Source organism: Streptomyces yokosukanensis, assembly GCF_001514035.1.
In the GTDB taxonomy this organism is placed as follows: domain Bacteria; phylum Actinomycetota; class Actinomycetes; order Streptomycetales; family Streptomycetaceae; genus Streptomyces; species Streptomyces yokosukanensis.
Map to the genome: position 1 here is coordinate 421,990 of NZ_KQ948212.1, position 57,671 is coordinate 479,660.

Here is a 57,671-nt window from a genome sequence, read left to right on the forward strand (position 1 = left end):
CGGACGCGGTGGGCTCGTTCGACACGGCGCGCCTCAAGGGCAGTTCCGACCTCGCCGACGCCCTGGCCGGCCTGATGCGCGTCCACCAAGCTCCCGCCGGTGACTTCGCCGTGCGGGTCGGACAGGAACTGGTTCACCTCCCCGGCCGGGAAGTCGCCGCGGCACGCGACGCCGCCGTGGCAGCCGTACAGGGGCACAACCCCGCGCGCCAGGTGTTCAAAGAGCTCTTGGTCGACGCCGTCACCGACGCGATGCAACGGGACATGGGCGACCTCCTGGAACAGATCGACGCCGATGCCGAAATGATGACGGGCATCAACCTGGACCGGTTCACGGGAGCCGCCCAGCGACGTGTCGAAGGTGCACCCGACCCAGGTCCGGTCCACGAGCTGGACGTGGACGCCATCCGAGCCGATCTCCTCGACGACGCCGGAGTCGACCGAGCGGTCGAGGTGTTGTGGCCGCGGCTGGTACCCGGTGACCTCGTGAAGGCGCTCCTGACGAACGCCGACGCTCTCGCCGAGCGCCTGCCCCGCCTGACCGCGCAGGAGCGGTCGCTTCTGCTGCGCGGTGCGGACGACCCGTGGACCGATGCCGATGTGCCGTTGCTGGACGAGGCGGCGAGCCTGGTCGACGGCCCCCCCGAGCGGACGTACGGGCACGTCGTCGTCGACGAGGCGCAGGAACTGACCGCCATGCAGTGGCGGATGATCGTCCGCCGGTGCCCGTCAAGGTCGATGACGCTGGTGGGTGACTTCGCCCAGGCGGGCCCGGTCGCGACGGCACGCGACTGGAAGGAAGCACTGAGCCCGCACGTCGGACCGCGGTTCAAACTGCACGACCTGACCGTCAGCTACCGGACGACGCAGGAGATTCTGGAGAGCGTCCGGGACCTGCTCACGCGGATCGCTCCGGACCAGAAGCCCACGCGGTCACTGCGAAGCGGTGAGAGCCCTCGCACCACGACCACACCTCCGGACGGGTTGGCCACCGCCGTCGTTCAGGAACTCCGCGCCCAGAGCACCGTGCACCCGGGCGAGCTTCTGGGAGTGATCTGCGCGGACACCAGGGTGAGCGAGCTGGCGGCCCAGGGCATCGCCCACCACGCACGCATCGTGCCGGCGTCCGAAGCGCGCGGCCTGGAATTCGACGGGGTCGTCGTCGTGAGCCCCGAGGAAATCATCACGGCCCGCCCCGGTGGGGAGCGGGACCTGTACGTAGCCCTGACCCGGGCCACCAAGCGCCTCTGCACGATCGCCGTCCAGCCCGCCTGACGACTCGGCGCCCGCGGCGACGCCGCGGGCGCTCTCGTGCCGTTTCGCGTGCGCGAGAGCGGACGGAACTCGTCCGTCCTCGATCTGCGGCGGCACACGCGATCAGGTCGGGGCCATCGAACGCGGCAATCGTTTCAGTGGGCCTGTGCTCAACTTTCACTGCAGAGATGCTTTATCGATCGAGCGTGGTGGAAGCATAGGAACTCCCGCCATCGCAGGTCAGCAGGCACCTCTTCCTATTCCCCGTCCACCGACAGCCCACCACGCGGTGGCTGGTTCGGGGTGGACAGTTCCCGCCGCTCCGTGCCATGCTCATTTTTAAGTGAGAAAACGGGGGATCAGTGATATGGGTAGCGTGAAGAACAGGCTGGCGCGGCAACCGATTTCGAGCGGCGGAAATCACGAAAACTGCAGCAGTCAGATAGACTACAATTACTTGGCGCGCGATATATCTGGCAGGCGAGCTTTCCCGCGGGCTGGGCGATCCCTGTTGCAGACTGAGATAGCGCTGATAATCGAAGACGACATTCGTCGATACAGTATCGAGGGAATGCTTCGTTCACTCGACATCCAGTTGACGGTGCAATCCATCACGGATATCGAAGATCTCTCGACGTTCTGCAACGGTCAGCTGATCATTTCAGATGGCAATGCTTTGGGGTCTATACCTGGCGAGATCGCTGAAAAGCTGCGCATCCAGAACATGCATGTACTGATCCTGGTGGATTCGGCAGACATTGTCGAGCAATCCTGGGTCGATCATGCAAACGGCTTCCTGGACTGGGCGGATCTCCGCCCCGAGACCCTGCGCGAAGCGATCGTCGACGTGAAGGCTGGACGATTTCATGTGTCGGCGACCCTGGCGCGACGATCCGTGACGGCGCCCGACCAAGCCGGTGACGACACCACCTCGAAGCGCGCGTCGATGATTGCGCTGACGGCACGTGAACACCAGGTACTGCGCCTGATTGCCGAGGGCCTGAGCAACCGGCAAGTCGCTCGATCGCTGGGTATCTCCGAACATGGAGTCAAACGCACGGTCGGCATCATTTTGGCCAAGCTCAACTGCCCGAATCGGACTCTTGCGGTTGTTCGAGCCATAGAGTCGGGGCTGCTCGTCATGTGAGGTGTCGACCCATGGGCGAAGTTCTGCCCGTCGGCACGGCTGAGGTGGAACCCTGCCCCACTTCCGGGACTGGGATCCCCAGGGTCAGACCGGCTCCGCGGGCAGGGCTTCGACTTCCTCGGTTTCCACCACCGCAAGGCGGAATCGTGGAGATGGCGGGGTGAGTTCTACTTGCAATGCCGGATTCGCGCGGCTACGACACGCTCGAAGACCGAACGGCCGATGCACGCCGTGGCCGCTGATCTCAACCCCGCAGGAAGTTCGACCTGGTGGGCATCGGGAGCGCCGCGTCAAGGAGGGCAAGACCCGGAGCGAAATAGCCCGATGCCTCAAGAGATATGCGGCTCGGGAGGTCTTCCACCTGGTCGGACGGTTACAGCCAGGACCCCGCTCATAGGGGCTGTGACAGAAGGCCGTGGGCGACAACGGGTTCCACGCCGTGGCCTACGACGTGCCCTCCCAGATGCCCTGGGATCAGGGAAGCGTGTTCCACTCGGACAGGGGCGCGGGCAGTACACCAGCTGCCGCACTCGTACGAGTCAGTCCTGCGTGGGAAGCCACCCTCGCTGGACGGCGTGGACGCCGGCTTCGAAGCGGCTGCGGGCGCCGAGGCGCTCCATGAGTTCGGCGGCCAGACGCCTTGCGGTGCGGGGGGAGACTCCGAGTCGGGTGGCGATGGCCTGGTCGGTGAGTCCGGTGGCGAGGAGGTGCAGGACCTCGGTCTCCTGGCGGCTGAGATCTCGGGGTTGCTGTGCGGACGGCTGTCCGAGAGGGGTGGAGTCCGACCAGATCTGCTCAAACAGGGCGCACAGCGCCGCGATCGTGCCTTGGTTCGACACCAGTACGGCGCCGTCTCGCGCGTCGGCCGGGTCGACCGGCAGCAGCGCCAGTCGGCGGTCGACGATGATCAGACGGGTGGGCAGGGTGGGCTTGGTCCGTACTTCGGCGCCGCGGGAGGCGAGCCAGGAGAGGTGGTCGAGAGTGGGACGGTCGTTTCGGACGCTGTCCAGGTAGACGGTCCGGACCCGCACGCCCCGGGAGAGCAGGGCGGTGTTCGGGGTCCTGCTGGCTTCCAGATCCGCGGGGGAGTGCGAACCGCCGGGAGCGAAGGTCATGACCTCCGAGGTGGCGTCATCGCCGAGCCGGGCCAGCCGCGCACGGATGGCGTCGATCCCTTGTAGGAGCTCGTGGCTGGGATCGTGCTGCGTCGGTCCGATCAGTGACGACTGGGCCAACAGGCGTGCGGCGGCGGCGCGGGAGGCCTTGACGCGCAGTTGCTCCTGTGCGAGCTGTGCCTCCTGGCGGGCGAGCAGGAGGTCCATCGCGTACTGCGGGGAGACTGCCTGGAAGCGGGTGCTCTCCCGGTCGGTGAGGTGCACGAGCGAGAGTTCGCTGAGTCGGTCGAGAGCGGTGCGGATCTCCGCCTCGGTACGGCCGAGATGCTGGGCGAGGGCGGCGATGCCGTCGCCCGGGCGCGTCAGGATGGACAGGTAGATCTGCTCCGACAGGGGGTCCAGATCCAGGGATTCCAGCATGGCGGACTCTCACAAGGTGCGCAGGGACGGCGTCGACCGCCAATTGGCAACCATGACAACCTACTTCGTCGCGGATATGCAGAACCGTGACCGAGTTGAATGATTGTCGGCTCCTGGGTGAACAGATCGACTGCTGCCGATGTCGGGGCGGCTGCGCGCCGCCCCGGGACGACCGGCCCCGCGGACGCCTGCCGGGGAGGCCCGATATGACGTCGCGTCAAGTCCGCGCGTCGGGTCGGCACATCACGCGGTGATCCGCAGCCGTTCCGCGAAGGCGCGTGCGAGGCGGTGGTCGCGTTCCACCGCTGCCGCGTCGCGGTCCGCCAGCAGCGCCCAGCCGAGCGCGGTGGAGGAGAGCAGGTCCGAAGTCGCCGCGATGGTGTCGCCGTTGCGGACCCTGACCTCCAGGCCCCGGCAGGTGGGCAGGGTCTGGATCTCGTGGAGGACCTCGGCGTTGGCCACGGTTCCAGGTCGTGGCGCGACGAACATCGCCACCCGCACCGTGCGCGCGAGCTCGAAGGTGTCCGGAACGGCCCCTTGGACGCCGCCCAGGTACCGGACGGTGCGTTGGATGCCGTTGTCCCCGGTGGCCAGGGCCGCGGCGGCGGCCATGCCGCTGCCCGCCACACGGGCGTTGACCTCGATCAGACGTGGGCCGTCCGCGGTGAGCATCACCTCGGTGTGGGCGGGGCCGAAGCGGAAGCCGAGCGCGTCCAGGGCCCCACGGACGTAGTCCACCAGTTCCTCGTGTCCGGGACCGGCGAAGGGCAGGAACTCCACGTCCTGGTAGACCGCGAAGTGCCCGGCGTTGGCGACCTTGCGGTAGCGGCACAGGTCGGTGACGGTGTGTCGGCCGTCGTGGCTGAAGGTGTTGACGACGTACTCCGTGCCGGTGAGCCGCCGTTGGACGACGACCTCCTCGTTGACCAGCCCGACCGCGTTGCGCCGACCGAGCAGCGCGGTGACGGCCGCCTGCCAGTTCCGGCCGCCCTCGACCAGGGTGACGCCGTCCGTGCACACCGCTGCCGCCGGTTTCACCACCAGGTCCTGGCCGGCGAACGGCGGGGCGGTCAGGAGCGGGGCGGCCTCGTCGGGATGGCGTACCGTCAGGGTCGGCGTCACCGGCAGTCCGTGCCGGGCCAGGGCCTGCTGCATCAGGCCCTTGTGACGGCGGTGGGGGGCGAGTTCCGGGTCGTTGGCCAGGTGCGGTGCGAGACGGGCGGCCAGGTGGTCGGCGAGCAGCACTCCGCTCTCGGCTCCCGGCAGGACGGCGGCCACGTCCAGCCGGTCGAGCGCCCGGAGCAGGGCGTCCAGCCCCTCCTCGGCCCGGAACCGGGCGTCGAAGTCCTGGGGGCGGAACGCCGCGGTGAACTGCGGGGCCGGTGGCGGGTCCGAGCAGACCGCGACCGGCGAGAAGCCCGCGCGCCGCAGCGCGGGCGCGTACATGACCCCGGAGGAGTAGGGGTCGACGATCACGACGGTCCGCGTCCCCATCAGCACCCCTGCCGGGGCTGGCCGGTCGCGTACAGGGCGCCGGTGGCGATCCGGTCGGCGACCGCGCGCCGGTCGATCTTGCCGTTCGGCGAGAGCGGCAGGGAGGCGACCGCCACGACCTCCTCCGGCGCCTCGGGACCAAGTCGGCGCCGCAGCTCTCGGGTCAGTCGGGCGGCCGAGCCCGGGTCGGCGCTCTCCACGACGAGCACGACGGCGCCGCCCCGCTCCGGTCCGGCCTGCACGCAGCAGGCGAGGCGGACGGAGGATTCCCAGGTCGCCTGCGCTTCGATGAGACCGAGATCGACGAAGACGCCGCGCCGTTTGACCCGGGAGTCGCGGCGGCCGGTGACGACGAGGTTGCCGTTCGGATCGAGCCGCCCCAGGTCCTGGCTGTCGAACTCTGTCTCGCCGGCCCGGCGGCGCAACGACGCGTGGTCGGTGGGTGTGCCCGTTCCCTCCAGGTAGCCGAACGAGCCGTGCGGGGTCGCGATCCCGATCCGGAACACCTCGTCACCGACCGAGGTCTGCTCCTGCGGGCTGTTCGGGGCTGGTGACAGTCGGCGCAGTCGTGTGCCGGGAAGCGGCTGTCCGACGGGCTGGATCCCGGCGGTGGGTTCGGCGGGAACCTGGTACCAGAACTTCGCCAGGGTCGTCTCCGAAGGCCCGTACAGGTTGACGACCTCGGTGTGCGGCGCCGACTCGCGCCACGCGGCGACCTGGGCGGCGTGCAGGGGCTCGCCCGCGAACAGGGTCCACCTGAGCCGGTTCAGCTGCAGGCCGGGGGCGGCGGCCAGCCAGCGCGCCGCGAGGCTCGGCACCGCGTGGAGCACTTCGACGTCCTGCTCGGCGAGCCAGGGGAGAACCGCGTTCGGGTCGGCCCGCACCGCGGGTGGCGCGACGACGAGCTCGGCGCCGGTGGTGAGCGTCAGGAACAGCTCTCGGAACACGACTTCGAAGGAGGGCGGGCTGATCAGGGCTACGGCCGTCCCGGGGCGCAGGCCGAGGGCGGCTGCCTCCCAGGAGACGAAGTGCGAGACGCCCGCCTCGTTGGACACGATGCCCTTGGGTGTCCCCTGGGTGCCGGAGGTGAAGCCGAGGTAGCCCGCGTCCGGCGACAGGACCCGCGGGTCGGCGACGCCGGGCCCGCAGGCGAGATCCTCGGACACGCCGATCACCAGACCTGGGCGGCCCGTTTCGAGCAGCGCGTCCCGCCGGGCCGGGGGCAGGTTGGGGTCGAGCAGCATCGGGACCAGCCCGGCGGCCCGCACCGCCAGGTGAGCGGGCGCCAGATAGGTCGGGTCGGTGACCTCCAGGGCCGCCACCGTGCCCGCGGGCAGGCCGGAACCGCTCAGCCGGGCGGTCCAGGCGTGCACGAGGTCGCTGAGATCGCGGTACCGGAGCACGGCACGGGGTCCGCGCACAGCCGGGGCGAGCGGCCGGAGGGCGGCCGCGGTGAGGACTCGCTCGACCAGGAGTGAGTGCCGGGCGCCGTCCGGAGCGGGGAGCGCGTCGAGGACGGGGAGCGCACCGGGTGCGGAGGGCGTCATGCCGCCGCCCGGGCCTGGGAGACGGCGTCGAGGACGGCCTGGTGGATGGTTTCGAGGTCGTCGGCGGAGTAGATGGTGAACACGTCGACGGGGGCGCCGAGGCGCTCGTCCAGCAGCAGGGACAGGAACGCGGCGGTCAGTGAGTCGCCGCCGAGGTCGAAGAAGTTGTCCTGCGGGGAGACCTGCGGTACTCCCACGACCTCGGCGACGAGGGCGAGGGTCTGGCTCAAGCGAGGTGCGGTGGGTTCCACGGAACTGCTCCAGTCACTGGGAGGGAAGCACGGAGGGGAAGCGGAGACCGGCCGTGCCGGTCGGGTCGCAGAAGGCGAGCCGGAACTCGCTGGTGTAGGTCCGGCCTTCGGCGTCGGGCAGCCAGGTCTGCTGGGTGTCGGGCAGCATCTCCACGAACTTGAGCGCGGGTTCGGCGTCGGGGGCGGCGGCGCGCAGCACCCGTCGGACGCTGCTCGCCAGCAACTCGACCAGGACCGGGGCGGCGAAGTCGACGTGGACGGGTTTGGTCTCGCCGGGGGCCTTCACGAACACCTGCCGCGGCAGTCCGTGCCGGCGGGCCCAGGCGCGGGCGGCGGCGAAGCGCGCGGCGGGGTCGGGCAGCTGCGCGAAGTCGAGTTCGCGCACCGGGATCCGCCAGCCTTCGCGGCTGATCACGACCTGGTCGAGGGTGATCCGAGGACGGTGCCTCTCGACGGGGAACAGGTCGAAGGTCCGCAGCAGCAGAGACTTGAGGACCTCGCCGAACAGGTCGACCGCGGTGAACTCGGCGCCGTCGGGCGCCACGACCCGCAGGCTCCCGTCCCGCTCGCGGATCCGGGCGTCCGCGCCGAGCAGAACGTGGCCGTGCCGGGGGAGCGGTGTCTGCGGAGCCAGGGCGATCCGGCGGTCGGTCGGCCGGATCAGGGCCGGGTGCGAGCGCACCGTGAAGTGCGGGCGGCTTTCGGGCGGCAGCAGCGGCAGCAGGCGTGGCGCGGGGAAGGTGGCGTCCAGGGCGCGGGTCAGTTCGGACGGGTCGCGATGGCGCGGCACCATCGTGAGGTAGTCCATCGAGTTCATCGCCGCGTGGACCTCGCCGAGCACGAGCGTGAAGCGGCCGGCCTCGACGTCGCGGGCGCTGGGCGCGGCGAGCATGACGTCCGGGCAGACCGTGCGGGCCTGTGTCCAGCCGGCGGCGGGGGCGTCGAACAGCTCCCGCACGGCCGCCGCGACGTCGGTACGGGCCACGTCGACCCGGCGCGCCGTCTCGGGCACCGGCAGCACCTTGCGCCAGCGCAGGTGGAACTCGGCCAGCGCCTCGTCCACCACGGTGCGAAGCTCCGCCCCGAACATCGTCATGCACGTGGTCCAGAACGCGGCCGCGTCAACCTCGTCGGTCCCGGCGGTCCGGCTCTGGACGCGGCGGTAGGCGGCATCCAGGCGCGGTCGCAGCTGTTCACCGATGTGCCAGGTCAGCCAGCGGACGCTGTCGAGGACGAGGGTGAGCGGCCGCAGCGCGTCGACGAAGGAAGCGCCGAGCCCCACGGTCACGTCGCGACGGCACTCGAGGTAGGCGAGGGTCCGGCCGCCGTAGGCCAGGCCGTCGTTGCGGGTGGCGGGCGCCCCGGTGAGTGCGGTGTGCGTCGCCTCCAGCCGGTCCAACTCGGCCCGCAGGCGGTCGGGCTGGTCCCAGACCTGCTGCAGATCGGCCCGTGCGTCGACGAGGGCCCGCACCGGCGCCTGGGCCGCCTCGCGGACCGCGGGGTCCTCGATCCGGTCCAGCGCCGCGAGCAGTTCCTCCTCGGACGTCGGCGAGGTGGGGAGCTCCAGCCGCCACACCAGCATGCGCCGCCGCCGCAGCAGCGCGAGCCGTTCGTACACCGCCGGCTCGTCGAGGGCGGCACCGCGACTGTGGGAGCGCAGTCGCCGGGCGAGTTGCCGCGCCGTGGCGGTGCCGTCCGCCAGGCGCAGCAGCAGCGCGTCGAGAGGGTCGACGGCGGGTGCGGTACCGTCCGCGAGGACCACCGTGTCGCCGTCGAGGCGGACCAGCGGGCTGCGCCGCGGGCACAGCCACGGGCCGAGGTCGAACGCCGTCTCCAGCCGCCGCGCCAGAGCCTCGACGGGCCAGCGCTCCAGGTGGACGACGGCGTCGTCGACCAGTCGGGGCCCGCTGCGGACGGTCACACCGGGCCGGCGCGGATCGATCGCGGCGAAGGCCGTCGGCCCGAAGAACCCGATGGACTCGTTCTTGAGGCAGTAGCGCTGCCAGTAGGCGGCGACGGCCTGTTCGCGGGTGCGCTGCTTGGTGTTGCCGGGCCGCCCGGTGGCGAGTTGGCGCAGCAGCGGCTCCACGGCGTTGTCCCAGAAGCGGGGGTTCTGCCAGGTCACCGCCAGCCGGAAGGCGTCCGAACGGGCGACGGCGCCGATTTCGCGGCTCCGGTGTTCACCTGACTGCTCCCAGGCACGGGCGTAGCCTTCGGCGGTGGCCGCTCCCGGCTGGTCGGCGGCGCGATCGGCGAGGTCGGCCAGGAAGGGATCGGCGAGCCGGGCGACGGAGGCGGCGGGAAAGCCCGCGCTGCGGACCATGGCGCTCGGCCACAGTTCCCACCCGCCCACGCTGATCGGCGCGGCAGCCTCCGTCGCGGAGCCGTCCGTGGCGGCACTGTCCGTGGCCGTGCTGTCCGTGGTGGTGCTGTCCCGGGCGGTCACGGACGGCTCCCCGCGAGCGCGCCGACCCGGGCGGTGTCCGTGCTCTGCGACTCCCGCACGTGCGCCAGCAGTCCGTCGCGCAGCGCGTCGAGGTAGCGGCGCGCCGCCGTCGGGTCCACCTCGCCCGCGTCGCCGATCAGACGGAGCATGAAGCCGCCGTCGGCGAGCGGTACGACGTACAGCGCCAGGTACTGCTGCTCGAAATCGTCGGTGCGGTCGGCGTAGTCCGCCTCCGTGAGCCCGTCCACGACGTCGGGGAAGAAGTTGACCACCAGTTGGCGGTGGCCCGCGAGCCAGCCGTGGGCGGGCGCGCCCTCGGGGGCGCAGGTGCGCCAGAGGTACTCCCACGGGGTGTGCTGGTAGGGGAGGATCTCCTGCCAGGCCGTGCGGGTGGCGGCCAGCGCGCCCCGCAGGGTGCCGAGTTCGCGATCGCGCAGCCGCACCGGGACGCAGGTGTTCAGCCAGCCGATCGTGGTGGCCGAGCCGGGCGTCCGGCCGCCGGTGATCAGACGCAGCGTCAGGTCGTCCGCGCCGCAGGCCGAGGCCGTGGTTGCGGCGATCGAGGACAGGACCAGCACCGACGGCGTGGCCGCGGTCGCCCGGCAGGCCTGACGGACCGCACCCGGCGGCAGCGCGACGTGCACGCTGTACCAGGCGGTGCCCCGGGTGTCGCCGCGCGGTGCGTCGGTGAAGACGGGCACGGGGGTGGCCTGGTGGGGGGAGACGCCGTCCAGGTGCCGCCGCCAGAAGCGGGCCGCCGCCAGGCCCTGGTGCGTGTGCGGGTCGAACTCCGCGCGCTGCCGCTCCACCCAGGCGAGGTAGCCGTCGGCCGCGTCGTCGCCGGGACGGGCGGGCACGCCGGTCGACAGCTCCCGTCGCACCAGGGCGACGCTCACCCGGTCGGCGATGAAGTGGTCGAACAGGGCGAAGGCGGTCCGGGCGGGCCGGCCGCCACCGTCCCGGTGACGGATCACGGTGAGCCGCCACCGCGGCTCGCCCGGGGTGTGCGGGAAGTCCTGGTGCCGGGATCGGGCGATGAACTCCCGCACGTCCGCGGGCGATTCGCAGGTGTGGTGGTGGAGTCGGACCTGCAAAGGCTCCTGCTGGACGACCCCGTCGGGGCCGTGGTCGACGATGCGCAGGGCGGACTCGCGGTCGGCCAGGCGCTGGGCCCGCCGCAGGAGCTCGTCGTCGGTCACCTCGTCGGGGACGGGGAAGTCGGTGTGGATCTCGCCCGCGCCGAACGGCGAAGGGCGCAGCAGCAGGGATTCCTGCTGCCAAGACAGCGGGCTGAGCCGCAGGACGGGGGTCGCCACGTCAGTGTCCTCGTTTCACGACGGAAGGCAGAAGAGCGGTTCGAGGGCCGGTGCGCTCGGCGTCGCGCCGTCCGCGCCCGGATCGGCGCGGTCGCACTGGTCGGCCAGGTGGGACAGGGCGCGCAGCAGGCCGGCCGACGACAGTTCGGGACCACGGGCGCGGCGGGGACGCAGCGGCATCGCGCCGACGTCGGACCAGACCAGACGCCCGGTCTCGTCGATCCGGGACCGGGCCCGGCCGCGGTTGTCGGGGTGGAGACAGAAGGGCACGTCCAGCAGACCCCGGCGAAGCGCCAGGAGCAGGGCGGTGCCCACGTCCGGGGCGAGGCCCAGGGTGGCGTCGACGAGCGCGCGGGCCTCCTGCAGCACCGGGTTCGACTCACCTGATGCCGTCTCAGGGGCGCTGGGCCGACCGAAACCCTGGGCGAGACGTACGTCGCGGGCCGCCTGCCGCAGTGCGCGGACGTTGTCCGCGACGGCCGGGATCCGGTGTGCCTCGACGCTCGTCTTCACGATGAGCCGGTCGGCACCGCCCCGCACGGCCAGCAGCGCGGCCCGTGTCCCGAGCCGCCGTGCACCCGCCGCGGTCGTGGGGTACCGACCCATGTAGCCGTACAGGACCACATGCCGGTCGACGCCGTCGAGGTGCTCGTCGGCGAGGGTCCGCAACGCCGCCAGGGCCTGGAGGTCCTGGCCGTGGTGGATCTGCTGGGCGTAGCTGAGCGAGACGCTGCGCAGGCCGTGCTCCGCGAAGAACATCGCCTCCAGCACGCTGACCGCCACCAGCAGCGACGGCGGGCACAACTGCCCGAGCAGGCAACCGCCGAACGTCTCCAGGTGCGGTTCGACGTGCCCGCCGCGCGTCGCGGCCAGGGCTTCGCAGGCGTGCCGCCAGTTCTCGACGGAGTCGCGCACCGGGAGCCTGCCGTAGGGCAGGCAGTACGACAGTGGACCGCCTTCGGTGGCGAACAGCCCGGCGGCCGTCATCGACCGCACGATGTCCATCGGTGCCGCGCAGCCGTGCCGGACCTGGATCTGGAACGCGGCGCCCGACAGTCCGGCGATCATCTCCCGCGTGGTCCGGGGACCGGCGGTGACCAGCGGGTAGCCGTTGAGGGGCGCTCCTGCGGCGAGGGCTTCTCGCAGGGCGGCGTAGTCCCCGGTCCGGGTGTAGCTGTCCAGGGTGATGGTGCCGGTGGTCGCCGCCGGGACGGCCGCGACCGCGGCGAGGCCCGCGCGCATCGCGGCCGGGTCGGCGAACCCCATCCGCGGCTGGACCACGATCTCTCCCGCGGCCCTGGCTCGCGCGACGCGAGCGCCGAAGTCGTGCCGCGATCCCGTCGGGGACGGCGCGGGCGCGGTGGCGCTCACCGGGCCATCGCCGCCGTACCGGCCAACTCGGCCGCCCTCGTCGCGCCGGCGGCCTTTGCGGCCTCTGCGGCCTCGGCGGGATCGACGGCCTCGGCGGGACCGGCTGCCCCAGCGGGCCGAGGAGATCCGATCAGCCGGATCAGCCCCAGGTACTCCCGGAACCGCACGACCGCGTCGGGTCCCTCGAAGACCGCGTCGAATCCGGCGGCGGTCAGCCGCCGGGCGCGCTCGCGCTCCCCCGCGCCGCCCTGCGTACCGAGCATGCCGCCGATCACCACACGCGGCCCGGACGAGACCCGGTGGGCCCGCAGCCGGCCGACGACGCGCTCTCCGTCGAGCGCTCCGTGGCCGTTGACGGAGCTGAGCACGACCAGATCGGGCTCCAGCGTGCCGCACGCGTCGAGCAGCAGTCGGTCCGGCACGCACGGGCCGAGATTGTGGACGTGGCAGCCCAGCTCGGTGAGCAGCAGCTCGAGGTAGACCAGGTTCCAGGTGTGGGAATCGGAGGACACGGAGCTGAGCAGGACCGACACGGGTGGACGGGTGGTGGGGGAGCCGGGCGGCGGTGGTGCGGTGGTCATGTGGACATCCCTGTCAGGACGAGTGGTCGAGGGTGCCGCGGCGTCGGCCGCGCCGCACGATGGCGTGGAAGCTGAGCAGGCACACCGCCAGCCAGCCCGCGCCGACCAGGGCCTCCCATGCGGCCTGGACCAGGATCGGCTCCCAGGCCGGCGCCGGGCCGAGGATCAGCCGGATCGCGCGCAGCCCGTGGGTGACCGGCAGGACCGAGGAGACCCAGCGCACGGGGGCGGGATAGACGTCGACCGGCACGTCGACCCCGCACAGGGCCATCAGGGTGACCACGGCGACGTTGGTGACGATGGGCTGCGCCGAGCGGAAGCCGAGCAGGAGCCCGCCCGCGAAGGTGGCGAAGCAGAAGGCGGAGCCGGCGACGAGGACGAGTACGGGCAGTGCGAGCGGCAGACGCGCCCACGGCAGGGGGACGCCGAACAGGAGGCCCGCGACGGTCAGGGCGCCGGCGGCGGACACGGTGGCGTCGGCGACGAGGTACGAGCCGCGGGAGGCGAGTACGACCGCAGGGTGGGTGGGGGAGGCCGCGAGCAGCGGCAGGGTGCCGGTACTGCGCTCCCAGGCGACCATGTTGACCGCCCACATGCCGACCATGCCGGCGAGCAGGACCGCGTTGCCGACGAGCAGGTACTGGGTGCGTTCGGCGGATCCGAGCATCCGCCCGACCAGGGCGAAGAACGCGACCTGGGCGAGGACCCGCACGAACCAGGCGCCGAGCCAGGTCTTCCAGGTGAAGATGGTGCTGTAGTCGCGCGCGCCCACCCGGAAGGCGTGCCGGACCACCGATGCGTTACTCATGTGATCGCCAACTCCCCGCGTGTGCGCAGCCGTCGGAGGATGTGCGACAGGACGACGCCGCCCGCGAGCCCGGCCGCGACGCCGAGGACGGCGATGGCGCCCAGACCGAGGGCGGGATGCGGCACCGGTCCGGGGGCGACGGCTGCGCGCAGCAGGTCGGCCGACCACGACAGGAAGACCGGGCGGGTGAACGGCTGCAGCCAGCCCGGCAGCACGGCGACCGGCACGAGGATGCCGCCGAGCACGTAGAAGGGGAAGCTGGCGGAGTTGGAGAAGGTGACGGCGTTGCGTGCCAGCACGAACAGAGCCGCCATCAGCAGCGCCGTGGCCGCCATCGCGAACAGGGTGACCGTGAAGGAGGCCAGGAACACCGTCCAGTGACGGATGGTCACCGGGGCGTCCAGCACGTACCGGGCGAAGACCCAGGTCTCCGTGAACGCGAACCCGGCCGGCAGCAGCGTCGCGCTGATGCGCCCGAGCACGACGGCGGCGAACGCGGCGGGGGCGGAGACCAGATGCTCCAGCGTGCCCTCCCAGCGGTCGGTCTGGATGATCCAGCCGCCGCTGAACAGCGCGAACCACCACAGCGACATGTAGAACGGGGCCAGCGAGGCGGATCCCACCAGGTCCGGTCGGTGGCCGTCGCGCATCACGAGGGTGAACACGACGCCGTACAGCGGCGCGGTCAGCAAGGGGACCAGCAGGTCGGGGTAGCTGCGGTAGAACCGCAGTTGCAGGCGGAAGCCGGCGGCGAGGGTTCCCATCGGCTCAGACCTTCAGCCCGCGGTCGCCGATGAGCTGGACGTAGACGTCCTCCAACGTCGGCTGGAGCGTGCGCATGCGGGTGGCGCCCTGTCCGACGGCCGTCGCCAGTACGCTCGACAGCGCCTCCTCCGAGTCGGTCCGCACCCGCGTGGTGCCCTGCCCGACGGTGACCTCGGTGACGCCCGGCAGGTCCGTGAGCAGGGCGAGTGCCGCGTCGTCGAGGTCGTCGAACTCGACGCCCGCGGCGAGATCGGTCAGTGCGTGCGGGGAGCGGGTGGCGACGACCTCGCCGTCGCGCACGAAGCTGACCCGGTCGCACAGGGCCTGGGCCTCGGCCATGTCGTGCGTGGCCAGAACGATGGTGCGGCCCTCGCCGCGCAGTTCGCCGATGAGAGTGCGGAACTCGCGTGCTGCGACCGGGTCCATGCCCATGGTGGGCTCGTCCAGGAACAGCACGCGGGCCTCGCCCACCAGCCCCCTGGCCAGGTGCAGGCGCTGGCGCATGCCGCGCGAGTACCCCTCGACCCGGCGGTCGGCCACCTCGGCCAGTCCCAGGCGGTCCAGCAGCTCGCTGCTGCGCGCCCGCAGCAGCCGGGCCGGCACCTTCTGCAGGGCGCCCCAGAACTCGAGGTTCTCGCGGGCGGTCAGCCGGGTGTACAGGCCGCGGTCGCCGCCGAAGACCACGCCGACCAGGCGCCGGACCGCACGGTCCTCGCGGACCACGTCGTGACCGCAGACCGCCGCACGGCCCGCGGTCGGCAGCAGGACCGTGCTGAGGATCCGCACCAGCGTGGTCTTGCCGGCGCCGTTCGGGCCGAGCAGCCCGTGCACCTCACCCTCGGGAACGGACAGGGTCAGGCCGTTGAGCGCACGTGCCGGACTCTTCCGGCGTCGAGTGAACTCCCGTACCAAATCGGTGACTTCGACGGCTGGGGCGGTGCCCGGCGCGGGCGCGCCGACGGACCGGCCCAGCGACTCGAGGGTTGCCTGCGCGGGATCACCGGGGTGTTCGGAGGGCCCCGGGCCGCGCAGAGCCGGCCGGGGTGTGGTGGAGACGGGCATGGGCCTACCTCGAAGGAGGGGAGGGGGAAGAGAAGCACAGCGGACACGGGCGGCCACACGCCATGTGTCCGGGTGGATCAGGCGGTCGAGTGGTCGGACAGCCTGCTGAGGAGCGGGCGGGTGGTCAGGCAGCCGGATCAGGGTGCGGAGGCACCGGCTGGGGACGCAGGTCCGACTCGCTGTCCCACACCAGGTGCGCACCGCTGTCGATCATGATGGTCTGCCCGGTGACGGACCCGGTCGCGGTGAGGAAGCGGACGGCGGCCACGATGTCGGCCAGCGGCGCGGACCGCAGGAGCGGTGCGCGGCCCGCCATTTCGTGCAGCTCGGCCTCGCCCGCCCCGGGCGGCGGCAGCACCAGCGCCGGAGCGACGGCGTTGACCCGCACGCTCGGGGCGAGCAGCACCGCCAGCCGCGCGGTCGCGTCGGTCAGCGCGGCCTTGGACACGTCGTAGGGCAGATGGCTGGCGCAGGTGAGGTCGGTGTGCGCGTCGGTGATGTTGACGACGTGCCCGTTCCCGCCGCGTGCGGCGACCCCCGACAAGGCGATGGGGACAGCCGTGTTGACCATGAGGGTGCGGGCGACCGTGTCGATGTCGGTGCACTCGGCGCGGTCGTAGTGACCCAGGAACTCCGAGGCGTTGTTGATGACGAGCGCGGGCGGGTGCGGGTCCTCGGTCAGGTCGTGCACCAGACGGCGTACGGCCGTCACGTCGGCCAGGTCGGCCAGATGCGTGCGGACCCGCACGCCGTGGCGCGTCCGCAGGTCCTCGGCCACCTGCTCCAGCAGGGCGCCGCTGGTGTGGGCGTGCAGGTGCAGGCAGTAGCCCTGCGCGGCCAGGTCCTCGGCCAGCGCGGCACCGATCCGCCGGGCGGCCCCGGTGATCAGCGCGGAGCGGGCGGGCAGGGGTGGCACGGGGTTCACTGTCCCTCCCCGGTCCCGGGCAGCGGCTCGCGCTCGCGCCGGATACGCACCGCGACCTCGTCGAAGGCGAGCGGGATCGGCGCGTGGGGTTTGCGGACCGTCACCTCGACGGCCGCCACCAGGGCGTCGGCGAGGCACTCGTCGGCGATGCTCGCGGCCAGCGTCTCCACCAGCCGGAACGAGGAGCCCGAGACCAGTTTGTCGATGCGCTCCGCCAGCAGGTGCCAGTTGACGGTCTCGCTCACATCGTCGGTCAGGGCGGCCGGGCGGGTGTCGACCTCCAGTACGGCGTCGACGACGAACACCTGGCCGGTGGCGCGCTCCGCCTCGCCGACCCCGTGGTGGCCGAAGGTCCGCAGCCCTGTCAGCAGGATCAGGTCCCGGGCGCCCGGCCGCGCCCCGCCGCGGGCGCTCACCCGAGCCCCGCGAGTGTGAGGAAGGCGTCGCGCTCGCGCGGCTCCTCGCGCAGGGCGCCGAACCAGGCGCTGGTGACGGTCCGCGTACCGCTCACCCGCACCCCGCGCAGCGACATGCAGGAGTGCTCCGCGCTCAGCACCACCCCGACGCCCCGGGCGTTCAGGTTCTCGTCGAGCCACGCGCCGATCTGCTGGGTCAGCCGCTCCTGGACCTGCGGCCGCGCCGCGTGGTGCTGCACCAGCCGGGCCAGCTTGGACAGCCCGACGATCCGCTCGCCCGGCAGGTAGCCGACGTGCGCCGTCCCGCTGAAGGCGAGCATGTGGTGCTCGCACAGCGACCGGAACGGGATGCCGGTCTGCAGCACGAGCTCGGTGTACCCCTCGTCATTGGGGAAGGTCGTGGCGGTGAACTCGCCGGGAGTGATCATCTCCGCGAGGGCGCGGACCAGCCGGCCGGGCGTCGCCCGCACCGACGGCGCGTCAACAGGCAGGCCCAGCGCGGTCAGCAGTTCCCCGGCGGCCAGCTCGGCCGCGACGAGGTCCCGCTCGGTTGCGGGCCCGCCGGCGACGCGGGCGTCGACAGGTGTGTCGGGTCCGGCGTCGGGCAACAGACTCACGTCGGTGACGGTCACACGAATGCCTTTCTGAAGTGGGGATCGGTTCAGGGCCGGGTCAGCGGGACGCGCCGACCGGCGCACCCGCGCCGGGGGACGCGCCGTAGCGGCCGTCGGCCAGTCGGTCGAGTGCCGCCCAGAGGCGGTTGATCCCGCTGTTGTCGCGGATCAGGTGACGTGCCTCGGGAATCTCGGCGCATTCGTCGATCAGTCGGCGCCCGTCCCGTATCCCGGCCAACTCCGCGATCCGGTGCCATGCCGAGAAGTCCTGCTCGGCGAAGCAGCGGGTCGCGTAGGCCAACTGCTCCATGAAGAAGTCCCGCTGCGTCTCGTCGAGCTGCAGGAAGACGTACTGCGCCAGTTCCTCGCTGACCGCGGCGTGGCACTTCTCGTCACGCCAGTGCAGGGCGGCGGTGGCCCGGGTGACCGGCTGGATGTCCGGGTCCCGGCCGACGAGAACCAGGTAGGCGTCGATGGAGATCTCCACCGCGGTGGTGAACGCGAGGCTCACCAGGTCCCGCTGCCAGGCGAGAGGCTGGGCCTCGCGGCGGTCACGGTGGCGGGCGATCAGATGCGGCAGCGGGATGTCGCTGTCGCGGACGTGCAACGCCCGGTTGCGCCTCATGGTCGCGGCGGCGTTGAAGTGCATCAGCGTGTGGTATTGCTCGTCCACGGCCGCCTGCAGCACGGTGCTTTGGAACACCGAGCCGTCGGCGTCGCGGAACCAGTCGTCGAGGGCGCGCTGGAAGGTCGGTCCGACGATGTGCTGCTCGATGACCATGGTGTGCCGGTGGAAGGCCAGACCCGCCAGGTACAGCGCCTTGTCCAGTGCGACGGGGTCGACGCCGGACAGGCCCGGGTGGCGGTGCAGGGGTGTCAGCGCGACGGGGTAGTCCGGGCGTCCCACCTCGTAGAAGGCGTCCAGCGGTGGCTCGTCCCGCCGCACCGCCGCCCGCCGGTGCCAGTTACCGGACAGGCGCGACAGCACCGCGTTCTCGGCCTCCACTACTGACCCCAGGTCAGATCATCGGCGCTCACCGTGCCGACGTGGACCACGGCACCGGAACCGGCCGCCAGCGGTCGCGGTGCGGCCGTGCCCGTGTGGGCACCGGCGAGGACGGCGAGCGCCAGAGCACCGGTGACGGTCGCAAGAAGACGGGTGGCGCACATGGGAAAGCCTCTCTGTTCGTTCCGCCGTGTCAGGGCGACAGTTGATCGACTCCGCGGCACAGATGATTCCGGGGCGCCGGTCGGGCGGGAAGGCAATTCGGCTGGACTAAAGCGTCCGTGGCACAAAGAGTCCTGCGGGATTCACTCCGGCTCGCGCGGCTCCCGGGCCGCGAGACTCTCGAACGCCGGCAACGGCAGTACGGCGCCGCACTCGACGAGCGCGATGTCCGCCAGCTCGGAGCAGGTGCTCAGGGCGCGTGCGACCACCTCGGCCGCAACCTGCTCGGCTTGGGCGAGAGACCCTGCCACCAGGAACAACCCGACCACGAGATCCCTGCCCCCGTCGATCTCGTGGAGCACCGCGTGCTCGAGACCTTCGTCCGGCCGGGCGCTCACCGTGAGGAGCGTGGTGAGCCCCTCCGGTGGCGGGGCGCCGGCGCGAGCATTCCTGAAGCGTGCATGAATGAGAAACACGGCATCAATACTTTTGCCTGCGCCGAGCCGTGGCACTGCCTGTGTGGTGGACCCTTTATGCCACTGCCTAAAACGTCCTGCCTGCGGTGGCGGCCCTGTGCAGCCGGCTGGTCATGGCAAAGGGGGCGGCAGAAACGACTCCACGCACTGAAGGTCCCACTGGCGCAGACACCACCAGGCCATCGGCCGCCGCTGCCACTACCGAAGAAGAACCAGCTCAGGACAGGATTTCTGACTGGATTACCAGCCCGTAGGGGTGGTCGTCGGGACCGATGGGAAACGCGGTCCCTGGCCCGTAGCCGGAGGTGGTTGGGGACCGCCGGACGCCGGTGTGAACGAAGTCGGTCACGGATCCAGGCGGTAGCCGTGTCCTCTGAGTGTGGTGATGCGAGGCAGGTGGCTGGGGGCGGGGTGCGTCTCGGCGGCGTCGGTGAGGCGACGGCGGAGGGCGGCCATGGTGACGTCGAGGGTCTTGGTGGAGCCGAACCAGTTCTCGTCCCAGATCTCGGCCATGAGGGTCTCGCGGGAGACGGCTTCGCCCACGTGTCGGGCGAGGAGGGTGAGCAGTTCGAACTCCTTCAGACGCAGGGGGAGTTCCGTGTCGTGCAAGTGGCAGCGGCGTGCTGCGGGGTCGATGACGAGGTCGCCGAGGTGGATCGGCTGATCCACGACCGTGGTGACGGCCTGGCGGCGCAGGTGAGCGCGGAGGCGGGCCAGCAGGACCGTGAGGCTGAAGGGTTTCACGAGGTAGTCGTCGGCGCCGGCGTCCAGGCCGGCGATGACGTCGATGTCGTCGGTGCGGGCGGTGAGGATGACGATCAACAGGTCCTGGAAGCGGCCGCGCAGGGTGCGGGCGACGTCGAGGCCGTCCATGTCGGGCAGGCCGAGGTCCAGGAGCAGGGCGTCGTAGGGGGCGCGGCCTGCTTCGGCGAGGGCGGCGGTGCCGGTGCGGCTCCAGGAGGTGGCGTAACCGTTGCTTTGCAGGCCGGTCTGGAGATGGTGGCCGATGACGTCGTCGTCCTCGACCACGAGAACCCGGAAGCGGCCGTTGTCGGGTGCGGCGGGCGTGCCCATGGCCGACAGGGTAGACACGTCGCTCGTCGCGTGCTGACTCACAGGTCGCGCAGTTCCTCGATGGCGGGGCGCCGGGCGCGGCGGATCCCGTTGAGGGCCGCCGCCAGCACGGCGATCAGAGCGGCCAGCGCGGTCAGGGCGAGGTAGGCGCCGGGCACGGCCAGGCTGGCGGGCGGAGGGTCGAAGACGCCGGTGAGGACCTTCACGAGCATCTCGGACAGGGCCCAGCCGATGAGGATGCCTCCGGCCAGCCCGGTGACCGCCAGGAGCAGGGCCTCGGTGAGGACCATGCCGCGCAGTTGGCCGGTGCGGGCGCCGAGAACGGTGGCGATGGCGAAGGTACGGCGGCGTTCGGCGAGTCCGAGGGCGAGGACGAGGCCGCCGGCGCCGGCCGCCAGCAGGACGGCGAAAGCCAGTTCGATGCGGGTCAGGCCGGCCAGGTCGACGGAGGTCAGGCTGGTTCCGACCGTGCCCCTGGTCTGGGTGAGGTCGGTGACCGTGGCGCTGGTGCCGAGCTTGGCCCGCAGTTGTGCGGCGATCTGCTGTTGGTGGGCGCCGCCGGTGTCGAGGAGGAAGGCACCCACCGCGTCGCTGCCGGTCGCCTGCGTGATGTAGGTCGCGTTGGCGATGAAGAAGCTGTCCTTGGGGGCGGTGGGGAATTCTTTGACGATGCCGGCGTAGTGGAAGGGAACCGTACGCAGGGCCTTGGTGCGGGCGTCCTGGATGCGCAGGTTGACGGTGTCGCCGGGGGAGAGTTGGAAGTCGTTGACGGTCTCGGCGCTGACCAGCAGGTTGTCGGGGCGCTCGGTGAGGCGTCGCATGAGCTGCCCGGTGGTGCCGCCGGAGAAGTAGGCGTCCTGGAGGGAGGTTGCCTGCGCGATGGTGTCGGGGCGGACGCCGTAGAGGTCCTGGAGGTCGGAGCCGACGTAGGCGAAGCGGTGCTGGAGCGGTTCGACGTGTCGGACGCCGGAGACCTTCAGCGTGTTCGCGGAGCTGGGCGGGACGTGGGCGCCCGGTGGTTCGGTGACGGTGACGTCGGCGCCGTTGGTGAGGCGGGCGTCGACCTCGGCCTGCTGTTGGTAGGTGGCGTTGAAGACGGCCGTGGAGACCGCGAAGGACACGGCGAGGGCGAGCAGCACCACGGAGCGGGCGAGCGGGCGGCGGCGCCGGGCGAGCGTGGCGGCGGTGGCGCCGGCGAGCTTCGCGGTCAGCGGGCGGGCCAGCCGGGCGAGGGCGGGGCGGCCGTGGGCGAGCGCCAGCAGCGTGAGACGCCACAGGAGCAGGGCGGCTCCGATCCACAGCATCGCGGGGCCGAGGAAGGCCCAGTACGACACGGAGATGCTGGGCACGCCCTCCGGGGCGAGGACCAGGGCGTACTGGTTGCCGGAGGAGGCGCGGAAGACCAGCCAGGAGCCGATCAGCAGGGCGAAGTCCAGGCCGTAGCGCGCCCACCAGGGGGTGCGGGCGCCGGATGCGCCGGATTCCTTGCGGGTCTCGGCGACGGTCACCGTGCGCAGGTCGCGCAGCGCGGGTACGAGGACGGCGCCGGTGGCCACGGCGGCGCCGAGGACGAAGGCGATGCCGTACCAGAGGGCCCAGGTGCCGGCGCCGGTCCCGAAGGACGCGCTGCCGAAGGCGAGGCGTCCGGTCAGCGCGGCGATGCCGAGTCCGGCCAGGCCGCCGAGCAGGCCGATCAGTGCCGCTTCCAGGCCGGCGAGGCGGGTGATCTGGCCGGGGCGCAGGCCGCGCAGCCGTAGCAGCCCCTGTTCCTGGCGGCGTCGCTCGCCCCCGGCGGAGGCGACGGCGACGGTCAGCGCGGCGGCCAGGACCGCGCCGGGGACTCCGAGGAAGAGGAAGAGGATCTGGGCGTACAGGGCGTCCTGGCGGGCGGAGTCGAGGGCGGCGCCGACGTTGTCGCCGACGAGTGCGGTCCCGGCGGAGCGGGCCTCCAGGTTGTGAGCGGCGCCGGTGACGGCGGTGTAGGCGGCGGCGGGGTCGGAGGGCAGGCGGGAGGTGTCGCGGGCGACGTGGAGTTGGGTGGTGGAACCGGTGGAGCCGTGGGTGAGTGCGGCGAACCGGGGGGCGGGCAGCAGGACGACGTTGTCCGGTGGTGCGGTCGGCTGGGACTGGCTGGGGGCGCCGACCGTCTGGAAGAGGGAGTCGGCCTGAGGCAGGTCCACCACCCCGTCCACCTTCACCTGACGACTTCCGACGCCCGGCAGCTGGAGGGTGATGGTGTCGCCTGGGGCGGCGTGCAGGTTCGAGGCGGTCTGCTGGGCCAGCAGGACGCCGGTGGAGGCGCCGGACAGGGGGCGGATCGTGTCGGGGAACAGGGTGCGGTAGCCGTCGGGCAGGCCGAGCGCCACGCCGGGGCCGGTGGTCTGGGTGCTGCCCTGCACGCGGGCGGTGAATCCGGCGGTGCGGGCGTACCCGACCGGTAGTGCAGCCCTCGTGCCGGGCGTTCTGCGCACCAGCGAGAGTAGTGAGCCGGGATCGGCGCCGGGTTGGACCTGGACCTGCCAGTCGACGGAGACGGAGCGCAGGGCGCGCTGGGTCATGGTCGCTTTCGACGCGGTGAGGAAGGAACCGAGCGCGGCGACGAGCGCGACCGCGAGTGCGATCCCGGTCAGGGCGGCCAGCAGCCGTCCGGTGCGATGGCGGGCCAGACCGCGGGCCCAGACGGTGATCACGGAACCTCCTCGGGGGCCAGCAGCCGGCCGTCGCGCATGGTGCGCCGGACGGCCAGGCGTGCGGCGATGTCGGGGTCGTGGGTGGTGACGACGAGGGCCGCGCCGGTGTGGTCGGCGGCTGTGAGCAGGGCGTCCAGGACCCGGGCGCCGGTGGCGTGGTCGAGGCGGCCGGTCGGCTCGTCGGCGAGGATCAGGCGCGGCGCCTGGGCCAGGACCCGGGCGGCGGCCACGCGCTGGGCCTGGCCGCCGGAGATCTCCTCGGGCAGCCGGTCGGCCAGATCGGCCGCGTCCACCAGAGCGAGCGCGGCCAGGGCGGCGTCTCGGGCCTCGGGTTCGGGCCGATCGGCGAGGACCAGGGGCAGGGCCGTGTTCTCGGCCACGCTGAGGGCGGGGATCAGACTGTCACCCTGGAAGACCAGACCGATACCGAACGGCCCGAGAGAGTCGGCTCGGGTGACGGTGCCGCTGGTGGGCTGTTCCAGCCCCGCCAGCAGGTGCAGCAGCGAACTCTTCCCCGACCCGGACGGGCCGACGACGGCCAGTCGATCGCCGGTCCCGATCTCCAGGTTGGCGCCGTGCACGGCCACGACCGCCTGTGGGCCCTGGCCGAACGTGAGCGCCGCGTCCCGGCATACGACAAGTGGCTCATCCGGTGACATCGGGGGCCTCCTGCCGCTCCGGCTCCGCCGAGGCATCGACTGTCCTTCCGTCCGCCAGGCCGATGACCCGGTCGGCGACGCGTACGGCTGCCGCGCTGTGGGTGACGATCAGCACGGCGCAGCCCTGGGCGGCCCGGTCGCGCAGCAGTGTGAGGATGGTCTGTTCCGTCCCGCCGTCCAGTTCGCCGGTCGGTTCGTCGGCCAGCAGGATGTCGGGGGAGTTGGCGAGCGCGATCGCCAGGCCGGCGCGGGCCAGTTCGCCGCCGGACAGCTGTCGGGGCAGGGCGTGGCCGCGTCCGGCGAGATCCACCTGGCCCAGCAGCTCTTGCGCGGAGACCACGGGCTTGCCCGCGGCGGCCTGCTGCGCCAGGCGTATGTTGTCGCGAATGGTCAGGTGGTGCACCAGGTTGCGGGTCTGCAGCAGCACCCCGATGTGGCGCGCGCGCAGCCGGGCTCGTTCGGTCTCCGGCCGGTGGCTGATCCGTACGCCGCTCACGCGCACCTCACCGCCGGAGGGTTCGTCCAGCCCGGCCAGACAGGCCAGCAGGGTCGACTTGCCCGATCCGGACGGCCCGATCACCGCCAGCGTCTCGCCACGCTCCACCCGCACGGACACCCCGCGCAGTGCGAGCGTCTCCTCCTCACCGGCCCGGTAGAAGCGATACAGCTCGCGGGCGGTCAGGGCCGTCTCGTCCGCCATGATGGTCACCGCCACGCGAAGGAGTCGCTGATGGTGCGCCAGGGGTCGACGTTGTCGGCGTTGACCGGCCCGGACAGGGTCAGGTTCACCTCATGGCCAGATCGGTAGAAGGCGTACCGTTCGAAGGCGTCCCGCACCACTTTGCCGGTGACCGGATCCTTCGCCGAGTCGCCCTGGTAGGTGAGCAGGACGACACGGCCGGCGTGGCGGGTCACCTCGGACACCCGGGGTGCCGCGAACTTGGGGACCTGTGATCGCAGCTGCGGGACGACGGTGTGCGTCACATCGCCGACGGTGGGCGCGGTGGGCGCGGAAGCCGTCTGGATCCGTACGGTGTTCAGCTTGTCCGTGAACGCGGTGGTGCCGCCGTCCCGCTGGGTACGGGCCCATCCCTCGGGGACCTTCAACGTGAAGCCGGTTCCCTGGAAGGGCACGTACACCTGGTTGTCGGGGATGTCGCCGGGCGGGTTGGACTCGGTGGGCGCCGCGTTGTTCTGCGTACCTGAGGCCGACGAGGACGACGGCGAGTGAGAGGCGGGAGGGCTCTTGGAGGCCGACGAGCCGGATCCCGAACAGCCCGCCGTCACCGCCGCGACGAGCGCCAGGCCCACGAATGCGGATGCCCGTGCGTGTGCTGTCATGTCCACTGCCCTCCACTATGGAGCCCTCGGACCGAACGGTCGTACCGTCGACGCTAGGAGCGGGCCGGTTAACGCCCTGCTCGGCGAGGGTTAGACGGGGGCAAAACGTGCGGCACACATGGTCGGGGCCGTCGGCTGGGCCGCATGATGAGGGCATGAGACAGCGCGTGGTGCGAGTCGCCGTCGTCGCCGCCCTGGTCGCCGTCGTCCTTCTCGCCGTCCCCCTGGCCCTGGCCATCCGCACGGCCCTGTACGCCGACCAGCGCGACACCCTGGAGCGTGCCGCCCTGGCCGGGGCCGTCCGCGTGAGTCCGGACTACGTGACCGGCGACCCCGTGGAACTGTCCGCACCCCCGGCCGGCGGGCACCTCGGCCTGTACGACCCCCAGGCGCGGCTGCGCGCGGGCAGCGGACCCGCGCACGGCGACGCCCCGGTCCACCGGTCCCTCGGCGGTGCGGCCGTCCGGAGCCGGTCGGGCGGTGACCTGGTCGTCGCTGTGCCCGTCTCGCACGCCGAGCAGGTGATCGGTGTCGTACGGGCCTCTTCCCCGATCGCTGCCGTACGCGACCGGGTCTTCCTGACCTGGGCGGCCCTGCTGGGCGTGGCCGTGGTCGCGCTGGCCGTCGCAGTCCTCGTCGCCCGCCGTCAGGCCCGGGCCCTGACCGCGCCCTTGGAGGACCTCTCCCGGCACTGCCGGGCCGTCGCCGAAGGACACCTCAACGCCCGGGCGGCCGCCAGCAGCATCGCCGAGATCGACCAGGTCGCCCGCACCCACAACGAGATGCTGCACAACCTGTCCGAACTCCTGCGCCGCGAGCGGGACTTCGCGGCCAACGCCTCCCATCAGCTGCGTACGCCCCTGGCCGGTCTTCAGCTCACGCTGGAGTCCGGTCTGGAGCAGGACGACGATGCCCGGCTGCGCCCCGTTCTCGCCGAGGCCCTCGCCACCACTCGCCGGCTGCACGACACGGTGGAGGAGGTGCTGCGCCTGTCCACGTCCCGGGCGGCGCTCAGGCCCAGGGCGGCCGGGCGCCCCGTGGGCCATGTGCTGCGTGCCACGGAGGAACGCTGGCACGGCCCGTTCGCTCTGGCCGGTCGGCGCTTCGAATGCCACGCATGGGATGGGCCGGACGACGTCCCCGTGCCCGGCGGGCCTGTCACGGAGATCCTCGACATCCTGTTGGACAACGCCCGCGTCCACGGCTGCGGCACGGTCCGCCTGGTCGTACGCGACCTCGACGATGCCCTCGCCTTCGATGTCACGGACGAGGGCGAGGTACGCGGCCCGGCGGCTCGGTTGTTCGACCGCGGCCACAGCGGTGGCGGGCCGGGAACGGGCATCGGTCTCGCCCTCGCCAGAGATCTGGCGATCGCCCTCGGTGGCCGGCTCTCCCTGACAGGCAGCGTTCCGACCACCTTCACCCTGCTCGTCCCGGTCCACTCCGAGGGGGCGGCGGACGGAGCGGGATGAGGAGCGGCAGCCCGCGATTCCGGTCAGACTGGGGACGACGTGCACGCCGGGCGTCGTGTCCGGGCCCGTACGACGCGGTTCGCGGCCGTTTTCTGGAGCAGGCCGTAGGCGAGGACGGGGAGCAGCAGGTGCGGTTTGCCGGGGAGGGCGGCTCGAGCCGTAGCATCCGGGCCGCGCCCCGGCCAGGTCCACGGATGTGACGACTCTCAGTGCCCGGCCGAAGCGCGCCGGCAGTCAGGATGCGTTCAGGTGCCCGGTGACATGGTCGGGCAGTGTGACCTATGAAGCGTCTGAGAGTCAGGCGGTTCCGGAGGCCGGTCAGTCCCCCGGTTCTCGCGGGCGGCTGCGTCGGAACAAGGTGCCCGAGGCCACCCTCTACTTCTGGATCATCAAGGTGCTGTGCACGACGGTCGGCGAGACCGCGGCGGACCTGCTGAACGAGAAGGCGGGTCTCGGGGTGACCGGAGTGTCGGCCCTGATGACTGCCCTGCTGGCCGTCGTCCTGGTGGTCCAGTTCCGCTCCAGCGCCTACCGGCCGGGCGTGTACTGGTCAGCGGTGGCGCTGATCAGCGTCGTCGGCACGCTGATCAGCGACAACCTCACCGACAACATGGGCGTGCCGCTGGAGACGAGCACCGCGATCTTCGCGCTCGTCCTCGCGGTCGTGTTCGCCGTCTGGCACCGGCGCGAGCGGACCCTGTCCATCCACCACATCGACACCACCAGCCGCGAGTCGTTCTACTGGCTGGCGGTCCTGTTCGCCTTCGCCCTCGGCACCGCGGCCGGTGACCTGGTGTCCGAGCGCATCGACCTCGGCTACTGGCTGTCCGCCGTCCTGTGCGCGGCGGCCATCGCCGCGGTGGCCATCGCGCACTTCGCGCTGGACCTGGACGTGGTCTTGAGTTTCTGGATCGCCTACATCTTGACCCGCCCGCTGGGCGCCTCGATCGGCGACTACCTCTCCCAGCCCACCGGCGGCGGCCCCGGCCTGGGCACCGTCGTGACCAGCGCTCTGTTCCTGGTGGTCATCGTCGGACTGGTCATCTACCCGTCCGTCACCCGCAGGGATGCCGCTGAACCGGAGCACGCGTCGGCTCACGCGGCCTGAGCCACAGGCCAGTCCGATGGCTCCCTGACCAGGGAGAATGGAGAACTCTCGCTGGAGTGCCTAGGGTCAGCGTGTGGCTTTTATTATGGTGTGCGAAGATGACGCGGCGGTCCGCGACGTCCTCAAGCGCGCACTCGAGCACGACGGCCACACCATCGCGGTCGCTTCTACGGCGGACAGCCTGCTGCGGCACCTTGAGCCGGTTCCTCACCTGGTCGTCCTGGATCTAGGGCTCCCGGACGCTGACGGCCGCGATGTCTGCTTGGCGCTGCGGGCACGTGGCGTTGATGCGCCAGTGCTGATGCTCACCGCTCTGGATGGCATGCATCACAAGGTGGGCGGCTTCGAGGCGGGAGCCGACGACTACATGACGAAACCGTTCGACGTCCCGGAGTTGCTGGTGAGGGTCCGCGCCCTGCTGCGCAGAACAACCGCGACGACCCCACCAAGGGGCGTCGTGCTCGATCCGGCGAAACATGTCGTGATCTACGGTTCGACAAGCGAGAGCCTGACGCCGACCGAGTTTCGGTTGCTGGGCAGGCTTATCGCTTCGCAGGGCGACGCTGTACGCCGCCATGCCCTCGTTGCTGCCGGTTGGCCGCATGGCGCGCAGGTCAGCGACAACACCCTCGACTCCTTCGTTCGCCGGCTACGGACCAAACTCGGTGCGCTGGGCGTGGCCGATCGCCTGGCGACGGTCCGTGGGGTGGGCTATCGATGGGAGTGACGGGCTTTCGCGGGAGGGTCGTCGCGCTTGCGGTTCTGATCGCGACAGCGGTGGTCGCAGTGCTGGTGGTGGTCTCACACGTGTTGCTGAGCCGGGTGACCGACGCCGACGCGAACGCTCTGGCGCGTACGCGTGCAGAGGCGGTGGCGGCGAACGTAACCGTGCGCGGTGGCCACGTCGTGCTGATCGAGGGCGGCAGCGAAGCGCTGGACACGGTCTCGTGGGTGTATGCCGATGGGCGCCTTATTGACGGGATCGTGCCGGGCAGCGTCCTTGACCGCGCCGAGGCGCTTGCCGGCTCGGGGCAGTCCCACACCACCACGGTCGGCAGTGACCTTCTGTATTCCCGGCCGATCCGGCTCGAAGGCCACCGCGTCGTGGCGGTCGTGAGGGTGGACCTGACGCCGTACGAGACGTCGGAGCAGCGCAGCCTGGCGATGTCGCTCATGTTGGGTGGCATCTCGATCCTGCTCGCAGGCGTCGTCGCCTACCTCGTGGTGGGTCGTGCGTTGCGGGTGGTTCACGAAATGGCCGCTCTTGCCGACGACTGGGGCGATCACCAACCCGGGCGCCGATTCGGCCTCGGCGTTCCTCGCGATGAATTCGGGGAGCTCGGGCGCACTCTCGATCGCCTGCTCGACCGCATCGACAACGCGCTCGCGGACGAGCGCCGGCTCACCGACGAGATCGCCCACGAGTTGCGGACGCCCTTGACGGTCCTGCGGGGCGAGGCACAGTTGGCGCAGCTCTCCGGTGACCATCTGTCACCAGAGTCTGTTCTGACCGAGGTCGATCGCCTGAACACGGCGATCACGACGATTCTGAGTGCCGCCCGGACACGGATCGATGGCGGTACCCGCTGCGATCTCAGGGCGGCGGCGCGACAGGCGATCGCTGGTCGCTCGATCGAACTCGCCATCCCGACCAACGTCGACGTCGCCGTGGCAACCGAACTCGTCGTGGCTGTGCTGTCACCCCTGCTGGAGAACGGCCTGCGGCATGCGAGTTCGCGGGTCTGGGTCACGGCGCGCATCCAGCCCGGGGGGGTCGTGATCGATGTCCTCGACGATGGCCCGGGGTTCGATCCGGCGGAGGTTGATCGAGTCTTCGAAGCGGGCGTGACCAGCGGCGACGGGCACGGGTTGGGGCTGGCCGTGGTAAGGCGTCTCGCCGCGTCCGCGGGAGTGGCAGTACGTGCGGTTGCGGACGGTCACGGTCGCGTCGAGGTGACCTTCCCCACGCCATAGCCGATGGCGTAGTCAGGTTGTGTGCAGGATGGCCGAGCCAGCCTCGTCGCATGACAACGACAAGCGAAGTCCGCACGCGCCGCAGCGGGCGGCTGATGCTGAACAAGGTTCCCGAGGTCACCGTCTGGTTCTGGGTGATCAAGATCCTGTGCACGACCGTCGGTGAGAGTTTCGCCGACTGGATCAACATGAAGCTGGGCGTCGGCCTGGTGAACACGGCGTGGATCTTCACCGCGGTGTTCGTGGTGGTTCTGGGCGTCCAGCTGCGGCTGAAGCGGTACGTCCCGTTCCCGTACTGGCTCACCGTGGTCGTTGTCAGTGTCACGGGCACGCTGTACACCGACATCCTGACCGACCAGCTCAACGTGCCGCTGTGGATCAGCTCCGCCGTGTTCTCGGTCCTGCTCGCCGTGGTCTTCGGGGTGTGGTGGGTCCGCGAGCGCACCCTCTCGATCCACTCGGTCACGACGCTGCCGCGTGAGTCGTTCTACTGGCTCGCCGTCCTCGTCACCTTCGCGCTCGGCACCGCGACCGGCGACTGGACCCTCGAGCTCACCGGCTGGAGCCCGGGAGTCTCGGTCCTGCTGCCGCTCGGCCTCATCGCGGCGATCACGCTGCTGTGGAAGTTCGGCGCGAACCCGGTGCTGTCCTTCTGGCTCGCCTACATCCTGACCCGCCCGCTCGGGGCGAACATCGGCGACTGGCTCGCCTCCCCGAAGGTCGCTCAGCCCGGCGAGCCGACCGGCCTCGCACTGGGCACCTTCACCACCAGCCTGATCTTCCTCGGCCTGATCCTGGCGACTGTCATCTACCTGACGGTGACGCGCTCCGACGTGACCGAGACCTACGAGGCTTCGCACACCCCGCAGATCACCGCCAACCCGCGCAGGGAGCGCATCGGGCTCGCGGGCTTCAGCCTCCTCGCCGTCGCCACCGGGGTCCTGCTGGTCTGGGCGCACAGCCAGCCGCACGTCGGACCGGCACCGGAGACCGACGCCACCTCCACCGTTCAACTCGCCCCTGGCCAGGCCGTGAAGAAATTCCCGTCCAAGAAGGTCGACGCGCTGAGGACACTCGCATCGACCTCACTCAGGGACGCACAGTCGGGGAACGCGACCGGGGCCCACGCAGCTGCCCAGTCCCTGCGAGACCTGTGGGATGCCGACCAGGCTTCGTTGCAGCCGCTGGACAACACCGGCTGGACGTTCCTCGACGCCCAGATGGACCAGGTCCTGAAGACCTTCGGCATCGACCACCCGAACCCGCCGATGTCGCCTGCCCACCAGGAGGCTGAACTCAAAACCCTCCTCACGGATATGCGCTGACGGACCTGATCGGCGGCGGCTCCCCTGAGGCCGCCGCCGATCACGCTCTCGCGGTGCACGGGATCTGTGACGCAATGGTCGCCGAGGCGCCCGCCTTGGGCCAGGTGCTGCCCGGCTTCGCGTCACCGACGGGCCCACGGTGTCGGCGTACAACGAGGAATACGGCCGCACCATCACCACCACGGCTGCCGATCTGGGCCGGAGCGTGGAAACCTCCTTCGACGCCGACGCGGCCCCGCTGCCGCACCTGCTCAGCACGACACTGTCGGTGATCTTGGTGTTCCCCGGTGCGGCAGCCTGATCATCGGGCCGCAGCCTCGGCATCGTCGGCAGGGCAGGTGGGGCTCTTGGACTCCTTGATCGAGATCGGTGCCTCGACCGTGGTGATCTGACGGTCCTGGGCTGGTTCGGTCCCGGCTGAATGCCAACGGTCAGGCAGCCGTGGCAGGGCGGGGCTCGCCGTGGAAGACCTGGTGGGCGTGCCAGTCGCGGTGAGCGGCCGCGACCGGACGCGTACCCGGCTGCGGGCCGACGAGTGGACGGCCCGCGAGGGCTATGACGTGCTGGTGGGCGGCCGGGCTGTGCCCGACGAAGCCCTGCGAAACCAGGATGCGGCGACCGTCTCCGACACCCAGGACGCCCCTGTCGAAGAGCTTGTGGTGCAGCGAGCACAGGCACAGCCCGTTCTCGACGTCGTCGGGGCCGCCGAACGCCCACCAGCGCACGTGGGCCGCCTCCAGCCCGACCGGAACGGCGCCGATCCTGCCGTCGTAACCGCAGAAGGCGCACCGGTACTCATAGGCGGTCAGCACCAGTTCCCGCATCCGCCTGTCCCGCTGCCTTCGTGCGCCGGAGAGCTGTTCGGCCTCCGGCGACGGCTCCAGTTCGAGGCCGACGGTCTCGCACAACTCGCTGTGGAGGGAGGGCGGGAAGTGGAGGTCCAGCAGCATCCGCGCGATCCTGCCGAGCAGTTGCGGCTCGTGTCGCAGCGCTGATCTCAACTCCGGCGCGAGCTGCCCGGTGGCACCCGTTTCCCGTAGTGCCCGCACTCCGCTGCCGGGGCTGCCGGGCCCGCGATCGGTGCGCACTTCCCGAACACCGTCGCTGACCAGGTGGTGGAAGGGGTAGGCGGGCGTCGTCTTGTTCCGCCGGGGGGAACCCGAGGTCGTCGCCCTCGTCGGACGGCCGACCGCTCGGCTTGCCGCCGCGCTCTCTTCGTGTGGCCTCCAGCCGGTGGCGGCTCGCCGGCGTCGTCACCCGTCCGTACTGCTGGCACATGGTGTGGTGGTGCGGTTCGCCGGTGATGTGACAGCGCGTTGCTCCGGGAGAGTGCACCGCGTACGCCAGCCCGGTCATGCCGTCGCGTGCGGACCCCGCTGTCGTGCTCACTCGGCTGTCTCCATGAGCGGCACGTCCCGCAGACCTAGGTCCAACGCCTGATCGGCAAGGAGGCCATCTGCGGTTAGCATGCTGTTGCATATTATTCGCAACTATGTCGGAGGACGTTGGACATGCCGGTGTACACGCTCCCGGAGCTTCCGTACGACTACTCGGCGCTTGCCCCGGTCATCAGCCCCGAGATCATCGAGCTGCATCACGACAAGCACCACGCGGCGTACGTCAAGGGCGCCAACGACACGCTGGAGCAGCTCGCGGAGGCCCGGGACAAGGAGTCGTGGGGCTCCGTCAACGGCCTGGAGAAGAACCTGGCCTTCCACCTCTCCGGGCACATCCTGCACAGCATCTACTGGCACAACATGACCGGCGACGGCGGCGGCGAGCCGCTGGAGAAGGACGGCGTGGGCGAGCTGGCGGACGCGATCGCCGAGTCCTTCGGCTCCTACGCGGGCTTCAAGGCCCAACTGACCAAGGCCGCCGCCACCACGCAGGGTTCGGGCTGGGGCGTGCTCGCCTACGAGCCGCTGAGCGGCCGGCTGGTCGTCGAGCAGGTCTACGACCACCAGGGCAACGTCGGCCAGGGCTCGACGCCGATCCTGGTCTTCGACGCCTGGGAGCACGCCTTCTACCTCCAGTACAAGAACCAGAAGGTCGACTTCATCGACGCGATGTGGGCTGTCGTCAACTGGCAGGACGTGGCCAAGCGCTACTCCGCCGCCAAGGAGCGCGGCAACAGCCTGCTGCTCGCGCCGTGACGCCGTAGAGCGCCGCGAAACACCCGAGCGTCCTGCCTCGTGATCGTCTTCTCACCCTTCACAGGCAGGGGCACAACGGAAGGCTCCCGGGAGGAAGTTCCTCGCGGGAGCCTTCCGGCTGTCGGAGCCGGCTCGGGAGGGCCCGCTCGACGTCAGCCGCTGTGGCCTCATCCGGTATCGGCGGTGCGGGCGCTCCAGCGATCTTCGACCTTGGCGAGGCGCCAGTAGCCGATGGCCACGGCCCAGACGACCACGAACAGGCCGACGATGACGTAGCCCACGTTGTCCAGGTTCAGGCCCGCGATCCAGCCGGTGACGCTGTCGCTCAGGCCGAGCTTGTCGTGCAGGACACCGACGAGCTCGATCGTGCCGACGAAGAAGGCCACTGCGATGGACAGGCCGGTGATGGTGAGGTTGTAGAAGACCTTGCGGACGGGGTTCGAGAACGCCCACTGGTAGGCGAAGTTCATGAACGTGCCGTCGAGGGTGTCGAACAGGCTCATGCCGGCCGCGAAGAGGAGGGGCAGGCACAGGACGGCGTACCAGGGAAGGCCGGCGGCGGCGCCGTTGCCGGCCAGGGCGAGCAGCAGGACCTCGGTGGTGGTGTCGAAGCCGATGCCGAAGAGGAAGCCGAGGGGGAACATCTGGCCGGGGCGGCGGATCGACTTGGTGAGCCGGCCGAGGATGCGGTTCATGAAGCCGCGCGAGTCCAGGTGGGCCTCCAGCTCCGCCTCGTCGTAGCGGCCGGCGCGCATGGCTTTGAAGACGCGCAGGATGCCGAACAGTGCGACGAGGTTGAGGGCGGCGATGAGGTACAGGAAGCTGCCGGAGACGGTGGTGCCGACGGTGCCGAGGACCTGGTGGGTCCTGGAGTTGTCGCTCATCAGGGTGCCGGCGAGCTTGGCGCCCCCGGCGACCAGTGCGGCCATGGCGACCACCACGCTGGAGTGCCCGAGGGCGAACCAGAAGCCGACCGAGACCGGCCGCTGGCCGTCTGCCATCAGCTTGCGGGTGGTGTTGTCGATTGCGGCGATGTGGTCGGCGTCGAAGGCGTGCCGCATGCCGAGGGTGTAGGCCGTGATGCCGAGGCCGACCCCGAACGCCTTGGTGCCGACCTCGTAGTGATGCGGGATCACGAGCAGGAACAGGATCCCGAAGGCGATCACGTGCAGAGCGATGATCACGGTCAGGAGGCCGGCGGTTCGGACAGTGTCCTCGCGTCGCCAGCGGAAGGACGTGGCGGCGGCTTCGGGCACGCCTGAAGACACGGTCATACGGGTCACGCTCCAACACCTCGTGGATCAGCTTCGTGATGCCGTGGCCGGTCTCCTGGCTGACGGGTCGATGCGCCTGCCCCTGCCTTCCCGGCCGTGAGGCCAGTGGCAACGCATGGGGCGGGAACTTCCCGATCACAGTGGCGAGGGCCGCTCCGGACTGAACCCCTGAGGGGCTGTCACCGGTCTTCCCGAACACCACGGCCCGCCCACCCTAGAAGGCGGGCACTATCAGCTGCAAGGCTGCACAAATGACCAGGCGTTGAGGCACGAGCGCAGGTGACGGCGATGATGAGGGCGTGCATCTCGTCCCCGCGGAACGCGCCGGGCAGCGCACCGTCGACGGCCACCGGGTCCGCGACGCCATCGCCGCTGTCGGCGAGCCCGAGCGCGTACGCGCCTGGGCCGACCGCTTCTCCCTGCTCTCCGATCCCGGACGCCTGTCCCTGTTGCTCGCCCTCCACGAGGCCGGCCCCATCGCCGTCTCCGACCTTCCACGCTGCTGAAGCATTGCGCGTCCCAGGACGCGAACACCGACGGCCCACCGTCCGGGAAGGCCACAGAAAGGGGGCCGGACTTCCACTTCAGGGCTGGGTGGTGTCGCCTGGCGCTGAACGTGGGCGGAGAAGCCGCTGTCCATCAGGGGACGTCCATTGAAGACGACTTCTTCTCCGACCTCTTCTCCGACCTCCGTCCTGGGTTCGGCATCGCAAGGGCGGATGCCGGGATGGCGTGGAGACTTTCCGGATACGGCATTCGCCGCCCTGCACTGTCCGCATAGGGGTACGCGGCCAATAGACCGATCAGTCAGGACTGATCGATGCCCGATACGCCGAGGCTGTCAAGCACCGCGGGCAGGCGGCCCAGTGCCTGGAACGTTCCGAGCGAGTCCATGTAGTCGAGAGCATGCGCAATCATGCCGTCACGCACCCGCAGGATCAGGAGGCCGGTGACGACAACCGGGGCAGCCCCAGGTTCCGACATCGCGGTGGCCCCCCATTGCCCGATCACGACCTCGGGGTCGGTGCTGTCGAAGACAACGACGTCATGTATCTCCTGGAGCCGTACCGAGGTTCCACTCCAAGCTGCCTGGTAGCCGATCCGGATCTCTTCCCGACCGTCGTAGCGATTGGGTCTGCCCGGTGCCAGGAAGGGGAACTCGTGGACGGCGTCGGGTGCGTAGAGACTGGCCAGTTCGTCGGCGGACCAGGCGAGCATCGCCCGGTGGTATGCGGCAAGTACGTCGCGGGGTGACGGGGGCAAGGTGGACTCCGATCGCCGAGCGGGAGACAGCCCAGCCACGGTACGCCGCCAATGGTCGAATTTCTGGCCAGACCTTCACGTTCCGCAGGGTGAGTTGATCTGTCCGTGGGCGATGAGGCAGCAGGCGAGGCGCAGGAAGGCTTCGTGGATGTCGGCTCGGCGTTTCCCGCGGATGCGCAGACGCCGGAAGCCGCGCAGCCGGGCGAATGTGCGCTCTACTACCCAGCGATAGGCGCCCCACAGGTCATCCGACACAATCCACGGCGAAGCCTCCACGAGCCAGACAGCGGTCCCGGCGAGCCGGCTCGCCCTGCCGAACCCCCTCTCGCGTGACGCGCGCCACACGGCTGCTCCGGAACTCGCCGCGCTATCGGCCCGACTACTGAACTGGTACGGCGCGATCCGAGTGACGCTGTACGACGTGACCTGGAGACGCGCTTGATGGACGAGTCCCGGCAATCCCCCTCGACCGGCGGTGGCGCGGCCTTGCGGAAAGCGACGCCTCCGCCCGCGCTCTGCGGCTTTCTTCTCCTGCTGGCCCTGATCTTCACCGTGTCCTACGCCGTTGGTTCCGCCGCCGGTCCCGTCGCACCCGGCATGCATGGCAGCGGCACGAGCCGCGACGGCCACGACGGCCGCGACGGGGAAGGCGGCGGAGGGAGCGCAGGTACGGATGAGATGGGCGGCATGCAAGGAGGGCACGGCTGATGTCTGCGGAACAGGTGACCGCCTTGGTGACGACCGATCTGACCGTCGGCGGTATGACCTGCGCCGCCTGCGTGACCCGGGTCGAGAAGAAGCTCGGCAAGCTCGACGGCGTCACGGCGACGGTGAATCTCGCCACCGGCCGGGCTCGTGTGACTCATCCGGCCGAGGTCGGTGCCGACGAACTCGTCGCGACGGTCCAGAAGGCCGGCTACACGGCCGCGCTTCCCCGGCCGCCCAAGAAGGAGCCGCGCGAGGGAGCGGACGGGGATGTCGAGGTGGCTCGGCAAGAGCGTGACCGGCTGCTGGTCACGGCGCTGCTCGCGGTGCCTGTCCTCGTGCTGTCCATGGTGCCTGGCCTCCAGTTCCGCAACTGGCAGTGGCTGTGCTTCGCGCTCGCCGCCCCGGTCGCCGTGCGGGGCGCCTGGCCCTTCCATGTTCGGGCGGTGCGCGGGCTGCGGCATGCGGCGGCCACCATGGACACGCTCGTGTCCCTCGGCGTCGTGGCGTCCTTCTCCTGGTCGGCGTACGCGCTCTTCCTCGGGGGAGCCGGCGATCCCGGTATGCGGATGCCGTTCACGCTTGTCCCCACCGCCTCGGACGGCGTGGCGCACATCTATCTCGAAGCGGCCGTCGGCGTACCGCTGTTCGTGCTCGCTGGGCGGTTTTTGGAGGCTCGGGCCCGGCGCGGGACCGGGGCGGCGCTGCGGTCGCTCGCCCAACTCGCGGCCAAGGAGGTGTCCGTACGGGAGAGCGGCCGCGAACGGCTCGTTCCCATAGAGGAGTTGGTGGTCGGGCAGGTCTTCGCCGTACGGCCGGGGGAGCGGGTCGCCACCGACGGTGAGGTGGTCGACGGCAGTTCCGCCGTGGATCTGTCCCTGGTCACCGGGGAGAGCGAACCGGTCGAGGTCGAGCCGGGCTCCGCCGTCGTCGGCGGGGCCGTCAACTCCGGTGGGCTGCTGCTCGTACGGGCCACGGCCATCGGTGCCGACACACAGCTCGCGCGGATCACGAAGCTGGTGACCGAGGCGCAGGCCGGCAAGGCGCGGGCGCAGCGGCTGGCGGACTCGGTCGCCGGTGTCTTCGTGCCCGTCGTCCTGGCGCTGGCCGTCACGACGCTCGGGTTCTGGCTCGGGGCCGGGGCCGAACCGCAGGCGGCCGTCACCGCGTGCGTGGCCGTCCTCGTCGTCGCCTGCCCCTGCGCACTGGGCCTCGCGACCCCGACCGCGCTGATGGCCGCGACCGGGCGGGGCGCCCAACTGGGTGTCCTCGTCACCGGCCCGCAGGCGCTGGAGGGGCTCCAGCACCTCGACGCCGTCGTCCTCGACAAGACCGGCACGCTCACCTCCGGCCACATGAGTGTCGCCCGGGTCACCGCCGTGCCGGGCGGGCTCGGCAGCGATGCGGTGGTGCGGTTGGCGGGGGCGGTCGAGCAGGGTTCGGAGCATCCGCTCGGGAGGGCGATCGGCGCGTATGCGCGTCGTGCCGGGCAGGGGCTTCCGGACGTGACTCGGTTCAGCGCTCTGCCGGGGCGGGGCGTGCGTGGCCGGGTCGAGGGAAGACTGGTCGAAGTCCTCGCCGCCGACGGCGAGTTGCCCGCAGCCCTCGCGGACGCCCTGTCCCTCGCTGAAGCCGCCGCCCACACCCCGGTACTGGTCCGGGTGGACGGAACTGCCGAGGCCCTGATCGAGCTCGGTGACGTCGTACGACCCGGCAGCTACCGGGCCGTCGACCGGCTGCGGCGCCTCGGGGTGCGCCCGGTGCTCGCCACCGGTGACAGGGAGGCGCCCGCCAGGGCCGTCGCGCAGGACCTGGGGATCGACGAGGTGCACGCCCGCTGCACCCCCGAGGGCAAGGCCGATCTCGTACGGGACCTGCGCGAGCAGGGCTACCGGGTCGCGGTCATCGGCGACGGCGTGAACGACGCCGCCGCGCTCGCCGGAGCCGACCTCGGGATCGCCATGGGCAGCGGCACCGACGTCGCGATCGGAGCCGCCGATGTGACGCTGGTGCGCGGGAACATCGAGGCCCTCGCGGACGCGGTCCGGCTGTCTCGCCGCACGCTCGCCACGATCCGCACCAACCTTGCCTGGGCGTTCGGCTACAACGTCGTGACCGTGCCGCTGGCCATGGTCGGCCTGCTCAACCCGATGCTCGCCGCGGCGGCCATGTCGGTCAGCTCGCTGCTGGTGGTCGGCAACAGCCTGCGGCTGCGCGCCTGGCAGCCCTCGCCCGCCCGGAGGCGTACCCGATGAGCGCGATGGCAGAGCAGAACCCCTGGCGGCCGTCCCGGCGCCGGTTGACCGATGCCTTGCTCGCCGCGCTCGCGCCCGTCGCCGCGTGCGGTCTCGCCCTCGGTGGGCTGAGCATGTGGACCGCCTACGGCAACGCGGGCAGCCCGGCCCGGATCGCGGTCACCGGGGGACGGGTCTTCCTGCCCTACGGCGGCGTGCCGGAGACGGCGGCCTTCTTCCGGATCAGCAACAGCGGGGGCTCGGCGGACCGGCTGGTGAAGGTGACGTCCGCCGAGGCCGGCGGTGCGACCACGATCAGCCGCCATCGCATGACCGACGGCCGCAGTGCGTATGGGCAGACGGTGGCGTCGGTCGACGTCCCGGCCGGTGGCAGCCTCGCGATGTCCCCGAGCAGCCTTGACGTGACGGTCCCGGCGACGGCGCACTGGCAGGCCGGCGATCTGGTCCCGTTCACCCTGCACTTCGAGAACAGTGGGGCGGTCCGGACTCTCGCGGTGGTGGTGCGTCCGGGGCAGGACGGCAACTGACCTCCACTCTCGGATCGGTTCCGATCGGTTCCGATCGGTTCCGCCGGGTGGTGGCATGGAAGGGGCCCTTCCGGAGCGCCACGGATCGAACGTGGTTGCGGAACTTCGGGAGGGTAGTCGCATGCCGGGGCCCTGGTCGGCTGTGCCGCGGGGCGGGTGAACACAAGAGTTCGCGAGCGCGGGAACTCCCTGGACCGTCGGCGCGACTACCAATTCGAGAGGCTGATCCGGGGCCGGGAAGCGGCAGGATGGGCCGTGCCCCCATCCGACACCACCGTGGTCCGTCGAGCCGACGGTGACGTGCCCCCAACTGCTCTCGGATCCAAGGAAATTCGCCCGGAACCCCGGGAACTCAACCCCACCGGCGCCCGACTACTAGTTCGACAGCGCAGCCCCACACCTGCCGACCACCGTGCGAGGCGGGCAGGGGCGCGGAACTTCGGGCGAAGGTGGTTCGGCACACGTGAGACGCAGACGTCTGTTGCAGTCCTCCGCGGCGGTGGCCGGTGCCGCCCACTCCGCCGTCCCGGCGCCGGCTCGCGGTCGCGGAGGTGAAGTGCTGCGCGTCCACATCGTCACCTTTGACGGTGTGGAAGAACTCGCCCCGGTGTCCGGGCGGAGACCGGCAAGGGGCGGCTGCCGTCTGCCGCGCGCGCGGCTCGTGAGGCGGGGGTGGGTGACGGTCCTCGGTGTCTGCACGGGAGTGACCGTATGGTCCGCCCGCCGGGCTGACCAAGGGCCGTACCTGCACCACGCACCACCTGGCCATGAGCTACCTCGCCGAACAGGGAGCCCGGGTCGAGGACCAGAGAGGTCGGCAGCGCTGCCGCCGACAAGGAGTCGGTCATGGAGTCCGAGCGCCGGGGGGACGGTGCTTCGGACGTCGGCCGCCTCCTCGTGACCCCGGCCGACCTCGTGACCCCGACCGGCGGAACACCACCGGTCGTTCAACTCCGGAGAGCCGTGTGACACCAGAGATAGAGAGTGCATTCGCCGCGATCAGGAGCGAGTTCGGTGCGGAATCGATCGCTCGGGTCGAGCAGATGCTGGAGCCGGGCGGGAGCGAACGGCATCCGTTGCAAAAAGCGGCGAAGTGGATCATGCCGGGACTCTCTTCCACTCCCTGGCACGATCCTTACGCCTATGCCGAACTGGCGCCCGTCGTCCATGCATTGGAGGTGCATCATCAAGCGATCAAGGAAGAGCTGAATTCGGCGTGGGCTCAGCGCCGGGAAGAATTCTCGGACTACGAGCACTATCTGACCCGTCAAGACAACTGGCAGGCCCTCCACCTCTTCCGTGACGGAGGTCTCGTCGAAGATTCGGCCGCCACGGCTCCCACCGCTTATCAGGTGGTGAAAGGCGTCGCCGTCGACACGGAGAGGATATGCCCGCTGCTGGAGTGTCACTTCTCCACCCTGTTGCCGGGAGCCGTGATCGAACCCCACTGCGACCTGTGGAACTTCAGTATCAACCTGCATCTCGCTGTGGACATCCCCGACGGGTGCAGCATCACGGTCGCCGGGGAGACGCGCACCTGGGAAGAAGGAAAGTGCCTGCTCTTCGACTACTCCTTCGAGCACGAGGCGCGCAACGCGGGCGACCGCCCGCGAACCTGCCTGCTCATCGACCTCTGGCATCCGGAGACCACCCTGCCGGAACGACAGGCACTGGTGGCCCTGATCACTGAGATTCGCAGACTGATGGGGGAGGGCTGAATCGGGTTAGAAATTCAGCCTGGAGAATCCCTGGATTTTCCTCACCCGGCAGTTTTCGACTGTCGGGTCAGAGTGCTGCCCCGATAATCCTGAACAGGTAATGCGCGCACAGAAGTTGGGCATTCCCAAGCCCGATCCGGGGTGCTACGGTGACTGAAAACGATCGACTGTTTGAATTTCCTTCCATGGAAATTCCGGATTCTGCTATTCCGAGGGGGGAGACGGATGATGTCCCTGCTTGTTCTGGCGTTGGGGCAGCTCGTCATCTCGCTCGACTACAACATCGTGTACGTCGCCCTGCCCGACATAGGCGCAGGGCTGGGATTCTCCGACCACGACCTGCAATGGGTCGTGAGCGCCTACGTAGTGGCCACCGGAGGCTTCCTGCTGCTGGGCGGCCGGGCCGCCGACCTGCTCGGCCGGCGCCGGATGTTCGTCCTCGCGTCGCTGCTGTACGCGGGGTCGTCGCTCGTGGGGGGCCTGTCCGGGTCACCAGGCGTCCTGGTCGCCGTCAGAGCGGTCCAAGGCATCGGCGGTTCCCTGCTCTTCCCGGCGACGCTGTCCCTGATCAACACGCTGCACGACGAAGGGCCCGCCCGGAACCGGGCCCTCGCGGTATGGGGTGCCGCCGGAGCCGGCGGGCTCTGTTTCGGGTCTCTGCTCGGCGGGGTCCTGGTGGAGGCGTTCGGCTGGCCGTCGGTGTTCTTCGTCAACGTGCCCGTGGCGGCGGCCCTCGCGGTGGCCGGGCGGCTGCTGTTCCCCGCCGACGGGCCGCGGGACCGCTCACGGCGCTTCGACGTGACGGGCGCGCTGACCGCGACGGGCGGCGTCACGCTCCTGGTGTTCCTGCTGGTCCAGGCTCCCGCAAAGGGATGGGGCACGCCCGCCGTCCTCATGAGCGCCGTGCTGGCCCTCGGGCTGCTCACGCTCTTCGCCGTCGTGGAGACGCGGTCCCGTGATCCCCTCGTACCGGCCAGGCTGTTCGCCCACCGCGGGCTGCTGGCGGCGATGGGGGTGACGGCTCTGTTCAGCGCGACCTTCAGCTCGGTGCCGTACTTCCTGACGCTGTACTTCCAGCGGGTCCACGGGTACAGCGCCGTCACGACCGGGTTCGCGTTCCTCGTGCCCGCCGTGGTGGTGGCCGTCGGCACGCAGGCCGGCGAACGGGCCGTATCCGCCTTCGGGGTGCGCCGCATGCTGGTGGGCGGCATGGTGCTGGGTGCCGCCGGGGCGGGGGCGCTCGGGCTGGCGCTCACCTCGGACGGTTCGTACGCCCGACTCCTGCCGGGGATCGTGCTGCTGGGGCTCGGGCAGGGCGCGGCGTGGACGGGGATGTGGATCGCCGCCGCGGCCGGTGTGGCGCCCGGTGATCAGGGCGTCGCCTCCGGCATGGCGTCGACCGCCCTCCAGGTGGGCGGTGCGGTGGGCCTCGCCGTGCTGGTCGCGGTCGCGGGCGGTGTCGGACAGGACGCCTCCGGCCCCGGGCTCCTCGACGGCATCCGTACCGCCGTGTTCGCGATAGCGGCCGGCATCGGGTGCGGTGCGCTCGCGCTCCTCGCTCGCACCAGAACCACAGGCCCCTAGATCCTCCAGATCCTCCCTTCTCGACTTCGCCTCTCACGTCCGGGCCGCCCGGTCCGTCCTCTGCCATGCCAGGAATACCAGGAATTTCAGGAGAAAACCCCATGTCCACTGCCGCTGCCGGTCCTTCGGCCCCTCCGGCCGCCGTCCTGTGCGGGCTGGCCGGATGGGTGCCCTCCCGAATGGTGACCAACGAGCACCTCGCCCGACGGCTCGACACCGACGACGCCTGGATCCGCACCCGGACCGGAATCCGCCGACGGTACGTCGTCGATCCCGGACAGGCCACCTCCGACCTGGCCGTCGAAGCCGGCCGCCGAGCCCTCGCTTCCGCCGGGACACACGCCGTGGACGCCGTCATCGTCGCCACGACGACCCCCGACCACACCTGCCCGGCGACCGCGCCCGCCGTCGCGGCACGGCTCGGTCTGACAGGCGCGGCGGCCTTTGACATCAGCGCCGTGTGCACCGGATTCGTCTACGGACTCGCCTCGGCCGCCGGGCTGATTGCAGCCGGAGTGGCCGAACGGGTCCTGCTGATCGGCGCGGACGCCTACTCCACGATCGTGGACCCGCTGGACCGGGCCAACGCGATCATCTTCGGAGACGGCGCCGGGGCGGTCGTCCTGCGCGCCGGGTGCCCCGACGAGCCGGGCGCGGTCGGCCACTTCGACCTGGGCAGCGACGGCGCCCACGAGGACCTGATCACGGTCGCGGCCGGCGGCTCCCGGCAGCGCTCCCGACCGGGTGAACCCAACCACGAGGACCGGCACTTCGCCATGCGGGGCAAGGAGGTCTACCGCCACGCGGTGACGCGCATGGCCGAGTCGGCACGCGCCACCCTGACCCGGGCCGGCCGGAAGACCGCTGACGTCGACCACTTCGTACCCCACCAGGCCAATCTGCGGATCCTGTACTCGGTGGCCGACGACCTCGGTCTGCCCCGCGAGCGCTGCGTGACCCATGTCGAATCCGTCGGCAACACGGGCGCCGCGTCCATCCCGCTCGCTCTGGCCGACGCCGCTGCCCGCCAGACACTCCGGCCCGGCGACCGGCTGCTTCTCACCGCCTTCGGAGGCGGCCTCACCTGGGGCTCATGCCTCCTGACCTGGCCCGCGCTGCGCGCACCCGCCCCACCCGACCGAGAAGAACGGATGACGTCATGAGCACCACAACCTACGAGCAACTCGTCATGATCCTCCGAAAGTTGCACGACGCCCCCGTGGACCGGATCCGTCCGGAGGCGACCCTCGGCGCACTGGACGTCGACTCGCTGACCACGGTCGAGATCAGCATCCGCATCGAACGCGACCTCGGCGTGGCGGTCGGCGACGACGAACTCCAGCCCGACCTCACTCTCGGCGACATCGTCGGACTCATCGACGCGCGCAAAGCGGCAGTCTGACCCCCCGCCTGCTCCTCCCAACGCTCCGAAAGGAAACGCCCATGCGGATCATCGAACAGCCCGGCAACGCACTCGGCGTGACGGTCGAGGGCTTCGACCACACCGCCGCCTCGGACGCCGACATCGACGCGCTCAAGAGCGCCGTCTACACGAAGAAGATCGCCGTCCTGAAGGGCCAGGACCTCTCTCCCCGACGCTTCCTCGAACTGGGCGAGCGGCTGGGCCGCCCCGAGACCTACTACGAGCCGATGTACCACCATCCTGAGGTACCGGAGATATTCGTCTCCTCCAACGTGCCGAAGAACGGAAAGCAGATCGGCGTACCCAGGACGGGAAAGTTCTGGCACGCCGACTACCAGTTCATGCCGGACCCCTTCGGTATCACGCTGATCTACCCCCAGGTCATTCCGGAGAAGAACCGCGGCACGTACTTCATCGACATGGGACGGGCGTACGGAAGACTGCCCGAGGACCTCAAGAAGGAAATCTGCGGAACCTACTGCCGACACTCCGTGCGCAAGTACTTCAAAATACGCCCCCACGACGTCTACCGGCCCATATCCGAGATCATCGAGGAGGTCGAGCGCAAGACCCCGGCAGTCCGCCAGCCGACCACCTTCACCCACCCCATGACCGGTGAGACGGTCCTCTACGTCAGTGAGGGCTTCACCGTCGGCATCGAGGACCAGGGCGGCAAGCCGCTCGACGAGGGCCTCCTGCGCCGCCTGTTCGAGGTCACCGGCCAGCTCGACGAGACCTTCGAGCACGACAACATCCATCTGCAGAGCTTCGAGCAGGGCGACCTGCTGGTCTGGGACAACCGCAGCCTCATCCACCGCGCCCGGCACACGACCACGCCCGAGCCGACCGTCTCGTACCGCGTCACCGTGCATGACGAGCGCAAGCTGCACGACGGGATCACGCCGCATGACGGGATCAAGGCGGCGTGACGGACGAAGCTCTGCTGGCGCAGGTGCTGACGCCGTACAAAGAACACTGCAAATACTTGCGTTCGGCCGTCGTCACGGAAAGAGACGGTCGCGCTTCTGCTCGCTGCGAGTTCGCGATCCCCGAGTCGTGCTACATCGACGACACCGGGCACCTGAATTCCGTCGAGGTGAATATCTGCTACAACCAGATGATGTACTACCTGGTGGCCAAGTCCGTGCAGGAAGGACTCGGTACGGGGTTCGAATCATGGACGCTCGACGACTTCTGGAAGCATCAGCTTCCGGACATCCTGATCGCGCGCTTCACATCGAATTTCCGACGGCCCGTCAACCCCCATGCATTCTCCGGGGAGATGGAATTCCGGACCGTCGCACGACGTGCCCCGGCCGGCGGCAGCCCGTTCCTGCACGCCGAGACCGCCTTCCGCTACTGGGACGCCGACTCGGGCCGCTGCGACGGCGAGGCGACCCTGGCGATCGTCAACATCCCCTGACCTGAGGCGAGAGATCCATGACCACGGACCGGCTCTACCACCCGGAGCTTCAGACGCTCGTCCGGACCACGAGCTTCCACGCGCGGCACCAGCCCGAGACTCCCGCGGTCCTGTGCGAGGGCCGTACTCTGACCTACGGGCAACTGCACCGTGAGAGCAACCGCGTCGCCCATGCGATCCAGGCCGCGGGACTCACACCGGGCGACCGGGTGGCGTACCTCGGCAAGGAGTCCGAGCACTACTACGAGGTTCTCTTCGGCTGCGCCAAGAGCGGCACCGTCCTTGTTCCGGTCAACTGGCGGCTGACCGCACCAGAGGTCAGCCACATCCTGCGCGACTCCGGTACCCGACTGCTCTTCCTGGAGGACGAGTTCGGGTCGGTCCTCGACAAGATGCCGGCCGAGCCGCCCGAAACGGTCGTCGGGCTGGGGGCCTCTTTCGCCGGGTCCTTCGCAGCCTGGAAGACCCCCCACCCCGACACCGACCCGGCGCCGGTGAACGTCACCCCGGACACGCCGGTCGCCCAGCTCTACACCAGCGGCACCACCGGACTGCCCAAGGGCGTCGTACTCGCCCACCGCAGCTTCTTCGCCATCCGTGACGCCCTGGCGAGCGAGGGGCTGGACTGGATCGACTGGCGGGCCGGCGACGTCGCGCTGATCGGCATTCCCGGGTTCCATGTCGGCGGCCTGTGGTGGGCCACGCAGAACTTCAACGCGGGCACCACGGTCGTCGCGATGCGCGCTTTCGCCGCCCGCCAGGCCGTCGACCTCATCCGCGACCTCGGCATCACCACCGCCTGCGTCGTGCCCGCCATGCTCCGCATGATGCTGACCGAACCCGGAGTCGGCGCCGAGGACTTCACCACCCTGCGCAAGACGGTCTACGGCGGCTCCCCGATCTCCGAGGCCCTGCTGGAACAGAGCCTCGCCGTCCTGGACTGCGAGTTCGCCCAGATCTACGGCCTCACCGAGACCGGCAACACCGCCGTCTGCCTGCCCCCGGCCGCCCATGTCCCCGGCGCACCGCTCATGCAGGCAGCGGGGCACCCCTATCCGGGCGTGCGCAGCAAGGTGATCGACGGCCAGGGGCGCGAACTGCCGCCGGGCGCGGTCGGCGAGGTGTGCCTCGCCACGCCCGCCCGCATGGTCGAGTACTGGGGACTGCCCGACAAGACCGCCGAAACCCTCGTCGACGGCTGGATCCACACCGGGGACGCCGGCTACATCGACGAGGACGGCTACATCTTCATCCGCGACCGCATCAAGGACGCCATCCTCGTCGCCGGCGAGAACGTCTACCCGGCCGAGATCGAGAACGTGCTGGAAGCCCATCACGGCGTCGCGGAGGCCGTCGTCGTCGGCGCCCCCGACGAGCGGTGGGGCGAGTACGTGCACGCCTTCGTCGTCCCCGCCCCCGGGCAGCAGCCCAGCCCCCGTGACCTGCACACCTTCCTCGTCCCACGGCTTGCGAGCTTCAAGCTGCCCGCCCGCTACGAGTTCATCGACAGCGTTCCGCGCAACCCCAGCGGCAAGATCCTGCGCCGCGAACTGCGCGACCGCTTCTGGGACGGCTCCGCCCGCAAGGTCAACTGACCTGCCGTCGAGGACGATTGAGAGAGAACGACATGCCTGCTCCCCTCACGCTGGAGGGCTTCCGCGCGGATCTGGCGGAGTTCCTGTACCAGCAGCCCGACGAAGTCGACCTGGAAGACAACCCCGTCTACGCGGGGCTGGACTCCCTGCGCATCGTCACCCTCATCGAACGGTGGCGGGAGAGCGGCGCGGACGTGACCTTCGTCGAACTCGCCGAGTGCACCTCGTTCGCCCAGTGGTGGCAGCTGCTCTCCGCACGGCGGGAGGCCACCACGTGAGCGCGCCGAACCCGCGCCGTCCGCTGCTGGCCGCACAGGAGGGCATCTGGACCGGCCAGCAGCTCGACCCGGACAGCCCCGCGTACAACACGGCCGAGTACGTGCACATCGACGGACCGGTGGACACCACCGTCTTCGACGCGGCCCTGCACCACGTCGTCGCGGAGACGGAGGCTCTCAACGTCGCCTTCGCCGCCGACGACCAGGGCCGCCCCTGGCAGACGGACGCCCCTGCCGGCGACTGGCACCTGCACACGGCGGACCTCACCGCCGGACCCGACCCGCACGCGGCGGCCCTGGCCTGGATGGACCAGGACATGGTCCGCCCCGTCGACCTCGCCCGCGATGCCGTCTTCGGCCACGCGCTGCTCCGCATCGCTGCGGACCAGTACATCTGGTACCACCGCGTCCACCACATCGCCCTCGACGGCTTCGGCCTGTCGCTGGTGGCCCGCCGGGTCGCCCAGGTCTATACCGCACTGATGGCGGGCGAGCCGGTGGAGGACAGCGGCTTCGGCACCCTGGCCGCGGTCCGGGAGGAGGAACGCGCCTACCGGGACTCGGCCCGCTTCACCAAGGACCGCGCCTACTGGACGGACCGGTTCGCGGACCGGCCGCCGGTCGCGACCCCCGCCGGCTGCACGTCACTGCCCGCACGCACCTTCCACCGGCGGGTGGCGGACCTCGACGCGGCGGAGACGGAGGCCCTGCGCGCCGCCGCCCGCGACCTCAAGGCCACCTGGTCCGAGGCGTTGCTGGCCGTCACCGTCGCCCACCTGCACCACCTGACCGGAGAACCGGAGATCGTCCTCAGTCTCCCGGCGATGGGACGCCTCGGCTCCGTCTCCCTGCGCGTCCCCTCCATGGTGCGCAACATCCTGCCCCTGCGCATCGCCGTCACCGCCTCGGACAGCCTCCGTGACCTCACGGCCCGTGTCTCGGCGGAACTGCGCGCCGGACTGCCGCACCAGCGCTACCGCTACGAGCAACTGCGGCGCGACCTCAAACTCGTCGGCGGACAGCGCCGGCTGTCCGGCCCCGGCGTCAACATCATGCCCTTCGAGTACGACCTGCGCTTCGCCGGACACCGCAGCACGGTCCACAACGTCTCCGCGGGCCCCGTCGACGACCTGTCCGTCAACGTCTACGACCGCTCCGAGGGAGCCGGACTGCGCATCGCGGTGGACGCCAACCCCGACCTCTACGACGAGGCCGACGTCACCGCGCTCCAGGACGGGCTGCTGTCCCTGCTCCGGGCGGCCGTCGCCGCCCCCGACCAGTCGCTCGGTGATCTCTCGGTACGCAGCTCCACCGTCACCGTTCTGGACGGGGGACCACTGCCTCGCCCCGCCCGACAGGTCCTCAGCCTGATCGCCGACCACGCCGCCCGGCGCGGCGGAGCCGTCGCCGTCGAGCACGACGGACGCCACATCACGTACGCGCAACTGTTCGGCGCGGCACGCGATCTCGCCCGCCGGCTGGCCGCCCGCCGCGTCGGCCGCGGCGACCTCGTGGCCGTCGCCCTGCCCCGCGGCATCGACGCGATCACCGCCATCCTCGGCGTCCTGCTCTCCGGCGCCGCCTACAGCCCGCTCGACCCGACGGCACCTCCAGTGCGCAGGGCGGAGCTGCTGGACAACGTCCGGCCCGCGCTCGTGCTGACGACCAGCGCCCACGCCGCCGACTGCACGGGCAGTGACGTACTGGCGCTCGACCAGTCGGAGTCCGGCCCAGGACAGCCCACTGCACCGGCGCCCGCACCGGACGACCTCGCCTACGTCCTCCACACCTCGGGCTCCACCGGACGCCCCAAGGGCGTCGAGATCGACCACCGCGCCCTCGCCCACTTCGTCACCGGCGCCACCCACCGCTACGGGCTCCAACAGCCGGACCGGGTACTCCAGTTCGCCCCCCTGCACTTCGACACCAGCGTGGAGGAAATCTTCCTCACGCTGTGCGCCGGAGCCACGCTCGTCATCCGCACCGACGACATGACCGACTCGGTCCCCGCCTTCCTGGACGCCTGCGCGCGCCTGCGGATCAGCTTCCTCGACCTTCCCACGGCGTACTGGCACGAGCTGGCCTACGCGGTCTCGACCGGCGCCGCCACGCTGCCCGCCGAGGTGCGTACCGTCGTGATCGGCGGCGAGGCAGCGCTCCCCGAGCGGGTCGACCGCTGGCGCGAGGCCGTCGGCACGTCGGTCCGGCTGCTGAACACCTACGGCCCGACCGAGGCGACGGTGGTCGCCACCGTCGCCGACCTCCACGACCCTTCCCTCGCCCCGGGGGACGTCCCCATCGGGCTCCCGCTCCCCGGGACCCGCGCCACGGTGGTCGACGGCGAACTCCACCTGCTGGGCGACAACCTGGCCGTCGGCTACCGGGGCGACCGGCTCCCGGACGCCACCCGCTTCTCCTCCCTCGCCGTACTGACCGGAGCGCCCCGCGCCTACCGCACCGGCGACCTGGTACGGATCGGCGACGAGGGACAGCTGCGCTACCTGGGCCGCTCGGACACCGAGTTCAAGATCAGCGGACATCGTGTGCATCCGGCCGAGGTCGAGAGCGCCCTCCTGGCGCACCCGGGAGTCCGGGACGCCGCCGTCGCGGGCCAGGTGCTGGACGACGGGACACGGCGACTTGCCGCGTACGTCGTTCCCGACGGGCCGCCCCCGTCCGTGACGGTGATCAGGGACCACCTCCGGGCGACATTGCCCGCGGCGATGGTCCCGTCGGCTGTCGAGTTCCTGGACCGCCTGCCCCGGACGAGCACGGGAAAGACCGACAGGAAGGCACTCGCAACCCCTGCACTCCGCGCACAACTCGCCTCGCTTGGAGCCGAGTTGGTGCACACCGTCGCCGCCGTCTGGCAACAGGTGCTCGGCGTGGCCACCGTCTCCGCACAGGACGACGTGTTCGACCTGGGAGCCCAGTCCCTCCAGGCCATCCAGGTCGCCAACCGCCTCGGCACCGAACTCCGCCGTGACGTGAAGGTCGCCTGGATCTTCCAGCACCCGACACCGGCCCAGCTGGCCGCGTACCTCGAAGAGGAGGCACTGCCGACCGCTTCCGGTCTTCCGGCGTCTTTGCCCGCCGACTCGGTCCTCGACCCGGACATTCGTCCTGGCGGCGGCTCCCGCACGGATCGCGCACCGCACCGGATCCTGCTCACCGGTGCCACCGGCTTCGTCGGCGTACACCTGCTCGCCGAACTCCTCACGACCACCGGCGCGGAGGTCGTCTGCCCGGTCCGCGCCCCGAGCCCCGCCGGCGCCACCGCCCGCGTCCACCAGGCTCTCGACGCCCACCTGATCAGCCTCCCGGACGCGGCACGCACCCGCATCACGGCGGTCCCGGCCGACCTCGCCCGCCCCCGCCTCGGCCTGGACGAGGAGCTGTTCTCCGAACTCGCGCGAACCTGCGGAGCGATCTTCCACAACGGCGCGACCGTCAGCATCATGCGCGAGTACGCCACCCTCCGCGCCGCCAACACCGAGTCCACCAGGACTCTGCTGCGCATGGCGGCCGTGCACTCGACCCCGCTGCACTTCGTCTCGACGCTCTCCGTGGCCCCACCGCTCACCCTCAGCCCGGAAGTCCCGGAGGGGTTCCTTCCGCCCCATCCCGGACTGCGCCACGGCTACCAGCAGTCCAAGTGGGCCGCCGAGCGCCTGCTGGAACAGGCCGCCGAGCGGGGCCTGCCGGTCACCGTGCACCGGCTCGGCCGGATTGTCGGGCCTGCCGCCACGGGGTACGTGAACGAGCGGGACTTCCTGTGGAGCGTGCTGCGCGCGGGCATCCCCGAGGGCATCGTCCCCGACCTGTTCGAGGAGGAGATCTGGACACCGGTCGACCACGTCGCACGAGCCCTCGTCCACCTCTGCCTCGGACAGCGCAGGCCGGGCGCCGCCGTGTTCAACCACGCGGCCGCCGCCCCGGTCCGGCTGCGCGATGTCTACGACTGGCTGGAGGAGTACGGCTACCCACTGCGCCGCCTGCCGCTGCCCCAGTGGCGCGCCGCACTACCGCGCTCCTCCGAGGCCGCGCAGAGCATGCTCGCCTTCTTCGAAGCGACGGACGCCACGGACCCGACGGGGGTGACGTCCGACGACGCGACCGGACCCGACCTGCGCCTGGGGCGCATCCGCGCCGAGAACGTCGTAGGCGGCCTGCACGGCAGCGACATCACCTGCCCGCCCGTCGACCGCGACCTCGTCTTCCGCTACCTCGACCACTGCGTCACCACCGGAACGCTGCCCGCTCCAGCCGGAAAGCGCGGTCATCACCCGTCTCGCTCGAAGTAGTGGGGAACCTCCGGGAACTCACGTGCTCCGCCCCCCGACTACTGCAACAGAACCCGTCATCTCCCGACCACCCCTCAGCAAGGAGCCAGCATGTCGAAGAAACGGCCGGCCGCCGTCGCCCTGGCCGGCGCCCTCTGTCTGGTCACCGCGGCATGCGGCTCTTCGACCGACAAGGCCGGCGGCACCGGCGGCGACGCGTCCGCAGCGGCGGCGAAGTCCGGCTACCCGGTGACCCTCGACAACTGCGGAGTTTCCGAGAAGTTCGCCAAGGAGCCCGGCCGGGTCGTCGTCATGAACGGCGCCTCCGTCGCCGAGGTCTCCACGCTGCTCTCCCTCGGCCTCGGCGACCGCATCGTCGCCAACCAGCAGCACTACGGCATGTCCGAGGTCCCCGGCCGCGTCGACGCCATCAAGAAGCTGCCCACCGGCAACGTCAAGCAGAACGACGCCTACGACATCCCGCGCGAGGCGATGATCGGGCTGCGCCCGGACCTGGTGCTGTCCACGACGTCGTACGGCTTCGACGAGAAGAACGGCTTCGCCACCCGCGACCAGCTCAAGCAGGTCGGCGCCAACACCTACGTCTCGCCGCAGGGCTGCACCCAGGACACGTCGAGGATGACCGTCGCCGACAGCTACCAGCTGCTGCGCGACATGGGGAAGATCTTCGACAGGAGTGCCCAGGCCGAGAAGGTCGTCGCCGCCTCCCAGAAGCACATCGCCGACGTCCTTGCCAAGGTCAAGGGCGAGAAGCAGCCCAAGGTCATGGTGCTCTTCTCCAACATGGCCATGGGCGGCAACGACTTCAGCTCGGTCGTCGCCAAGGGCATCTACAACGACATCCTCACCAAGGCCGGCGGCAGCAACGCCTTCGCGAACGCCTCCAAGACCTCCTTCGCCGACCTGAGCAAGGAGAAGGTGGCCGCCACCGACGTCGACGCCCTCGTCGTCATCGGCTACAACGACCCGAACCCGGCTGCCTACGCCAGGAAACTGCTGAAGGAGTTCCCCCAGTGGCCGGCCGCGAAGAACAACACGTACGTGACGCTGTCCGACTCGATATACCTCGGCCCCAGCAACGACCTGGCCGTCGAGAAGATCGCGAAGATGCTGCACCCGGACAAGTTCTGAGCCCGCTCCTGCGCCGTCTGGGACTGCCGCTCGCGGTCGCCGGCCTGCTGGCCGTCCTCGTCGCGGTGATGGTGGTGGCGGTGAGCATCGGTGCCGTCGACATCCCTGTCGGTGACGTGTGGGGCGTTCTCCTGCATCATGTCACCGGCCGGGGCGCTGCCGGTGATCCGGCGCTGGACCAGATCGTGTGGACGTTCCGAACGCCCCGCGTCGCCCTGGCCGCCGTGGTCGGCGCGGGCCTGGCGGTGGCCGGGGCGGTGCTCCAGACCCTGGTGTCCAACCCGCTCGCCGACCCCGTCGTCCTCGGCTTCTCCTACGGTGCCTCGCTGGGCGCCGTCCTGGTCATCACCCTCGGCGGCGTCGCGCTCGGCGGGCTGGGCGGCATCGGAGTCTCGGGCGCGGCCTTCGTCGGCGCCCTGGCGGCCGGTGCCCTGGTCTTCGCGCTCGGGCAGCGGCGGGGCCGGCTGGCCCCGACCCGGCTGGTCCTGGCCGGAGTCGCCGTCGGCTACGTCCTGCTGTCCGTCACCAGCTTCGTCCAGCTGCTGGCGACCCCGACCGAGCTGCGCACGGTCATGTTCTGGATGCTGGGCAGCGTCGCCGGGGCCCAGTGGAGCCAGCTGCCCGGCGTCACGGTGGTGGTCCTGGCGAGCACGGTGCTGCTGACCCTGTTCGGGCGGCGGCTCAACGCCCTGCTGGCCGGCGACGAGTCCGCCACCGCGCTCGGCGTGGACGTCAACCGGCTGCGCGCCGTCCTGCTGGTGATCAGCGCGCTGCTCACCGGAACGGTCATCGCCGTCGCCGGCGGCATCGGCTTCGTCGGCCTGATGATCCCCCACCTGGTCCGGCTCACCATCGGCGCCGACCACCGCAGACTCCTGCCACTCACCGCCCTGCTCGGCGCCATCTACCTGGTGGTCGTCGACCTGCTCTCCCGCACCCTCAGCCGCCCCGACGAACTGCCGCTGGGCATCCTCACCGCCCTGCTCGGCGCCCCCTTCTTCCTGTGGCTGCTGCGCCGCAACAAGGGCCTGGACACCGTATGAAGCCGCTGAAGCCACGACGAGGGCCGGACACCGTATGAAACTGACCGTGGACCAGCTCCACATCACCCTGGACCGCAAGCCGATCCTCCGCGATGTGCACCTGGAGGCAGCCAAGGGAGACATCGTCGGACTCGTGGGCCCCAACGGCAGCGGAAAATCCACCCTGCTCCGCACGGTCTACCGCTCGCTGCGTCCGGCCACCGGAGTGGTCACGGTGGGCGACGACGACGTGTGGGAACTCTCCGCCCGCACCGCCGCCCGCCGCACCGCGGCCGTCCTCCAGGACGCCGGTACGACGACGGGGCTCACGGTGACCGAGATCGTGGCCCTGGGCCGTACGCCCCACCACGGCCTGCTGGGCCGCGACGGCGCCGAGGACCGGGAGGCCGTGGCCGAGGCGGTGGCCCGCTGCGGCGTCGGCCCCTTCGCGGACCGCGACTACGCCACCCTCTCCGGCGGCGAACGCCAGCGCGTCCTACTGGCCCGCGCCCTCGCGCAGCGCCCCCAGCTCCTGGTGCTGGACGAACTGACCAACCACCTCGACATCCGCGCCCGGTTCGAGCTCCTGGACCTGATCCGCAGCACGGGCATCACCACACTGGCGGTCCTGCACGACCTCGACCTCGCGGCACGGCTCTGCGACCATCTTGTCGTCCTCCACGAAGGTGAGGTGGTGGCGGCGGGACCTGTCCTGGACGTCCTGACCCCGGACCTCCTCCGTGACGTCTTCGGCGTACGGGGCAGCACGGAACGCCATGCCGACGGCGTCGTCCGCATCACCTACGCCGCCCAGCCGCTCGCCCACGACAGGGAGCCGGAACCCGTGGACCAGTGAGGCGGGGTCAAAGGCCGCGTGGCGCGTACTGGATACCGGCCCGAGTCAGCTCGCGCGCCTCGGCGTCGCCGAACCGCTGCACCAAATGCAGCGCCATGTCGATCCCGGCCGACACCCCGGCCGAGGTGACGACGTCACCGTCGTCGACGTACCGCTCCCCGGCGAGTACGTCGATCGAGCCGTCGATCTTCGCGAGCTTCTCCAGATAGTCCCGGTGGGTGACTGCCGATGCAGTTCCCGCAGCCAGGCAAGGTGCTGCTCGTCCTTCACCAGGGCGCGGGTGCCGTCACCTCCTGGATGGACGAGCAGATCCAGCGGCGGTGCCGTGGTCGGTTCGTGGTCGGCGACGAGGCCGAGCCCCTTGGCACAGCGCACCACACCCGCTCTGGTCCCCAGCGTCAGGTGTCGTCCATGGGCGTGCCGTGGCTTGTTCCTGGCATCTGTGCACCTCGTCGCTGCCGGTGCGCCGGACCGTCCGGTGACCCCCGGCACCTCGGATACCTCTTCGTGGTCTTGGCCTGCCTGAGTGTGCGCGCACGGTGAACGGGGACAAGCCGATATCCGTACCCACCGGTGATCACGAAAGTGCGGATGCAAAAATGAGGCCGCTATGTCTCCAGGGTGGTGTTCTCGCACAATACGGGCCGCGGTGTTCGCGGCCTGCTGCGTGCTGCTCGCTGCCCTGGGTCACGTCATGATGTCGGGAACCGCGGTGCCCTGGTGGGCCATGACCGCGGGCCTGGTGGTGACCGGCGGCGCGGCCTGGCCGCTGACCGACCGGGAGCGCGGACCGTTCCTCGTGGTCTCCATCGCGGTGGCCGCGCAGACGGTGCTCCACTCCTCGTTCGCGCTCGCCCAGGCGGTAGTGCATCCACAGCCGTCCGCCGACGGGTCGCTCGTCCGGCAGTGGCTCGGCTACCTCCTGTGCGCTCCGCCGTCAGCATCGGGCGCGGAGCATGGCGCCATGCCCATGCCCATGCCCATGCCCATGCCCATGGGCTCCATGGACATGGGCATGGGATCCACGCACTCCTTGGGTTCTACGCACGACACGGCGTCGATGGGCTCGATGGCCCACGTGGGGACAGCCGGTTCCATGAGCCACGACATGGGCGGCATGTCCTCGACCGGCATGCTCGCCGCCCACCTCCTGGCCGCGCTCCTGTGCGGCCTGTGGCTCGCCCACGGCGAACGCGCAGCCTTCCGCATCCTGCGGGCCCTGGCCGGCTGGCTCGTCGCGCCCTTGGGCCTGCTGCTCAGCCCGCCCGCGCCACCACACCGGCCGCGCATCCGTGCACGCCGAGCGGGCTCGGACCGGGCCCCACGCCGCCTCCTTCTCACCCACGCGATCACCTCTCGGGGGCCGCCCACGGGGTTCGCTGTCGCCTGACGGCAGCCGGTTCCCCGAGGCATTTCAGGCAGCCGTCGCGCCGTCGGCTTCCCGCCTCGGGCATCAGCCGCGCACGCACGTGCCCGGCCCGCACCCCATCACCGGTCCCGCCGGGAGCGCCCGCAGTGCTGTCGCGCGCACCGGCCCGGAGACCGGATTCCTGATCCCGAGAAGGACAGACACAGGTGATCACTCCTGCCCTGCCGCCATCACGTGAGCCATCGCGGACGAACTCGACGGAAGAGTCGATTACCGCCTGGGCGCTCGCCGCCCGCGGCGGCGACCCCGATGCCGTCGACCTGTTCGTTCGGGCCCTGCACCGGGATGTCCGCCATTACGTGACCTACCTCGGCGCCGATCCTCAGAGCGCCGACGACCTGACCCAGGACACCTTTCTGCGGGCCCTGGGCAGCCTGCAGCGGTTCGAAGGCCGCTCCTCGGCCCGCACCTGGCTGTTCTCCATCGCCCGCCATGCGGTGATCGACAGCATCCGCTACCGCTCGTGCCGCCCCCGCCTGTCGGACACCGACGACTGGGAGTCGGCCGCTGAGCACACCCAACCGTGCGACCTGCCCGGCTTCGAGGAGGGCATCGCCCTCGCGGAACTGGTGGGCGCACTCCCTGACGACCGCCGCGAGGCGTTCGTCCTCACCCAGCTGCTGGGGCTCCCGTATGCGGAAGCGGCCCACGCCAGCGACTGCCCGATCGGCACGGTGCGCTCCCGGGTCGCCCGCGCCCGTACCTCGCTGATCGAGTGGCTGGACGAGGCCGAGCGCGGCGCGCCGTTGGCCGTCGCGGCCTGACGGGCCGTAACACGGAGGGCCCGGATCGCGGTGATCCGGGCCCTCTTGTGCAATCGTCCGCGTCCCCGGCACGTGACGCGCTCCTGCGGTTTCTACGCCGCCGGGTCAGAAGCCGGAGTTGCCCGGGCCCCGGTTGACCGTGTAACCGCCGGGGTTGTTGAGGGCGGCGGAGGTCGTGCCGCTGACGGTGGTGTTGCTGACCGTCATGCTGCCGGTGACGTCGCTGATGTCGAAGCCGAAGGTGCCGGCGCCGCTGATGGTGTCGTGGTCGAGGGTCAGATTGCTGATCTGGTGGGCGTAGCTGAGCAGGACGGCCTGGTAGGAGCTGTCCTTGATGGTGTTGCCGGTGACGTTCACCGGTTGGGTGATGTCGCCCTTGGCGTCGGCGAAGATCCACAGGGCGCCGATGTCGGAGTTCCAGTTGTCGTTGTGTGAGCCGGCACGGATCAGCAGGTTGTCGCGGACCGTGGTGGGGCCGGAGAAGTTCTGGCCGAAGGCGGTGCTGACGTTGATGCCGGACCCGAAGGCGACGGTGTCGCTGACCGCGTTGTTCTCCACGGTGTTGTCGCCGCCGCCGTAGACCCCGATGCCGCCCGCCTGGACCGGCGACTGCACCGTGTTGTGCGAGACCGTGCAGTGGGTGACGTCGCCGTTCTCGGTGTCCAGGGCGATGTTGTCGTCACCGGTGTTGCGGACGTTGGACTGCTCGACCCGGGTACCGGAGGAGCCACCGTGTACGTGGATGCCGTCGGCGAATATGTCGCGGGCCCGTACGCCGGAGACGTCGAGTCCGGTGCCGGGCACTGCCCACAGGCCGACCTTGGCATGCTCCATCCACACGTTGAGGACCAGCGAGCCGGAGGTGAACGTGCCCTCGATGGCGGGCGCGCCCTGGTCGTTGTTGCGGAAGGTGTGGTCGCCGAAGACCGACAGGTCGGCTATCTGGTTGCGGCCGCCGGTCGGGTACAGGCCGCCGTTGCCGTTCTCGGCGGTGGACTGGAGGGTGGTGTACCACGGTCCCGCGCCGCGCAGCGAGACATCGCTGAGGTTGACTCGGCCGGAGATGGTGTAGGTGCCGGCGGGCAGCCACAGGCCCTGGCCGGTGCCGGACAGTTGGCTGAGCGCGCCGTTCAGCGCGTCGGTGACGTC

50 protein-coding genes, 5 pseudogenes and 1 riboswitch (2 of these 56 only partly in view) are annotated in these 57,671 nt (G+C 70.7%); of the genes and pseudogenes, 27 read left to right on the forward strand and 28 right to left on the reverse strand.

What is annotated here, in order from left to right; translation table 11 throughout:
- Together AQI95_RS19545 and AQI95_RS19550 are read left to right on the forward strand one after the other, a co-directional pair.
- Nucleotides 1–1,274 carry the 3' portion of a HelD family protein gene (locus AQI95_RS19545; RefSeq protein WP_425264887.1) on the forward strand. Its footprint begins 808 nt before the window's first position, so 1,274 of the gene's 2,082 nt are visible here — the last part of the coding sequence; the start codon falls outside the window, past its left edge; it ends in the stop codon at nt 1,272–1,274.
- 355 nt (nt 1,275–1,629) lie between these two features.
- Nucleotides 1,630–2,400: a response regulator transcription factor gene (locus AQI95_RS19550; RefSeq protein WP_159056543.1), complete on the forward strand. Its 771-nt coding sequence runs from the start codon at nt 1,630–1,632 to the stop codon at nt 2,398–2,400.
- Between the two features lie 539 nt (nt 2,401–2,939).
- On the opposite strand, the gene AQI95_RS19555 is transcribed toward AQI95_RS19550, so the two are convergent.
- The 22 genes from AQI95_RS19555 to AQI95_RS19655 all read right to left on the reverse strand — a co-directional run bounded on the left by AQI95_RS19555 (nt 2,940) and on the right by AQI95_RS19655 (nt 24,939).
- Complete coding sequence (locus tag AQI95_RS19555) at nt 2,940–3,935, reverse strand: helix-turn-helix transcriptional regulator (protein ID WP_067124783.1); 996 nt, start codon at nt 3,933–3,935, stop codon at nt 2,940–2,942.
- 243 nt (nt 3,936–4,178) lie between these two features.
- Nucleotides 4,179–5,429, reverse strand: a complete 1,251-nt coding sequence (locus AQI95_RS19560) for an ATP-grasp domain-containing protein (RefSeq protein WP_067124786.1) — start codon at nt 5,427–5,429, stop codon at nt 4,179–4,181.
- Nucleotides 5,429–6,976, reverse strand: a complete 1,548-nt coding sequence (locus AQI95_RS19565) for an AMP-binding protein (RefSeq protein ID WP_079071339.1) — start codon at nt 6,974–6,976, stop codon at nt 5,429–5,431. Before AQI95_RS19565 ends, AQI95_RS19560 begins: the two co-directional genes overlap by 1 nt.
- Entirely contained in the window at nt 6,973–7,206 is a 234-nt protein-coding gene (locus AQI95_RS19570) for an acyl carrier protein (protein ID WP_244188791.1), read from the reverse strand. Before AQI95_RS19570 ends, AQI95_RS19565 begins: the two co-directional genes overlap by 4 nt.
- Nucleotides 7,207–7,240: 34 nt before the next feature.
- Nucleotides 7,241–9,673, reverse strand: a complete 2,433-nt coding sequence (locus tag AQI95_RS19575) for a lantibiotic dehydratase (RefSeq protein ID WP_079071340.1) — start codon at nt 9,671–9,673, stop codon at nt 7,241–7,243.
- Nucleotides 9,670–10,989: a condensation domain-containing protein gene (locus AQI95_RS19580; RefSeq protein WP_067124792.1), complete on the reverse strand. Its 1,320-nt coding sequence runs from the start codon at nt 10,987–10,989 to the stop codon at nt 9,670–9,672. The genes AQI95_RS19575 and AQI95_RS19580 overlap by 4 nt, the downstream gene beginning before the upstream one ends.
- Before the next feature lie 15 nt (nt 10,990–11,004).
- The gene (locus tag AQI95_RS19585) at nt 11,005–12,360 is read right to left on the reverse strand and encodes a methylaspartate mutase (protein WP_079071341.1); all 1,356 of its coding nucleotides are present in this window, start codon (nt 12,358–12,360) and stop codon (nt 11,005–11,007) included.
- Entirely contained in the window at nt 12,357–12,941 is a 585-nt protein-coding gene (locus AQI95_RS19590; protein ID WP_067124799.1) for a cobalamin B12-binding domain-containing protein, read from the reverse strand. The genes AQI95_RS19585 and AQI95_RS19590 overlap by 4 nt, the downstream gene beginning before the upstream one ends.
- Nucleotides 12,942–12,954: 13 nt before the next feature.
- Nucleotides 12,955–13,749, reverse strand: a complete 795-nt coding sequence (locus tag AQI95_RS19595) for an ABC transporter permease (protein ID WP_079071342.1) — start codon at nt 13,747–13,749, stop codon at nt 12,955–12,957.
- A complete protein-coding gene (locus AQI95_RS19600) occupies nt 13,746–14,513 on the reverse strand; it encodes an ABC transporter permease (RefSeq protein WP_067124804.1) in 768 nt (255 codons plus the stop codon). Before AQI95_RS19600 ends, AQI95_RS19595 begins: the two co-directional genes overlap by 4 nt.
- Nucleotides 14,514–14,517: 4 nt before the next feature.
- Nucleotides 14,518–15,576: an ABC transporter ATP-binding protein gene (locus AQI95_RS19605; RefSeq protein ID WP_079071343.1), complete on the reverse strand. Its 1,059-nt coding sequence runs from the start codon at nt 15,574–15,576 to the stop codon at nt 14,518–14,520.
- Between the two features lie 124 nt (nt 15,577–15,700).
- Entirely contained in the window at nt 15,701–16,492 is a 792-nt protein-coding gene (locus tag AQI95_RS19610) for an SDR family oxidoreductase (RefSeq protein ID WP_159056544.1), read from the reverse strand.
- 5 nt (nt 16,493–16,497) lie between these two features.
- On the reverse strand, nt 16,498–16,917 hold the full coding sequence (folB, locus tag AQI95_RS19615; protein WP_067124809.1) for a dihydroneopterin aldolase: 420 nt from the start codon (nt 16,915–16,917) through the stop codon (nt 16,498–16,500).
- The gene (folE, locus tag AQI95_RS19620) at nt 16,914–17,528 is read right to left on the reverse strand and encodes a GTP cyclohydrolase I (protein ID WP_341849471.1); all 615 of its coding nucleotides are present in this window, start codon (nt 17,526–17,528) and stop codon (nt 16,914–16,916) included. Before folE ends, folB begins: the two co-directional genes overlap by 4 nt.
- A 61-nt stretch (nt 17,529–17,589) precedes the next feature.
- On the reverse strand, nt 17,590–18,537 hold the full coding sequence (locus AQI95_RS19625) for a diiron oxygenase (protein WP_159056545.1): 948 nt from the start codon (nt 18,535–18,537) through the stop codon (nt 17,590–17,592).
- Nucleotides 18,537–18,701 (reverse strand): hypothetical protein, encoded by a 165-nt coding sequence (locus tag AQI95_RS47365; protein ID WP_159056546.1) that lies wholly within the window; start codon nt 18,699–18,701, stop codon nt 18,537–18,539. The genes AQI95_RS19625 and AQI95_RS47365 overlap by 1 nt, the downstream gene beginning before the upstream one ends.
- A gap of 141 nt (nt 18,702–18,842) precedes the next feature.
- The gene (locus tag AQI95_RS19630; protein WP_159056547.1) at nt 18,843–19,097 is read right to left on the reverse strand and encodes a hypothetical protein; all 255 of its coding nucleotides are present in this window, start codon (nt 19,095–19,097) and stop codon (nt 18,843–18,845) included.
- 423 nt (nt 19,098–19,520) lie between these two features.
- On the reverse strand, nt 19,521–20,249 hold the full coding sequence (locus tag AQI95_RS19635) for a response regulator transcription factor (protein ID WP_067124813.1): 729 nt from the start codon (nt 20,247–20,249) through the stop codon (nt 19,521–19,523).
- Between the two features lie 38 nt (nt 20,250–20,287).
- Nucleotides 20,288–22,939 carry an ABC transporter permease gene (locus AQI95_RS49835; RefSeq protein ID WP_067124816.1) on the reverse strand — a complete coding sequence of 884 codons (2,652 nt, stop codon included), beginning with the start codon at nt 22,937–22,939 and terminating at the stop codon, nt 20,288–20,290.
- Nucleotides 22,936–23,598, reverse strand: a complete 663-nt coding sequence (locus AQI95_RS19645) for an ABC transporter ATP-binding protein (protein ID WP_067124818.1) — start codon at nt 23,596–23,598, stop codon at nt 22,936–22,938. Before AQI95_RS19645 ends, AQI95_RS49835 begins: the two co-directional genes overlap by 4 nt.
- Nucleotides 23,585–24,298 carry an ABC transporter ATP-binding protein gene (locus AQI95_RS19650; RefSeq protein ID WP_067125106.1) on the reverse strand — a complete coding sequence of 238 codons (714 nt, stop codon included), beginning with the start codon at nt 24,296–24,298 and terminating at the stop codon, nt 23,585–23,587. Before AQI95_RS19650 ends, AQI95_RS19645 begins: the two co-directional genes overlap by 14 nt.
- Nucleotides 24,299–24,303: 5 nt before the next feature.
- The gene (locus tag AQI95_RS19655) at nt 24,304–24,939 is read right to left on the reverse strand and encodes a hypothetical protein (RefSeq protein WP_067124820.1); all 636 of its coding nucleotides are present in this window, start codon (nt 24,937–24,939) and stop codon (nt 24,304–24,306) included.
- Nucleotides 24,940–25,094: 155 nt separating this feature from the next.
- On the opposite strand from AQI95_RS19655, the gene AQI95_RS19660 reads away from it, so the two are divergent.
- A complete protein-coding gene (locus AQI95_RS19660) occupies nt 25,095–26,411 on the forward strand; it encodes a HAMP domain-containing sensor histidine kinase (RefSeq protein ID WP_067124823.1) in 1,317 nt (438 codons plus the stop codon).
- A 23-nt stretch (nt 26,412–26,434) separates the two neighbouring features.
- Here the strand turns inward: AQI95_RS19660 and AQI95_RS49070 are convergent.
- Nucleotides 26,435–26,557 (reverse strand): annotated as a pseudogene (locus AQI95_RS49070) (bile acid:sodium symporter family protein); the annotation flags it as partial.
- Nucleotides 26,558–26,685: 128 nt separating this feature from the next.
- Between AQI95_RS49070 and AQI95_RS19665 the strand changes: the two are divergent.
- From AQI95_RS19665 to AQI95_RS47370, 5 genes are all read left to right on the forward strand, one after another.
- On the forward strand, nt 26,686–27,519 hold the full coding sequence (locus AQI95_RS19665) for a COG4705 family protein (RefSeq protein WP_067124826.1): 834 nt from the start codon (nt 26,686–26,688) through the stop codon (nt 27,517–27,519).
- Between the two features lie 73 nt (nt 27,520–27,592).
- Nucleotides 27,593–28,246, forward strand: coding sequence for a response regulator transcription factor (locus AQI95_RS19670; protein WP_067124829.1), 654 nt, complete (start codon nt 27,593–27,595; stop codon nt 28,244–28,246).
- Entirely contained in the window at nt 28,237–29,493 is a 1,257-nt protein-coding gene (locus AQI95_RS19675; RefSeq protein ID WP_067124832.1) for a sensor histidine kinase, read from the forward strand. The genes AQI95_RS19670 and AQI95_RS19675 overlap by 10 nt, the downstream gene beginning before the upstream one ends.
- A 50-nt stretch (nt 29,494–29,543) precedes the next feature.
- On the forward strand, nt 29,544–30,818 hold the full coding sequence (locus AQI95_RS19680) for a COG4705 family protein (protein ID WP_067124835.1): 1,275 nt from the start codon (nt 29,544–29,546) through the stop codon (nt 30,816–30,818).
- 139 nt (nt 30,819–30,957) lie between these two features.
- Nucleotides 30,958–31,119, forward strand: a complete 162-nt coding sequence (locus tag AQI95_RS47370; protein ID WP_159056548.1) for a hypothetical protein — start codon at nt 30,958–30,960, stop codon at nt 31,117–31,119.
- Nucleotides 31,120–31,249: 130 nt separating this feature from the next.
- Here AQI95_RS47370 and AQI95_RS19685 read toward each other — a convergent pair.
- Nucleotides 31,250–31,963: pseudogene (locus AQI95_RS19685) on the reverse strand (phosphorothioated DNA-binding restriction endonuclease); the annotation flags it as partial.
- Nucleotides 31,964–32,329: 366 nt separating this feature from the next.
- On the opposite strand from AQI95_RS19685, the gene AQI95_RS19690 reads away from it, so the two are divergent.
- The gene (locus AQI95_RS19690) at nt 32,330–32,971 is read left to right on the forward strand and encodes a superoxide dismutase (RefSeq protein ID WP_067124838.1); all 642 of its coding nucleotides are present in this window, start codon (nt 32,330–32,332) and stop codon (nt 32,969–32,971) included.
- Nucleotides 32,972–33,138: 167 nt separating this feature from the next.
- On the opposite strand, the gene nicT is transcribed toward AQI95_RS19690, so the two are convergent.
- Nucleotides 33,139–34,245: a Nickel transporter NicT gene (gene nicT, locus AQI95_RS19695; protein ID WP_067124841.1), complete on the reverse strand. Its 1,107-nt coding sequence runs from the start codon at nt 34,243–34,245 to the stop codon at nt 33,139–33,141.
- 28 nt (nt 34,246–34,273) lie between these two features.
- Nucleotides 34,274–34,463, reverse strand: a riboswitch (cobalamin riboswitch).
- Between the two features lie 81 nt (nt 34,464–34,544).
- Here nicT and AQI95_RS19700 point away from each other — a divergent pair.
- Nucleotides 34,545–34,739: pseudogene (locus tag AQI95_RS19700) on the forward strand (transcriptional regulator); the annotation flags it as partial.
- Nucleotides 34,740–35,052: 313 nt separating this feature from the next.
- Here AQI95_RS19700 and AQI95_RS19705 read toward each other — a convergent pair.
- Both AQI95_RS19705 and AQI95_RS19710 read right to left on the reverse strand, forming a co-directional pair.
- A complete protein-coding gene (locus AQI95_RS19705; RefSeq protein WP_279617011.1) occupies nt 35,053–35,547 on the reverse strand; it encodes a nuclear transport factor 2 family protein in 495 nt (164 codons plus the stop codon).
- 36 nt (nt 35,548–35,583) lie between these two features.
- Nucleotides 35,584–35,745, reverse strand: a pseudogene (locus AQI95_RS19710) (transposase); the annotation flags it as partial.
- A gap of 204 nt (nt 35,746–35,949) precedes the next feature.
- Between AQI95_RS19710 and AQI95_RS19715 the strand changes: the two are divergent.
- The 17 genes and pseudogenes from AQI95_RS19715 (at nt 35,950) to AQI95_RS19795 (ending at nt 56,522) form a co-directional block, all read left to right on the forward strand.
- Complete coding sequence (locus AQI95_RS19715) at nt 35,950–36,216, forward strand: hypothetical protein (RefSeq protein ID WP_067124847.1); 267 nt, start codon at nt 35,950–35,952, stop codon at nt 36,214–36,216.
- Complete coding sequence (locus tag AQI95_RS19720) at nt 36,216–38,468, forward strand: heavy metal translocating P-type ATPase (protein ID WP_067124849.1); 2,253 nt, start codon at nt 36,216–36,218, stop codon at nt 38,466–38,468. The genes AQI95_RS19715 and AQI95_RS19720 overlap by 1 nt, the downstream gene beginning before the upstream one ends.
- Nucleotides 38,469–38,473: 5 nt before the next feature.
- Nucleotides 38,474–38,995: a copper chaperone PCu(A)C gene (locus tag AQI95_RS19725; RefSeq protein WP_067124852.1), complete on the forward strand. Its 522-nt coding sequence runs from the start codon at nt 38,474–38,476 to the stop codon at nt 38,993–38,995.
- A 965-nt stretch (nt 38,996–39,960) separates the two neighbouring features.
- Nucleotides 39,961–40,713, forward strand: coding sequence for an aspartyl/asparaginyl beta-hydroxylase domain-containing protein (locus AQI95_RS19730; protein WP_067124855.1), 753 nt, complete (start codon nt 39,961–39,963; stop codon nt 40,711–40,713).
- A gap of 228 nt (nt 40,714–40,941) precedes the next feature.
- Entirely contained in the window at nt 40,942–42,297 is a 1,356-nt protein-coding gene (locus AQI95_RS19735; protein ID WP_067125109.1) for an MFS transporter, read from the forward strand.
- Between the two features lie 101 nt (nt 42,298–42,398).
- Nucleotides 42,399–43,430, forward strand: a pseudogene (locus AQI95_RS19740) (beta-ketoacyl-ACP synthase III); the annotation flags it as partial.
- Nucleotides 43,431–43,456: 26 nt separating this feature from the next.
- Nucleotides 43,457–43,699 (forward strand): acyl carrier protein, encoded by a 243-nt coding sequence (locus tag AQI95_RS19745; protein ID WP_067124861.1) that lies wholly within the window; start codon nt 43,457–43,459, stop codon nt 43,697–43,699.
- 41 nt (nt 43,700–43,740) lie between these two features.
- Nucleotides 43,741–44,649, forward strand: a complete 909-nt coding sequence (gene scoE, locus AQI95_RS19750) for a (3R)-3-[(carboxymethyl)amino]fatty acid oxygenase/decarboxylase (RefSeq protein WP_067124864.1) — start codon at nt 43,741–43,743, stop codon at nt 44,647–44,649.
- Nucleotides 44,646–45,143, forward strand: a complete 498-nt coding sequence (scoD, locus tag AQI95_RS19755; protein ID WP_067124866.1) for a (2E)-enoyl-ACP glycyltransferase — start codon at nt 44,646–44,648, stop codon at nt 45,141–45,143. Before scoE ends, scoD begins: the two co-directional genes overlap by 4 nt.
- Before the next feature lie 17 nt (nt 45,144–45,160).
- Nucleotides 45,161–46,738: a fatty acid--CoA ligase gene (locus tag AQI95_RS19760; RefSeq protein WP_067124869.1), complete on the forward strand. Its 1,578-nt coding sequence runs from the start codon at nt 45,161–45,163 to the stop codon at nt 46,736–46,738.
- A 32-nt stretch (nt 46,739–46,770) separates the two neighbouring features.
- Nucleotides 46,771–47,016 (forward strand): phosphopantetheine-binding protein, encoded by a 246-nt coding sequence (locus AQI95_RS19765; protein WP_067124872.1) that lies wholly within the window; start codon nt 46,771–46,773, stop codon nt 47,014–47,016.
- Nucleotides 47,013–51,320 carry a non-ribosomal peptide synthetase gene (locus AQI95_RS19770; RefSeq protein ID WP_067124873.1) on the forward strand — a complete coding sequence of 1,436 codons (4,308 nt, stop codon included), beginning with the start codon at nt 47,013–47,015 and terminating at the stop codon, nt 51,318–51,320. The genes AQI95_RS19765 and AQI95_RS19770 overlap by 4 nt, the downstream gene beginning before the upstream one ends.
- A 90-nt stretch (nt 51,321–51,410) precedes the next feature.
- Nucleotides 51,411–52,451, forward strand: coding sequence for an ABC transporter substrate-binding protein (locus AQI95_RS19775; protein WP_067124876.1), 1,041 nt, complete (start codon nt 51,411–51,413; stop codon nt 52,449–52,451).
- A 68-nt stretch (nt 52,452–52,519) separates the two neighbouring features.
- Nucleotides 52,520–53,494, forward strand: coding sequence for a FecCD family ABC transporter permease (locus tag AQI95_RS19780; protein WP_067124879.1), 975 nt, complete (start codon nt 52,520–52,522; stop codon nt 53,492–53,494).
- A gap of 34 nt (nt 53,495–53,528) precedes the next feature.
- A complete protein-coding gene (locus AQI95_RS19785; RefSeq protein ID WP_067124881.1) occupies nt 53,529–54,329 on the forward strand; it encodes an ABC transporter ATP-binding protein in 801 nt (266 codons plus the stop codon).
- Between the two features lie 610 nt (nt 54,330–54,939).
- Complete coding sequence (locus AQI95_RS46530) at nt 54,940–55,719, forward strand: hypothetical protein (RefSeq protein ID WP_067124885.1); 780 nt, start codon at nt 54,940–54,942, stop codon at nt 55,717–55,719.
- Between the two features lie 185 nt (nt 55,720–55,904).
- The gene (locus AQI95_RS19795) at nt 55,905–56,522 is read left to right on the forward strand and encodes a sigma-70 family RNA polymerase sigma factor (RefSeq protein ID WP_067124887.1); all 618 of its coding nucleotides are present in this window, start codon (nt 55,905–55,907) and stop codon (nt 56,520–56,522) included.
- 105 nt (nt 56,523–56,627) lie between these two features.
- Here AQI95_RS19795 and AQI95_RS19800 read toward each other — a convergent pair whose 3' ends face one another.
- A protein-coding gene (locus AQI95_RS19800; protein WP_067124889.1) for a CBM35 domain-containing protein crosses the window boundary here: on the reverse strand, nt 56,628–57,671 show its 3' portion. It continues 1,893 nt past the right edge of the window; the window shows 1,044 of its 2,937 coding nt (coding positions 1,894–2,937); its start codon lies off the right edge, out of view; it ends in the stop codon at nt 56,628–56,630.

Coding starts and splice junctions, on each gene's coding strand:
- nicT (WP_067124841.1), bottom strand. CDS start 34,245: ATGACCGTGTCTTCAGGCGTGCCCGAAGCCGCCGCCACGTCCTTCCGC.
- AQI95_RS19595 (WP_079071342.1), bottom strand. CDS start 13,749: ATGAGTAACGCATCGGTGGTCCGGCACGCCTTCCGGGTGGGCGCGCGC.
- AQI95_RS19745 (WP_067124861.1), top strand. CDS start 43,457: ATGAGCACCACAACCTACGAGCAACTCGTCATGATCCTCCGAAAGTTG.
- AQI95_RS19760 (WP_067124869.1), top strand. CDS start 45,161: ATGACCACGGACCGGCTCTACCACCCGGAGCTTCAGACGCTCGTCCGG.
- AQI95_RS19590 (WP_067124799.1), bottom strand. CDS start 12,941: ATGACCACCGCACCACCGCCGCCCGGCTCCCCCACCACCCGTCCACCC.
- AQI95_RS19655 (WP_067124820.1), bottom strand. CDS start 24,939: ATGACAGCACACGCACGGGCATCCGCATTCGTGGGCCTGGCGCTCGTC.
- AQI95_RS19735 (WP_067125109.1), top strand. CDS start 40,942: ATGTCCCTGCTTGTTCTGGCGTTGGGGCAGCTCGTCATCTCGCTCGAC.
- AQI95_RS19675 (WP_067124832.1), top strand. CDS start 28,237: ATGGGAGTGACGGGCTTTCGCGGGAGGGTCGTCGCGCTTGCGGTTCTG.
- AQI95_RS19765 (WP_067124872.1), top strand. CDS start 46,771: ATGCCTGCTCCCCTCACGCTGGAGGGCTTCCGCGCGGATCTGGCGGAG.
- AQI95_RS19785 (WP_067124881.1), top strand. CDS start 53,529: ATGAAACTGACCGTGGACCAGCTCCACATCACCCTGGACCGCAAGCCG.
- AQI95_RS19650 (WP_067125106.1), bottom strand. CDS start 24,298: ATGGCGGACGAGACGGCCCTGACCGCCCGCGAGCTGTATCGCTTCTAC.
- AQI95_RS19780 (WP_067124879.1), top strand. CDS start 52,520: ATGGTGGTGGCGGTGAGCATCGGTGCCGTCGACATCCCTGTCGGTGAC.
- AQI95_RS19715 (WP_067124847.1), top strand. CDS start 35,950: ATGGACGAGTCCCGGCAATCCCCCTCGACCGGCGGTGGCGCGGCCTTG.
- AQI95_RS19605 (WP_079071343.1), bottom strand. CDS start 15,576: ATGCCCGTCTCCACCACACCCCGGCCGGCTCTGCGCGGCCCGGGGCCC.
- AQI95_RS19725 (WP_067124852.1), top strand. CDS start 38,474: ATGGCAGAGCAGAACCCCTGGCGGCCGTCCCGGCGCCGGTTGACCGAT.
- AQI95_RS19560 (WP_067124786.1), bottom strand. CDS start 5,429: ATGGGGACGCGGACCGTCGTGATCGTCGACCCCTACTCCTCCGGGGTC.
- AQI95_RS19660 (WP_067124823.1), top strand. CDS start 25,095: ATGAGACAGCGCGTGGTGCGAGTCGCCGTCGTCGCCGCCCTGGTCGCC.
- AQI95_RS19775 (WP_067124876.1), top strand. CDS start 51,411: ATGTCGAAGAAACGGCCGGCCGCCGTCGCCCTGGCCGGCGCCCTCTGT.
- AQI95_RS19635 (WP_067124813.1), bottom strand. CDS start 20,249: ATGGGCACGCCCGCCGCACCCGACAACGGCCGCTTCCGGGTTCTCGTG.
- AQI95_RS19565 (WP_079071339.1), bottom strand. CDS start 6,976: ATGACGCCCTCCGCACCCGGTGCGCTCCCCGTCCTCGACGCGCTCCCC.
- AQI95_RS46530 (WP_067124885.1), top strand. CDS start 54,940: ATGTCTCCAGGGTGGTGTTCTCGCACAATACGGGCCGCGGTGTTCGCG.
- AQI95_RS19645 (WP_067124818.1), bottom strand. CDS start 23,598: ATGTCACCGGATGAGCCACTTGTCGTATGCCGGGACGCGGCGCTCACG.
- AQI95_RS19555 (WP_067124783.1), bottom strand. CDS start 3,935: ATGCTGGAATCCCTGGATCTGGACCCCCTGTCGGAGCAGATCTACCTG.
- scoE (WP_067124864.1), top strand. CDS start 43,741: ATGCGGATCATCGAACAGCCCGGCAACGCACTCGGCGTGACGGTCGAG.
- AQI95_RS19690 (WP_067124838.1), top strand. CDS start 32,330: ATGCCGGTGTACACGCTCCCGGAGCTTCCGTACGACTACTCGGCGCTT.
- AQI95_RS19720 (WP_067124849.1), top strand. CDS start 36,216: ATGTCTGCGGAACAGGTGACCGCCTTGGTGACGACCGATCTGACCGTC.
- AQI95_RS19680 (WP_067124835.1), top strand. CDS start 29,544: ATGACAACGACAAGCGAAGTCCGCACGCGCCGCAGCGGGCGGCTGATG.
- AQI95_RS19600 (WP_067124804.1), bottom strand. CDS start 14,513: ATGGGAACCCTCGCCGCCGGCTTCCGCCTGCAACTGCGGTTCTACCGC.
- AQI95_RS47365 (WP_159056546.1), bottom strand. CDS start 18,701: ATGTGCGCCACCCGTCTTCTTGCGACCGTCACCGGTGCTCTGGCGCTC.